Origin of the sequence: Pseudoalteromonas sp. Ld20, from assembly GCF_045064175.1 — a bacterium.
In the GTDB taxonomy this organism is placed as follows: Bacteria; Pseudomonadota; Gammaproteobacteria; order Enterobacterales; family Alteromonadaceae; genus Pseudoalteromonas; species Pseudoalteromonas neustonica.
Genome location: NZ_JBISHB010000043.1, coordinates 288358 through 346028, shown reverse-complemented (window position 1 = coordinate 346028; position 57671 = coordinate 288358). Strand labels below are relative to the sequence as shown.

Below are 57671 nucleotides of genomic sequence, written 5' to 3'. Positions count from 1 at the left end.
ATGTTCCTTGTCAAAGCTGCTCATATAGATACCTGCCAGGACGTTAGAGATAGATAAACCTTGCGGAACCCCTCGTGTTCCATGATATTTTGATGAGTCCTTTTTCTTATAGTTTTTAGGTACGGTCTTGTTTTTGATAGCACGACGAATTAAAGCTATTGCATGCTCATTATTTAGTTCGCCCAAGTAATTGTCTAAGAGGTTCGTATGATCTAAATTGTCATAGAACCCTTTTATATCTATTTTTAGGTAGTGGGTTTTTTCAAGGTCATTTTTACTTATTAGGTCTTTAATCTCTCTAATGAAACTATTCGGCAGTTGCTTTTGAATACAGCTGTCGTAATAGTAGTGGAGAGTATCTTTTAAAGCACATAAGGTTAATTTATCTCTAATGGTAGGTTTCGATATTATCCTTGGGGTTTTCCCTCGGCCTTTAGATTTGACTATCTCTAAATATGGACTGAAACGGTATTGAGAGCTCAGTACTTTTTTTGATATTCCTAATGAAATCAAACCAAGGTTTTTTTCTATCTGTGCACTGCTTACTCCATCGATACCTTTACCTGTTTTATTTTTTATTTTGTCATGAAAAGTACTCTGTAACTTAACTGGGGAAAAATTAAATAAAAACTGTTTTTCAAAATCTTCCATATTTATAAATCCATAAATTTAGGCTTAAAGTTTTGCTAGTAAACAATTAATGCATTCTTCTAAGCAACTCTAATTCGTCTAAATGACATATACTTAGTAAAGCCTGTTTTAATTATTGCTTTCCCTTGGGGGGAAAATCCAACATGGCCTACAATGATAATATCTGATCCATCTAGTTCAGACACATCTTTGAGCTTGAAGTTTGTGAGCAGTTCCTCTTTCAAACGAGAGTTAAGAGCTATACTAGGTTCTGTTCTATAATCACCATAGTTGAGCCAAAGGTCTCCATTTTTATCTGTGCTTAGATTATTGACCTTTCCCCAGAAGATATAGTCTTTACCAATATGTTTTTTAGTTACATTTTCTATTTTTACTAGGTTTTGTTTAAGTTCGCCTTCGAGAACTATTCGTCCTGAATTAGCTACGATGGTAATCGTTTGATCATCTTCGGCGTAGTCAGTATTGCGACATAGGTTGGTTAATAGTTGACGAAGAGACTTTCCTAAAGGAAAACCATCTGAATTACCAATAGCTCTTTTTTTGGACTTGCCTTTCCATTCAGATTCATCATCACCATGTTTGTTATTATCATTAGACACATATATGGATTGTGTTGATGCTTTATCTAAATCTACTCTAATATCGCTATTTTGATTTGATTCATCACCTTCATTAACTTCATGATCGTCTGAAATAAACTCTACGGTAGATGCATTACAGCCATCTTTATGCTTTGCACCGAAGCACGCCATTCTGTTTATTTTTTGCGTTTCATAACCTTTGGTAAACCATGCTTTCGCACCGCATTCTATACAATAAATTAAGCCGCGATATTTATCTGGGCTATTTTCATAATCAGTGGTTGTGCAAATTGAGTTATCTTCTTTATAGATGCAGTTGAGCATTTACCGTCCTTAGTTCAAGAGCTATTTTTGTAAATATATAGTTTTCTTTATGCTTAGCATAAAGTTACACGTAAATGATATGAGCGTAAACAAGCAACTTCTAAATAATTAGTGACCTATGTTAGATATCAACTAACGTTAATACATATTAACGTTAATTGAGTTTTTAGTTTTTGCTATATTCATGTCATAGTAACTAATAAAACTTTTATGTGGGCAAGGAAGCATGGAACTGTTAATTGAAGATGGGAATGGCCGAAAGCACAAAAATAAGCTGAATGAATTAGTTTCAAAAACTAATTTTAGCATTGCTATAGCAACTGCTTACCTTACTGATAGTCAATTACTTAGCAGCATTAAGAATAATCAAGTTAACGTACGAATTCTTACTTCTATTCGAGGTAATGATATTTTGAGTGGAGCGACAAGTTTAAATGCTTTAAGTGCTCTTCTAGGGCAAAAAGTAAATATTCGATTTTTACCAACTAGCCCCAAGTTTCACTCTAAAGTTTATATTTTTGATGATCAGCAAGCGATCATAACCTCTGCAAACCTGACTCATAGTGCTCTAAATCGAAATGTTGAAGTTGGTGTAACGTGTGGTAGTAGGCAAACAAAAGAACTACTTAATTGGTTTGAAGAGAGTTGGCGACAGGCAAAACCTTTAACAGAAAATATCATTGAAACTTTAAGAGACTTTGAAAAGCAACATGAGCGTTCATCTAAAAGAAGAAGAAATAACGAGTTAGAATTAGAACAACAGCTAAATGATGAGCTTGGTTTTGACTTAACGGATTCTATTTTCGTTAAAAATTTAGAAAATAAGAAAAATTACTTTTTCTGTAATTCAGATCGTAGAAACGGTAACCGCACAGATAGCGGTGGATACTACCATGAAGAGCTTATGCTTTCTAAAGGCTATGCGTTGGCGTGGGAAACCTATAATTATATAAGCCATATTAAGAAAGTAGCTGCTGGCGACATTATTTTTTTATACGCTAATCGCCGAGGAGTTATTGCCATTGGAGAAGCAACAGGAACAGCAGAAAGTATTGTAAGTAGTGAGAAAAAGCTGAGCAAAACAGCTCTTACTACTGAATGGAGAGTACCTGTTAAATGGTTTACTCCAAGGGATAACCATCTCTCAGTTAGTATTTTAGATCATAACATTAGGGCAACTTTTTTAGATATCAGTGAAGAAAAGTATAAAAATATGCGAGAGCACGTTTTTAATTACTTTAATTTGGTGAGCGCTCCATAACTAAATTTTTTGTTTTAATACAAGCACGCAAAAGTAGCATTTTAGAGTTAATTAACTTGTAACTTTAATTACTAAGCCGCCAAGCAAACAGGGTTTACCTTTGAGCACAGACAGCTCATTTTCATCAAGCAAATATAATGACTAAATTAAATTTAACCTCGCAAATGCAACTTACAAAGCTAGCTTTAGCTGAGAATGTGATTTGTATCGAAGATTTGAATTAACTTAATAAATAGTCATTATTTGTCAAAAACAGCTCTGGTTTTAAGTAGTTAGTCATATATACCGATTATATCTTTACATGTAAAAGGTATCTACTATGACTAATTATACACCTACAGAATGCTACTTAAATAACTTAGCGCCAACAGGACGAAAAGCAGTTATTTCACTGATAAAAAGTGTTAAAAACACTTTATTATTGAATAGTAAGCTAGCCGCATTACCCCTTCACAAGTTAAGCTTTGAGCAGCTATCTACACTTAAGCAAAGCTTAGTACTCAATAATAAGTCAGCTAGAACTATCCAACTTACTTTTCAAGTTATTAAAGCCATAGCTAAAACTGCTTTTTTAATGAATTTAATTGAGCAGCACGAACTAGAAAAGTTTAATGTACTTAAACTCCCTCATATAGAACCAAGCTTAAAAGGTAAGTCACTTACAGCCACACAGCTAAAAAGCATATTAAAACAGCCCCACACACCACCTTCAATTATTAGCACACGTGATATTGCATTATTGGCTTTAATGGCAGGCGCTGGACTAAGAAGATCTGAGGTTTCAGCTTTAAAGCTTGGTGATTTTTCAATGGCTGATCGGTTAGTTGTTATCCATAAGGGAAAAGGGAACCTAACTAGAGCACAGTACTTACCAGTTTGGGTATTAGAGTATTTAAGTTCATGGCTAGCGGTACGTGGTAAAAATGATGGGCCATTATTTTGTGTGGTTTTGAATGGTAAAGTTATTCAAGGTCGTGGTGTTTCTCCTGAAACTATATATAGCGTTGTAACGGCCAGAACTAATCATGTTTTGGGGGAAAAGTTTACACCCCATGATATGAGGCGAACCTATATTTCATCACTATTGGCTAATGGTGTGGATATTTCTACTGTGAGTAAGTTGGCAGGGCATAAAAGCATAATTACCACACAGCTATACGATAAACGTGGCGTGGACAGTTTAAAGCGCGCTGTTAATACTTTATCTGTGAATGGGTGAGGTGATTATGAATAAGTTGCTAATTAGCCAATTTACAAGCCATTATGGCATTAAGTTAATAGAGTCAGGCTTGTTTGATGATGATACGTTTGAGCAATATAGCCCTATGGAAGTAAAGCAGTTATCGGGCTCAAAAAAGTCAAATTCACCCATTGATTTAGATGACCTATACGACTCATTTATAGAAATAACCAAAGATTTTGACCAAAAATTACTTTCAAAAAACAGTCGTTATTTTAGCAAAGGTATTGGATTGCCAAGCAATGCTAATACCCTTATTGAGTTTATTGTTGTTGGTACTCTCAAACCAACCATTTTTAAGTTTATAGAGCAGTTTATTACTAAATCTGCGTATTCATATTCAGATGCATTCAGTGTGTTGTTAGGGCTTGGGGAGATTGAGTTAGAAGAGAGTATAGAAGCACTTGAATCGATTGGATTATATAAAAACCGCATTTTTGACTATGAGTTGCCATTACTCCCTAGATCACTTGCCCATTATTTATTCACTAGCCTCCAATACAAGACTAAAGATGCATTAGGGTTATTTTTAAAAAATGAAGAGCCAGCTAGTTACAAGTTAAGCTCTTTTGGCCATAGGGATATATTACACTTAAAACACTTATTAAGTGGTTGGAAGGGATCAAATAATAAAGGCTTAAATATAATGATATATGGGGCTGTAGGTACGGGTAAGTCTGAATTAGCTAAGTCTTTATGTAGTAATGCTGACTTAGTTTTAATGAAAGTTAAATCTAGCTCTGAAGTTGATGCACAAGTTGAAAGGCAATTAGGCACAAAGTCTTCAACTAGCTACCGCTTTCATAACTTATCTATGGCACGTAGGTTAATGGGGGAACGCCGTGATGGAGTGTTACTTATAGATGAATGCGAAGATATATTCGATGTAAACATGTTTGGCTCCAGTGAACCAAAAGAGCTTTTGCATAGCTTAATTGAAGAGCCTACTGGTGCAGCCATATGGATAACGAATCATATTGAAGATATCCCTGAAAGTTGTGTACGGCGTTTTGATTTTGTACTTGAAATGCCCCAGCTAACGAAGAAAAAGCGTTTAGAGCATGCCGTAGGGTACTTTAATGAACTAAAAGTAAGCCAAAGCTTTATTGAAAAGGTGGTTTCGAACAAACACCTAAGCTTGGCGAATATAAGTAAAGCCAGCCATGGGGCTAGTTTATGTGGTTATAAGAGTGAAGCAGCTCAAGAGTTTATAGATTCGTATGTTGAAGGGATAATGGCTGCATCGGGTATTGATTTAAACCAAATGCATTACAATCCAGAGCTTAAGTTTGATCATACCAATATTAACTTAAAGGGCTCATTTTCTAGTCTTAATGATATAACCAACGCCCTTAATAACCATCATGGTGCGAGAACCTTACTATTTGGTCCTGCGGGTACAGGTAAAACAGCATTCGTTAATCATGTATGCCAAGAAGCTGGTTTTGAGCTAATTAGCGTTCAGGCTTCAGACATTTTAAGTAAATGGGTGGGGGAGAGTGAACAAAATATAAAGAACTTATTTATACAGGCTACAGAAGAAGGTGCGGCTATATTTATCGATGAAGCCGACAGCTTATTTTCAAGCCGTGAGGGCGCCACAAATAGCTGGGAAGTTCAATCCGTAAACCAACTATTGTGCAACCTTGAAATGTTTGACCTTCCTTTCTTTGCCGCCACCAACTTTAAAAAGCGTTTAGATAAAGCCTTATTGCGACGTTGTGATTTTAAGCTTGAGCTGGATTACTTAACACCTGATCAAGTATCACGAATGATACTAAAATTGACTAATAAAAAAGCTTTGGTTAAAAATGAAAGCGCTAAATTGGTTGGATTAGATCGTATTACTCCTGGTGATTTTAGTGTAATAGCACGAAAAATGCGTTTTTTGAATAAAGCGCCGACATCAAGTGAAGTATTAGAGTTTTTGTTTGAAGAGCAGAAATTGAAAGGCGATTGTAAACGGCGCATAGGTTTTTAATTACTTGTATGTACTATTTTAGCTTTTGGACCCAGGGCAAGATCACGAACTTTACCTTGACTTAAAAGTATGATCTTATACTCCTTTTTAAGGAGCCCCCATGCCTGATATTCAACTATTTAAATATTTCGAATCAATTGACGACCCTCGCCAGCAGGGTAAAGTTGTCCATAAACTTTTTGATATCATATTCTTAGCTGTCAGCGCTGTCATATCTGGGTGCCAAGGCTGGGAAGATATTGAAGATTTTGGCCATGATAGATTAGATTGGCTCAGGAAGTACGTTCCTCTTGAGCAAGGTATCCCTCGCCATGACACAATCGCTCGTGTGATGAGTCGCATTGATATGACGCAGTTTCAAGATTCTTTTTCTTCTTGGATGAAAGACTGTTCTAAATTAACTCAGGGCGATGTAGTTGCGATTGATGGTAAGCGATTGAAAGGTTCATTTAATCAGTCAGATAGGCGCGATGCACTTTATATGGTCAGTGCATTTGCGTGCGAAAATGGTGTTGTTTTGGCGCAATGCCCTGTTGATAAAAAGTCGAATGAAATAACAGCGTTACCAGAGCTTCTTGAATTACTGGAGATAAAAGGCTGCTTAGTCACGATTGACGCGATGGGGTGTCAAAAATCAATTGCAGAGACAATAGTGGATAAACAAGCCGATTACCTACTGGCAGTAAAAGCGAACCATAAAGGACTACTGTCACAAATAGAGAATGCTTTATTACCTGAGGTCACACGACAAGCGTCCGAAGGAGTTTTGTTTAATGAAGCCGATTATCATAAAAACAGAGAAGAATTCAGGTGTTGTGCTGTTAGTCATAACGTAAGTGATTTATCAGAAACGAGCAATTGGAAAGATGCTAAAACAGTGGGAGTTATTGTTTCTTATAGGAAAGAAAAAAACAAAGTAAGCAATGAGTTATGCTATAGATACTACATCAGTTCAGCATATTTATCGGCGGAAGAACTCGCAAGATCCGCACGGCAACATTGGCAAATAGAGAATGGATTACATTGGCGTTTAGATGTCGGATTTAAAGAAGATGATTGCCGAATTAGGCGTGAAGGTGCAGCACCTGTATTTGCGGGGCTGAGACACATCGCATTTAATCAGCTAAAAGCAGAAACAAGCTTTAATAAAGGCATGCCCGCAAAACAGAAAAAAGCTATGCGCAGTACAGATTACCTTGAAAAGATATTGAAATCATAGATTTTTTTCATGCTCTTGCCCTGCTTTTGGACCTTTTGATTAGTTTTTTTATTAAGGTGTTATTGTAAATTAACTCGTTAGAGTAGTTACTATCTGCTAGTGATATTAAATCTTCGTATATTTCAGTTGAAATAACTATGCTGGTTGTGTTTTTTCTGTACTTTAACTTTCTTAAATTTGTCTGAATTAATTTCCAATCATTATTGTCTACATTATCTTTGTTTTTATTTATTTTTTCGCATGTATCTATAAACTTGGGGGATATTTTTTTTATCGTCCGTTTGAATTTTGATTCATCTAGGTTTTTGTTTGCAATTTCAGATAAGCGGTTTTTATCTTCATCTTTTATTCTGCTTTTCTTTCGAGCAAGGCTGCTTAGATAGTTATGAATTTTTTCATACTTATCTAACTTTTTAAGTAAATAATCACAAGCAATATAAAACTCTAATAATGAAATGTCTTTTCTACCAGTTGCCATAAATTTCTCATCATAGTCAATTTATAGTCACTTTAAGTGTTCCGGAACGCAATTGCAATTGTATTTTTATGCTAAAGGCCACTGAAATTTTAGGTTCATATTATCACGGTGCAGTTCCGGAATGCTTTCGGTTGTTCGGTACTTATTGCGTTCCGGAACGTCTTGGTGGCTTTTTATTTTTGGGATGTTAGTAGTTCCGGAACGTTATTTGGTCTAATTGTTTTAAGCTTTTAAACGTTACTAGATTAGTACTTTTTTGAATCTGTAAAAAGAAAGACCGAATAAATTAAAAGGTCTTTTTTATGAGTAATAATATTTCACCTGACTTCTATAACATAGTAGTTAACGGACATGATGATTATAAAATTAATTTTAAGTATATTTCTAATCGCATTAATAAAGAGGGGGAGGTATACATACTAAACTTTGAGAGTGGTGAGTATGAATGGATGGATGAAATTAAATTTATAGAAAAAACTAAAAGTGAAATGAAATCAATAGATATAATCGCCTTACCAATTTCATTATATAGTAAGTTGAAACAGTATAGATGCTTTTATCAACCAAGTGTAATGTTAATTGTTAAGCCGAAAAATAAAGATGAAAGTAGGAACTTTTTCAATGCCCAATACTGTAAAAGTGAAAGTGGTTTTTTAGATAAGTTATCATTTTCATTAAAAGTTCCTGATGATTTAGGTAATGATTTTATAAAGCATCTCTTACGAGAGAAGCTTTGTAGTTCAAATAACATTAGGGATACTCGAATATATAAGTGTAGAGTTAGTAATAAAAGTCAGCATATTGCGTTTTATTATATGCCAAGAAAGAAAAATGTTTCTTATATGAAATGTACATTCAATCCTGCAAAAACCGATTTGAGTTTTCTAACAAAGATTTTTTCGCTATTAAAGTTTGTAAGTGGCCCGAGTTATGAAAGGTTAATCAGAACATCAAAGTTATTAAGGGTAGATTTTGCGATTGATGTAAAGGGAATTAAAGTAAAAAATTTCCATTTAAACCTTAATCGCTCACGGAATATAACTTTGTACCTCGACTATAAAGGTGAGGTAGAAACTAAAGTATATGGCAAAAGCGGTAAAAGGCTTCAGGTATACAACAAATTGCGTGAGCAAAACTTGAAATCTAAAGTTCCAATTACTAGGTGCGAAATCCAATTGAAAAAGCTTAATTCTGAGATTGATTTAGAATCATTATTCGATATTTTTAATCGAATACCTGACTTAAGAAGATATAGTCGAAGAGGATTAAAAGAACGGTTAAGTATCTCGGAGTATTATTTAATTAAACAATTAGGTGTAACAGCTGCGAGATCATCTCTAGGTAGTGAAACAGAAAAGAGGCAACTTAGACGAAATTTACAATCAGTTGAAAAAGGTTTCCTTGGTGAGAAGTTAATTGGCTCAACTCGAAATGAGCTAAGAGCTATACAAAAACTTCTTTTTAATCCATGATATTAGTGACTATTTAACAATGATAGTAAGACTCCAATGAATAATTGTTAAATCTTTAAAATGTAGTGGTCAATTAATTTTGTCCACTATAGACTGAGACCAATTGAGCTTTGGGGGAAGTCATGAATTCTAAACGAACTAACGATATAAAAAGTAAACCTAGGGCATATCGGTGGTTGCTAGACAATCCAGGTAAGTCGATTCTTTTTCTTGAGGTTGTAAATAGACTAAATATTGCATATTTGCATGACAATAGTGGATATGTTGATTTTACTCCTCCTGAATATAGGTACAATGATAAAAAAAATGGTGAATACACGATTATTACAGCTAAAGGTGATGGTAGTGTGAAGGTTAACCTATTGTTAGCTAATGGAACGTGGTTGCAGCCAGAAATCTTTATTAGAAGTTCATTTGATATACCAAAATTAATTGAACATATGGAATCGTTAAAATATGCTAGTTTTGCTTTTTCTCAGCAGACTTGGGAAGAGCAATTCAAAGAGCGTGTGAAGAAAAGTACTGAAGAAGGGATGACTGAACGAAAAAAACGATTGGCCAAATCCCCTAAAATTCCCCGACAATACTACGCAACTGTAGCTTTGTTTGATCGTAACCCAGATGTTGTCGCAGAGGTTCTTGAAAGAGCTGGTGATATCTGTGAGTTATGTCGAGAAGCTGCGCCATTCAATAGAAGAAGTGATGGCAGCCCATATCTGGAAGTACACCACAAGATATTTTTGTCTAAAGGTGGAGAAGATACTGTAGAAAATGCAATTGCTTTATGCCCTAATTGCCACAGGGAACAACATTTTGGCTAGACTACCAGTTTGCTCCTATTCAGTTAGAGTAGTATGTTAAGCTTAATAATTACATTAGAACTGTGCCAAATACTGTGCCAAAATCTGTATATTCACACTTACTAAAAAAAATAACGTATTGATTTATAAGTTTATACTAAAGTCTCCCTGTTAACTTATAGGCTGACTCACTCATTCAATAAAAAGCCCGCAGTTAACGCTGCGGGCTTTTTTGTGCTTGAAATTTGCTATCAGATTTTAGCCATAAGCCATAAGCCATAAGAGTGAAAGTGAGTTTCTAGGCAGGTTACAAAAGAAGTGAGCTTTAAAAGGCAATTTGGTCACGCGGCTAACGTTAATACATATTAACGTTAATTTACTTTCTGCACATGACTTAAGTTTTTTTACTATTGATAGCTTTAAACACTGAGTAGCTGAGGGCTAATACTAGGCAGATGGTTGCGGGGATAAAGAGTGCGTTAAATTTATAAAACTGGAATGCATAAGCACCTAATGTGCCACCGCAAATGAATCCTGAGATGATCAGTAAAAACAACAGTGCTTTGCGTTTATCAAAGGGTACGCCTCTTAATTTTGCACCAAGCATTAACCCTAGATCAGTAAAGATGCCGGTAACATGAGTGGTACGAATAACTGCGCCGCTATAAGTTGTGGCTAATGCATTTTGTAACCCACATGCTGCTGATGCTAGGTAGTGGCCGATCATTGAACTATCAGATAGAAAATACACTGAGCTTGCTAACAGAGTGGCTTCAAATAATAGTAAGCCGTTGTAGTTATGGCTGAGTTTAAGTGCGCCACTTGGTAAAAATGCGCCTGATAGTGCTGCACCGATAATAAAGCTAAGCAAAATAAAAATTAAATGTAAGGTGTCAGCCACATTAGTGATAACAAAACTGGTGCCAAGTTGAGTTGCGGTGCCAGATAGGTGCGAAATTGATTGATGTTTGAAGCCTAATAACCCAATCGAATTGACAAGCCCTGCAACCAGAGCAAGTAAAAAAAGATCCAGCCTCTACCCAGCGAGGTAATTTTGAAATCACAGTTAATAGTTATATTAAAATGAGTTATCAGTTCGTTATTTATTACACAACCTGAATCTAATTTTTGCATCCATTCAATTCGTATTCAACGGCTTTTTATTCAAGGATTGCGCGCTTTTTGCAAGTGCCAAAAACGCCTGTTCCGCTATTGGTTTTGAAAGTAAATAATCTACGTCCATTTTTGTGTCTGCTGTTTTATAGTGAAGTACCGCTATTTTTTAACCCTTTAAAATTTAAATAATATTATTACCTTGTTCGGGATCACGAGATTCACCGGCTTGTTCGCGAATATCATCAGTATCACTGCTTACATCGTCAATACCGTGTTCATGCTGTGTTGTTGCACGTTTTTTAATGTGGGGTTTCGTGTTTGTGGTTTCTGTTGCCGCTGTTTTAGGTGCTATTGCTGGGGGGTAAATATCTTCACCTTGGCTATTAAGCAGTACGCGTTCTCTGGCATCGTCAGGCATGCTTATTTGATGTTGAGTAAAGTTATTGATTAATTCTCGCATGAGTTGTGAAGCTACTTTTACAACACTATGTTGTTCGCTATTGACCCAAAAGTACACGGTAAAGTTGATGGTGGCTGAGCCTAAGTTATCAACTAATACTTGAGGGGGTGGATCGCTAAGCACTGCGGTTTGCTCTGATATTGTGCTAATAGCAAGGCTTTGTGCGGTGCGAATATCATTATCGTAGCCAATTCCTATTGAGAAATGACCTCGCATTTTGGGGTTTGCTGTTAAGTTTTTAATAACATTTTTATAAACGCTCGCGTTAGGTATTTGTATATGGTTACCATCAAAATCAACAAGGGTTGTTGCACGCGCAGTTACTTTTTTTACAACACCTAGGCGACCGTCTACCTCAATAACGTCGTCTATTTTAAAAGGGCGTTGTACGCTTAGTAACATGCTTGAAATAAAGTTTTCGGCGATATCCCTAAATGCAAACCCTAAAATTAAACCGAGAAGGCCTGTTCCGCTCATTACCGCGACGGCAAATTGAGTTAAACCAGCGAGCCTTAAAAATAAATAAATGCCAAATAATATGATTAAAGTACTAATGAACCGTCTTGTGACTACATGCAACAAGCGGCTTTCACTTACGTACCCTAAAGGCTTAAGTAATAAGTAAGATAAGGGCTTTGCTAAAAAATAACAGCTTACGATCGCAAGTATACCCAATATGAGTGCGGGTAACATTTGCGCCGTAGTCTGTAAAAAGTGCGTTATTTGCTCGCTGAACCCTTGGGCTGTGAACTGCCAAGGCTGCTCTACTTTCAGCTTGGTTGAGTCCTTCTCTATTAACTTAACAAACTGATTTATAAATATAAAAAAATTATTCATTGATACAAATCCCTTGCGGTGGCAGGTCTGATTGTTGATGTGTAAGTGCAAATAATAGACCATAATTTAATGGCAAGTTTGTTGCAGGTTAAACGTATTAACTTTAACCACAGTTTAAAATGTGATGAGGTATAAAATGCATACTGCGAAAAATAAAAGAGGTCATCAAGCTCGTACGCCTACCTCTATACCTATACTTGGTTGGTGGGACATTACTAAGCGAGTTTATGTTAGTTTGTCACAAGATAATTTATCGTTTGTGGCTGCGGGGGTCGCATTTTATGCGTTGTTGGCTATTTTTCCTGCGATTGCTGCGTTGGTATCTGTTTATGCTTACTTTTCATCACCAGCTGAAATATCAGCACATTTAAGCCAATTTATCACATTGTTACCGCCTAGTAGTCGTGACATTGTGCTTGAACAAGTGACTGCTGTGAGTCAAAAGTCGCATACCACTTTAAGTATAAGCGCCATAGGTACTTTGTTACTTGCTATATGGAGTAGCAGTAAAGGCTGCCAAGCATTAATTACGGCATGTAATATTACTTACCATGAGCATAATAAACGGGCGTTTTTTCAAGCATTGATTGTACGGTTTATATTTTCTGTGGGTGCGATTATGGTTGCAGTCATCGCGCTGCTCATTATCGGTATTTTACCTATAGCACTTAATTTGGTTGGGTTAACTCAACAGGTCGATATTGTCATTCAATTAGTCTCATGGCCATTATTGGCGCTTGTTTTTAATTTTGCATTGGCATGCTTGTATCGTTATGCGCCCCATAGAAAAGCGGCTAAATGGCGCTGGGTAACACCGGGTTCTTTAATTGCGATGGTGTTGTGGATAGTAGCTTCGTTGGGTTTTTCGTTTTATGTTGCTAAATTTGCTTCGTATAACGAAACTTATGGGTCACTGGGGGGCGTTGTGATCATGCTAATGTGGTTGTACATCAGTGCTTATATTATCATTTTTGGTGCAGCTATCAATGCATGCGCAGAGCAGCAAACAATGTTTGATAGCACTATTGGCCCCGCTAAAGATGTGGGTGAACGGGGCGCTTTTGTGGCTGACAGACTAACCACCTTACAAAAGAAAAATAGGGTTGATTAGGGCGTGTTGACCTTTGTGGATTGAAATTTGTTCAACCTAGGGGCGATTTAATCGCGGCGCGAGGTTTGTAACCTAGCGGGCTAAGTAAAAACCGAGTAACAAAGAGTCAATCGCCCCTAGGAAGAACCCTTTGGGCAGCGCATGTTTGGTATTTATACTGCGTTATCACCTATTTATGGGGAACAACCACACGACATAGGCTCTGCCTTGCCTAAATACCAAACATACTGCTGCAAAATCAATCACGAAAGGTCAACACGCCCTAATCATTTGTTTTTGAATTATTGAGTAGGGCGATAAATTCTGGCTCAGGTAATGGTTTTGAAAATAAGTACCCTTGGCCATAGTCGCAGCCAAGTTCCATTAATAGGTGGCGTTGTTCGGTTGTTTCAATCCCTTCAGCGATCACTTTTAAACCAAACTGGTGCGCCATAGTTATTATGGCCTTACATAGCGCGAGCTCTTGGTTATTAGCATGAATGTTATCAACAAAGCATTTGTCTATTTTTAGGTAATCGGCGTCCATTTGCTGTAAATAAGCAAGGGATGAGTAACCAGTACCAAAATCATCTAAAGCAAGCTCCATACCTGAACGCACTAGCGATTTGAGCCTTTGTTGGGTTAAATGCTCTGGCGTGATCATTAGTCCTTCGGTGATCTCTGCCACAATGGCGCTAGGTGGTAAATTGGCTGCTTCAAGTAGCGCAGGCCATTGATCAATACCACTATCAAGGCAGCTAAATTGTACGGGTGAGACGTTAATACTTAACTGAAAATTAGGGTCTATTTTTTCGCGTAATATATTGAGTGTTTGTAATGCTCTGGTGAAAACAAATTGCCCCAGAGGATTAATATAGCGAGACTCTTCAGCAAGAGGTATAAATTGTGCGGGGCTAATAATTCCTTGTCTTGGGTGCAACCAGCGGATCAAGGCCTCAGCTTTGTGGATCGTCCCAGAATCAAGATCAACAATAGGTTGATAATAAAGATCAAATTGTTGCTTCTCAATGCCTCTGCGAATGTTTTTTAGTAAATTCATTCTAGCTTGTGCTTGCTCTCGTAAATTTAAGTTAAAAAACGCAAAGCAGTTTCGGCCATTTTGCTTGGCTTGATACATAGCTTGATCGGCTGCTTTTAACAGCAGTTCAGAAGTGTCACCATCAGTTGGAGCAATTGCAATACCGATACTGGCTGCTATATACACTTCTTCATTCTCTAAATGGAATGGTTTTGACATCGCTTTGAGCACATCATTGGCGACCTTTTTAATATGAGCATCGCTTACTAATTTGGTATGCACCATAACAAACTCATCACCACCAATGCGGGCAATAAAGTCAAGATCAGCTATCGCATATTGTAGCCGAGTAGCAATGAGCTTAAGTAACTCATCACCATAGTAATGGCCTAAAGTATCATTTATATCTTTAAAGTGATCGAGATCTAGTAACATTAACACTAGCGGCTCTGTGGGATTGCAATGTGTACTGAGGCGTAAATTTAGTCGTTCTTTTAACTCAATTCTATTTGGCAGGTTGGTTAAATGATCAAAGTGAGTTTGGTGCCAAATTAAATCATCCGCAGCTTTTTTCTCGGTAAGATCAGTAAAAATAGCAACACGGCGCTGGGGTTGGTGATATTCATCGTATACGGTATCGATAGTAAGCCATTCGGTGAACAGTTCGCCATGTTTACGTCGATTAATTACTTCACCTTGCCAGCGTCCTGTTTCTTGTATTTCCTGCCACATTGCATAATAAAACGCTTTTGTGTGTTTTCCTGAGCTTAAGATTGCGGTGGTTTTGCCCAGTACTTCTTCTTTTCTGTACTCGGTTACCTTACAAAAAGCGGGATTTACATCTAAAATCATGCCGTTTGGATCAGTGATCGCCATGCCTTCACTGCTGTTTGAATAAACAAGTGAGGCGAGGTGAGAGGCTTTTGCAGCTTGTTTTTGTTCACTAATATCTTGTAAAACTATAGTGTATTCATTGCTGTTTTGTTTTGCGCTAATACGCACCGCAAAAATATGCTCTGCAGTGGTGTTATTTTCGGTTAACTCAAAATAGGTGGTTTCATTTTTTGCAGGTAAATTTTTAAGTAATTGCTTACTTTTTTCTTCGTCTAAAATATCGCGTAAATGCAGTTTAGAACGAGTAAAAACTGGGGTGTTGAGCTGTGATATTTGGCCACCTAAATTAAGTACTTCACCATGAACGTTTACCCTAATATAAATGTCGGGCAAAGCGTTTAATAAGCTACTTAGTTCATCATGCTGGCGTTTTACATTAGCTTCTGCGTTTAGGCGCGTTTGTGCCATTTCTTCAAAGTGTGTGTATAACGTGTTTAGCTCAGGGCTGTTTAGGCTAAATTGCTTTGGTAATTGTCCAGATGCCAGTTCTTTAATCGCCGTAGTTAGGCGGGCAATGGGTGTTAATACTGATTGCTTTAATCGTATATGGGCAAATATGCACAATATAAAAATCATGAAAATAAAAGCAAAAATAGTATTTAAAAATAGATGATTGGCTTCTTTTATTGCATTGTTAAAGGGGATCGCAACATACACATTTAAGGTGTTTTTCACTTCATCTTGGTACATTACTTGACTATGTAAAACATGGTTTACACCTTTAAAATCAACAATGTTGTTTACTGCTGGTTGCTCAATACTAAAACCATAATGACTAACATTTGCGCCAAATAAACTAGGATCATTGGGATAATTGGCAATAATTCGGCCATGGCTATCCGTGATGACTGCAATTGCATTGGGTGGTAAGTGGAAGTTTGCGAGTTTTTGGCTCCACCAATCTAATGTTATTACTGTAACAACAGCGCCATATGGTGTTTGTTTATCATCTAAAAGTGGGTAAGCAAAGTTTACAGTTAATGTATCTAAGCTACGATCTTTTTGAAAAAAACCAATCGCAAAATTTTTAGTTTCTAGCGCATTTTGAAAGTATTCACGATCAGCAATGTTGATCTCTTCCTTAACGCCTTTTAATAAACATTGTGGATCACCTTTTAAGTTAGTAATACCAATATTCGCAATTTCAGGCTTAAGTGCTTGGACTTTTGTTAAGTAATACGGGCATTCGGATATAAGCGGTGAGCTAAAATCTTTTAAGCTGGCTAATTGTGTTGTGAATATTTCAATTTCGTTAAGTATCTCAGTCTGTTGGGTGGCAAGTTGTTCAGCAATAGCTAATGCCTGAAAGCGACTCTCCTGTAGTGCAGTTTCCTTTGCATGCCAAAGGCTAAACAGCATCACGACAATACCAGGCAAGCTTAACAATATAAACAAACGGTAAAGGCGATGTTTTAATGACGACGAAAAAATGATGATACTCTTCTAACTTTGCACTCAATTCAAAATTGTAGCCAATAATGTAAAAAATAACCACGTATTATATAAGGTTAAGTGAATATTCATTTAAAACGAATGATTGATGTTACTTTATATAATACAATGTTACTAATTTTGGTGCATCAAAGCCCTTTAAATAATGATAAGTTATTGTTGAATTTAAATAATCGTATAGTTGATGTGTTATTACCCATTTTATAATTAAGTAATATCATTGATTGAAATTCAATAAGGTATTTTGATGGCGCGTACTTTATTATAGTAAACGCAGTAGCCACGTTAGTTTACTTATTTTGCTAGCGGTACTTTTGTGCTTCTCACTAGATTTAAGGGCTTGATACCCAGCACCTGCTGTAAATGCACTTCCAATACCTACATTACTTACTAAAAATCGCTTTAGTCTGTAGTTAAATGCTTGCTGATGTTGCTTTTTTAAGCCATCGAGAGCATCCATTTTTTGACTTAAATGGGTGACTTTACGGTTCGGCTTTTGAATGAAGTAATCAATGATCATAACAAGCTCCAAGAAATTTATTACTTATTGATGTTAAGCAGCTGTTTGATACTACGTGCTGTTTTGTCAAATCCAATTTTTTCACTAATGTAGCCAATATTTTTCCACAGCCATGCTAAACACAGTAACTGTAAAACAATTAAACAAGCCGCGCTGAGCCAAATAGATTGACTGAATGCAAAAATAGCGAGCCCGATTGTTGCCAATAAACCAGCCCACAGTAATACTAAGCCTCCAGCAAAGCTAACCAATAAAATAATGGTCAACGCTAATGAGCGTGTAGACAGTCGCCATTCTGCACTTGCTAGCTCTTTGCACGTACCAGCTTGTTGGCGATAGTCCTGATAAATTTGCTCACCATACTGCGAAAGTTTAACAAGGTGATCTTGCCACTGATCAGCGCTTTTAGCGGCTGGATCAGTGGCACGATGCTGCTTATTTACCGTATCGGTATCTTGGTCCATAACGGCTACTTACGACGAATTAGCGCGGTTACTAACATACCAGCAGCAAATGCAATACCTGCTGTCGCTAACGGGTTTTCAGACGCTAACTTGCGTGTTTTACCACTGTATTCAGTGATCTTATCTTGCGCTAGTTTTTGCTTTTCAGATAAAGTTTCTGCTGAAGTAGATGCGCCTTTGCGAATGTTTAATTCTGCAGCAGCTGCTTTTGAAGACAATGTATCAACAGCTTGATGAGCTGCTGACGTTGCTTTCTCTGTTAATGGTGCTTCAGGCACTGCTGAGTTTACAGTTGCTTTACTATTGGTTGCCGTTGTTGAGTTAGTTGCTGATGTAGTCATCATTATTCCTTAATAAATTAATCGTGCTTTAGAATAAGCAAGCTTTAGACCAGCCATATTATTTTTATATTATTATTTAAAATCAGTGTATTACGATTTTCGTTCAGACAAATACATAATATTTAAAATTATGAGTGAGTAACAGTTTCACTGTAATGGTAAATTTTACAAAGTGATTACAAATGCAGACATTCACAACTTCAGTGAGAGAATAATGTTGATTTGTTTAAACTTTAATCGAAACAATTAAAGCATGAGGAATTAAGAAGGGAAATATTTGTAATTATTCATAGATTATTCAGTCTACATCAGCGGTGAAAAGTTTACTGAATTTGATGATCAAATTTATTTTTTTATTGTTCTCCACATTTTCCCACGTAATTCAGTAGCTTTGCGCGAGCCCTTATTTTTTCTGGCTTTAACAGTCAATTATAGGATTTTGCTGACTTGACAAAACTCCTTGTCAAGCCCTAAACTGGAGCACTGTGGTAAAAAGTGGTTTTTAGTGGATCAAATTGGATCAAAGTAATCGAAATCGGTTAATTATAAATTATTAGAATAGGTTTTATATGTTTCGCGGTGCGAGTTCACTGAGTTTGGATGACAAAGGACGATTTGCGGTACCTACTAAATACCGAGACTCGTTATTGTCTGAAGATCAGGGGACTGTGATCTGTACTGTGGCATTGAATGAGCCCTGCTTATGGTTGTATCCATTAGCACAGTGGCAAGATATCGAAGATCGATTAGCTAAAATTTCCAATATGAATCCACGTGCACGACGCATGCAACGAATGTTGTTAGGTAATGCAACTGAGTACCAACTAGATAAAAATGGCCGAATACTATTGGCACCGTCGTTACGGTCTCATGCAGATTTAGGCAAAAAAATCATGTTGGTCGGTTTGATGAATAAATTTGAGATCTGGGATGAAGAGCGTTGGCATGAGCAAATGCGCCAAGACACCGAAATAGAGCGACTCGGTGATTTTGAATCAACCCCTGATTTAGATAATTTCTCGCTCTGATCACACAATAAAAAAGGCAAAAAATAGCTAATGACAGCGCAATTTGAACACATTTCCGTATTAATGGACGAAACCATCGAGGGTCTAGCAATTAAGCCAGACGGTATTTATATGGATGGTACATTTGGCCGCGGCGGACATTCTGGACAAATCTTGGCGCGCCTTGGTGAGACTGGCCGACTGCAGGCAATTGATCAAGATCCACAAGCGATCAAATCAGCAGAAAAATTTGCAGATGATAAGCGCTTTGCCATTGCTCACACCCGATTCTCAAAGTTATACGAAGTAGCGGAGCAAAACGATCTCATTGGTAAAGTTGATGGTATTTTATTAGACATCGGCGTGTCATCTCCGCAACTTGATGATGCTGAGCGTGGCTTTAGCTTTATGAAAGATGGTCCTTTAGATATGCGAATGGATCCTACCTCAGGTCGCAGCGCAGCACAGTGGTTAGCTGAGGCAGAATTAGACGACATTACTCATGTGATAAAAAAGCTGGGCGAAGAGAAATTTGGTAAACGTATAGCACACAAAATACTTGAAACACGTGAACACACACCGATTACGACGACTAAGCAGTTAGCTGATTTAGTTGATGAGGCAGTGCCTGTAAAAGATAAGTTTAAACATCCCGCTACGCGTACTTTCCAAGCAATTCGAATTTACATCAATAGTGAATTGGAAGAAATTCAAACAGCATTACAGTCTGCGGTTAAAGTGCTTAAACCGGGTGGACGTTTAGTGGTTATTTCATTTCATTCTTTAGAAGATCGTATTGTAAAACAATTTATTAGAAAACAGAGTAAGGGAGAAGCATTACCTAGAGGTCTGCCTTTAACAGACGCACAAATAAATAAAAACCTGACGTTAAAAGCAGTAGGTAAAGCGATAAAACCAAGTGCGGCTGAAGTTGAACGTAATACACGCTCACGCAGCTCAGTACTTAGGGTGGCACAGAGATTGGGATGAAGGCTAAAGCGAATCATCGACAACCCAACTTATTTTTAGAAATAATCAAAGGCCTAGGAGCGAATAAGCTAACCTCGGCCTTGTTGGTTTTGATATTCGCTTCAAGTTTGAGCGTCGTACAAAGCACTTATTTAGCACGCCAAGAACTGATTAAACAAGATCAGCTCTTGCAGGAACGAGATGAGCTTGATTTAGAGTGGCGTTATCTATTAGTTGAAGAAGAGTTTTATTCACAGCATGTGCGCATTGAAGAAATTGCCACAATGCAATTAGAAATGAAACGGCCAACCAGCCAAGATGAACAGGTGATTATACTGCCATGAGAAATAGAGGAAAAAAACCAGCGAATACATTGAGCACATGGCGTTTTATGCTGGTGTGCTCTGTGGTGCTGTTGGTATTTGTAACCTTAGTTTCTCGTGCTGCGTATCTACAAGTTATTGAGCCAGACAAAGCTCGCTCTGAGAGCAACAAACGAACTGTGCGTGTTGAGAAGTTACATGTACAGCGAGGCATGATTTTTGACCGCCATGGTAAAGAACTTGCTGTGAGTGTACCTGTTGTGAGTGTATACGCAGATCCTAAAGCATTACATAAATCTTTGGTTGCAAAAGTACTTAAACAAGCTAAAAAAGAGGGTGAAGATCACAAAGCCCTTGCTAAGAACAAACCGTTACTACAACAGCGAGTCGCACTTTATTATAAAAACGATTTACGATGGCGTGAGCTTGCAGATGTTTTACGTATTGAGCCGAAAAAAATAACAAGCCGATTACGTGATGATGCAACTCGGCGTTTTGTTTATTTAAAACGCCAAGTAACGCCAGCGGTTGCAAATTACATTGGTGACTTACGCTTGCCAGGTATTCATTTATTAGATGAATCAAAACGCTATTACCCTGCAGGTGAAGTAACCGCCCATGTTTTAGGCTTTACTAACATTGATGGTAAAGGCATTGAAGGTATTGAAAAACTTTATGAAAATGCGCTGACTGGCGAAGAAGGCCGCCGGACTATTCGTAAAGATGCTCAAGGACGTGAAGTAGAAGTGCTTGATGAGCGTGAGCGCGTTGAGCCTGAAAATATCCAATTAAGTATTGATCAGCGTATTCAAGCTATTGCCTACAAAGCCCTTAAGTCAGCGGTATTGACATACAAAGCGAGCTCAGGCTCAGCGATGGTGGTAGATGTTAAAACCGGCGAAGTATTAGCGATGGTTAACAGCCCGTCTTTTAACCCAAACAACCTTAATGATGCCGCCCCTCATAAACGCCGTAATCGTGCTATTACAGATTTGTTCGAACCAGGCTCAACCGTTAAGCCTCTAGCCATTTTGGCTGGATTAGACTACGGCACAATTCAAGCTGGTGATAAAGTTGATACTTTTCCAGGTTGGATGCGATTGGGAGGTAGCTTAGTTACAGATACCCGTAATCATGGCGAAATGAGCCTGCGAGAGGTCTTAAAGTACTCCAGTAATATGGGCGTGACAAAAATTAGCCAAGAACTACCGAAAGACTACTTTGTTGGTTTATATCAAAAAGTGGGTTTTGGGACTGATTCGGGCACTGGGATGGTTGGTGAAAGCAGCGGTTTATTTTATCCAAATCGTCGCTGGTCTGATCATGAAATTGCAGCATTATCATTTGGTTATAATATTGCTGTTAGTACGGCTCAAATGGCACGCTTTTATGCAATGTTAGGTGCTGGTGGTGTGAATCGACCGCTCACCGTTTTAAAGCAAGACTCAGTTCCTGAGGGTGAGCGTGTATTTCAACAACAAGATGTTGAAGCCGTTGTGAATATGATGGAAAGCGTTTTTGAAGAGGGCGGAACCGCCAGCCGTATTAAAGTAGATGGTTATCGTGCAGCGGGTAAAACGGGTACTTCTAAAAAAGCCGCTGCAGGTGGTTATGGTGACGAATATGTTGGCTATTTTGCAGGCATAGCACCGGCGAGTAATCCGCGTTTAGCTGTGGTGGTAATGATCAATGAGCCCGGTGGAGATGTTTATTATGGTGGTGCGACAGCAGGCCCTGCATTTGCAGAAATTATCTCTAACGCGTTAAGAATTTTAAACGTGGCTCCCGATAAAGGCTCGGTTGCTTACGTCAAAGGCAAAGATGATGATGCGTGATTTACAAACAATTTTAAAGCACTTAGAGATAGCGGCCAGTAGCTTATTAGTGAACGAGTTACGCTTGGACAGTCGAGATGTAAAGCCAGGTGATGTATTTGTTGCAATTAAAGGCCATGAATTAGATGGTGGTCAGTTTATACAAAAAGCAATTGAAAATGGTGCGGCAGCAGTTATAGCGGATCGCTTGTGTGAATTTGAGAGTGACTTTGAGCCGTTGTACTTGGTCTCTGATTTAGATAAAAAATTACCAGCATTAGCGAGTCATTTTTACCAGCGGCCAAGTAAGCAGCTTGAGTTAATTGGTGTAACAGGTACAAACGGGAAGTCGACGACTACAGCAATGATTGCTCACTTAGCTAATTATTGCGATACCGCGTCGGCGATTATTGGCACTTTGGGTTATGGCCAACCTGAACAGCTAACGCCACTGATTAATACCACGCCATCGTGTGTTGATTTACAGAGAATTTTATCTGAACTTATTACACAGAAAAACACGTTAGTTGCCATGGAAGTATCATCGCATGGTTTAGTACAGCAGCGTGTTGCAAAAACAACATTTAAAGCTGCGGTATTTACTAATTTGTCACGTGATCACTTAGATTACCATGGTGATATGGCAAGCTACGCTGCTGCAAAGCTAATGCTTTTACGTGATTTTAACGCGCAGTTAGTGGTACTCAATCAAGATGATAGTCAGGTTCAACATTGGCTAAAGGAATACGATTTTACCAACCTAGTATGTTATGGGCGAAAAGGGCTTGTTCCTACAGGTGCTAAATATGTGTACTTTACTGATGTTAGTTACCATAAAGAAGGTATTTCAGCTAAATTAACAACAAGTTGGGGGGATATCTCAATTAATAGCCCGCTCTTTGGTGAATTTAACTTATATAATTTAGCGGCCGCGATTGCGACGCTGCTAGGTTTAGGGTATCCGCTGGATAGACTTGCTGCTGGGTGTGTAAGTTTACAGCCTGTTGCTGGGCGTATGCAGGCGTTTAGTGCACCTAACCAACCAACCTGTATTGTTGATTATGCACATACACCAGATGCATTAGCTCTTGCACTACAAGCATTACAACAACATGTTCCGGGTGGTGTGAGCTGTGTTTTTGGTTGTGGTGGTGACCGAGATAAAGGTAAGCGCCCTATGATGGCCCACGCGGCAGAGCAACATGCTAATAAGGTTATTGTGACCAGTGATAACCCACGCAGCGAAGATCCGTGGCAGATCATTAACGATGTAGCAGTAGGGTTTACACAGGGCAAGGCTATTCATTTAGAAGCTGATCGCGCGGCAGCTATTGCTTATGCGATTGATAATGCACAGCCAAGTGAAGTGATCTTGATTGCAGGTAAGGGGCATGAAGACTATCAAATTGTCGGTACTCAGCGCCTTGATTTTTGTGATCGTAAGTTTGTACAACAACATCTAAAAGAACAACAACGAAGAGGATCGCAGTTATGATCCCTATGGATTTTGATTGGCTAGCAAATGTGCTGGCAACCGATTACCAAGGTGGTAATCAAACGATTATAAATATTAACACGGATACCCGCACAGTATGTGATGGTGAGGTGTTTTTAGCATTAAAAGGGCCTAATTTTGATGGCCATAAATTTATTCAGCAAGCAAAAGAAAAAGGCGCTATCGCAGCTATTGTCGATCATGCTATTGAATGTGATTTGCCTCAGTTTGTAGTGGCAGATACACGAATTGCTTTGGGTGAAATTGGCTCAGCGGTAATGGCTAGCGTTGCACCAAAAACAATTGCAATTACAGGCAGTGTTGGCAAAACTACTGTAAAAGAAATGTGTGCTGCTATTTTAGCCTCTCATGGTGACGTGCTTGCAACAAAAGGTAATTTTAACAACGATATTGGCGTACCTCTGACTTTATTACGTTTGGAGCCTCATCATCAATACGCCGTTATTGAGCTTGGCGCCAATCACATCGGTGAGATTGCCTATACTGCGGCGATGACTAAACCGGATGTGGCTGTGGTGTGTAATGTGGCTGCTGCACATATTGAAGGGTTTGGTTCATTGGAGGGCGTTGCCACTGCCAAAGGTGAAATTTACGATGGTTTGAAAGAGCACGGCGTAGCCATTGTTAATTGCGACAGTGAATTTAGTGACCGTTGGCTTAATAAATTACAAGGACGCAATATTAAGTGCTTTTCAAGCAGTGAAAAGCTGGATATCTGGGCTGAGGATATCAGCTTAGATGAGCAGGCTCACGCCTCTTTCTTTATTTGCACTAAAGAAAAACGAGTACCAGTAAAGCTTGCTTTACCTGGGCGACATAACGTTGCAAACGCATTGATTGCTACAGCACTTACCAGTGAGTTTGGAGTTAGCTTTGAAAATATTGCAGCTGCGCTTGGCTCAATGGGAGAAGTTAAAGGGCGTGTCAATATCATAAAAGTTAGCGATACATTAACCGTCATTGATGACACGTACAATGCGAATGTGCAATCGGTAAAAGCAGCAATCGATTTATTGAGCGATATACAAGGTCAACGTATTTTAGCATTTGGTGATATGGGTGAGCTTGGTGAAGACGCTCGTATGTATCATCAACAAGTCGGCGAGTATGCTAAGCAAAAAGGTATTGATGAACTCTATACTCTTGGTGTACTGAGCAAATATGCGAGTGATGAATTTGAAAAACCGAATCGTCATTTTTCAAGCCGTGATCAACTCCTACTACAATTGCAAGCTGGCTTAGCTAACACATCACAAAAAACCACCATAGTCGTAAAAGGATCGCGCAGTTCTCGAATGGAATTACTTGTACAAGATTTAGTTAATAGCCAGCAAAGTGGCCACAATGGAGTATCTGAATGTTAGTTTGGCTGGCAGAGTATTTAACCCAATATTACAGTGCATTTAATGTATTTTCATACCTTACTGTACGCGCTGTATTTGGTATTTTAACGGCGTTATTAATCTCATTATATTTTGGTCCTAAACTGATCCGCGCTTTGCAAAGAATGCAAATAGGCCAAGTTGTCAGAAATGACGGCCCAGAGTCGCATTTATCTAAAAAGGGCACACCTACAATGGGTGGCCTATTAATTTTAGCGTCTATTTTTACCAGTACATTATTATGGGCAGATTTAGCCAATAAGTATGTGTGGGCTACATTATTTGTGATTGGTTCGTTGGGTCTGGTGGGTTTTGTTGATGATTATCGTAAAGTGATCCGCAAAGATCCAAAAGGCTTGATCGCCAGATGGAAATACTTTTGGCAGTCAGTAATTGCATTGGTGGTTGCTTGCGCTTTGTTTTTTACAGCAAATCATGCAAATGAAACATCGTTAGTTGTGCCATTTTTTAAAGATGTATTACCGCAACTGGGTTTGTTTTACATCGTAATGACGTATTTTGTCGTTGTTGGAACATCTAATGCGGTAAACCTTACCGATGGTTTAGATGGTTTAGCGATTGTACCAACAATTTTAGTGGCTGCGGCATTGGCAATCATTGCTTATTTAACCGGTAACGTAAACTTCTCAGCTTATTTACACATTCCACACTTACCATTAGCCAGTGAGTTAGTTGTGGTATGTACTGCGATCGTCGGAGCAGGGCTTGGTTTTTTATGGTTTAACACTTATCCAGCGCAAGTATTTATGGGTGATGTAGGATCTCTTGCTTTAGGTGGAGCGCTGGGAATTATTGCGGTATTAGTCCGTCAAGAATTGGTATTAGTGATAATGGGCGGAGTATTTGTAATGGAAGCCTTGTCGGTTATTTTGCAAGTTGGTTCCTATAAGTTACGTGGCCAGCGGATTTTTAGAATGGCGCCAATCCATCATCACTATGAATTAAAAGGGTGGCCAGAGCCTCGTGTTATCGTACGTTTTTGGATTATTTCGATCGTGCTCGTGTTAGCGGGTCTAGTTACATTAAAGATTAGGTAAATGACGTATTTAAACGAGATAAAAAACAAACATATAACAGTGCTCGGACTCGGTGTTACCGGTCTGGGCATTGTGCGTTTTTTAATGTCTCATGCTTTTACTCCTTATATTGTTGATAGTCGCAGTTGTCCACCTGGCGCTGATTGGCTTAAACAGCATGCACCTAATTTAGAAACTCACTTTGGTGACTTGGCAACTGCAAATCTAAATAGCACTGATATAATCATCATTAGCCCTGGTTTGAGTTTGACGACACCCGCAGTTGTCGCCGCAATGGCTGCGGGCGTAGAAGTGATTGGTGATGTTGAACTGTTTGCCCGCTTAAATACAAAACCCGTTGTAGCGGTGACAGGCTCTAATGGTAAATCAACCGTTGTCACTTTGGCTTATGAAGTACTTAAAGCTGCAGGGTACAAAGTTGGTTTAGGTGGAAATATTGGAACTGCCGTTCTGGATTTACTCAGTGCTGACTTTGATGTGTATGTATTAGAGCTCTCGAGTTTTCAACTAGACACTACACACAGTTTAAAATCAACGAGTGCAACAGTACTGAATATATCTGAAGATCACCTAGATCGTTATGCTGATTATCACGCTTATATTGACTCAAAACTAACAATTTACCGACATACAGAGCTTGCAGTGGTAAATGCCGCTGATAGTTCAACACATACCACACAGCAACCACAGTTGAGTTTTGGTATTAGTGATGCTGATTACTCGATTACCTACAAAGACGGTTGCGCCCAGTTTAGTGCAATGCAGCAAGCGTTATTACCTGTAGATAGTTTAAAGGTAGTTGGGCGTCATAATCACTTAAATGCTTTATCAGTAATGGCATTATTAAGTCCATTTTCGATTAGCAAAACTGCCTACCATGAAGCTTTTAGCCAATTTAATGGCTTGGCTCATCGCTGCCAATTTGTAGCAGAACTTGCAGGAGTTAAATATTTTAATGACTCTAAAGCAACGAACGTCGGTGCAACTATCGCAGCAATAGATAGTTTATCAGATCAAGCTAAGCAGCTAATTGTGATTGCTGGAGGGGATGCTAAAGGCGCAGATCTCAATAGCTTAAAACCGTATTTACAAGCGCAAGTAAAAGCGCTTATTTGTTTTGGTAAAGATGCCAATGCACTAGCAGCGCTAACAAACAAAAGCCATTTAACGCAAAATATGGAACAAGCAGTTGAGCTTGCTAAGCAACTTGCTGTTGCCCAAGACATTGTGTTACTTGCCCCAGCCTGTGCCAGCATTGATATGTACAATAATTACATGCAACGCGGCGATCATTTTAGCGAATGTGTAAAGCGGGTGTCGCTATGACAACATTTGCTGATATTCGTGATGCATTAACTCCCAAGCAATCAGCACAGTTGTATGATGCTCCACTGTTGTATTGTGTAATTATGTTAATTGGTTTGGGCTTTGTCATGGTTACAAGTGCTTCAATGCCTGCCGCTGAGCGACTATTTGACAATCCGTATCATATTATTATTCGCCATAGTATGTTTTTAGCTATGGGTCTAGCGCTCTTTTGGATTACGTGTTGTGTGCCTATGACATGGTGGAAACGCTCTAACCCATACTTACTATTATTGGGTATGGTGTTATTGATTGTGGTGCTGATTGTTGGGCGCGAAGTAAATGGTGCCAAACGATGGATCCCTATTGGGCCAGTGGGTTTTCAAGTTGCTGAAGCTGCAAAGTTGTACTTTTTTAGCTATATAGCGGGTTATTTAGTGCGTAAACGCGCTGAAGTACAAGAGAACATCAAAGGCTTTGCTAAACCTATTGCAGTGTTTGCTGTTTATGCCGCATTAATTTTATTACAGCCAGATCTCGGGACTGTGGTAGTGATGTTTGTTACCACCGTTGGCTTATTATTTTTAGCTGGCGCTAAGCTATGGCAGTTTTTCGCACTGATTTTAACTGGTATTGGTTTAGTCGTGCTGTTGATCATTGTAGAGCCATATAGGATGGCGCGAGTGGTTGGCTTTTTAGAACCATGGGACGATCCGTTTGGTAAAGGCTATCAGTTGGTGCAATCGCTAATGGCATATGGTCAAGGTGGTTGGTTTGGTCAAGGGTTAGGTAATAGCGTTCAAAAGTTGCAGTATTTACCTGAGGCACATAATGACTTTATTTTTGCAGTGATTGGCGAAGAGCTCGGTTTTGTTGGTGTATTAAGTATTTTATTGGTGTTCGGCACCTTAGTATTTAGAGCATTATTAATTGGTCAACAAGCATTAAAATGTGGCAAAGAATACGAAGGCTACTTTGCGTTTGCGATTGGTATTTGGTTTGCGTTTCAAACCATGGTAAATGTCGGCGCAAGTGCGGGTATTTTACCAACCAAAGGACTCACTTTACCGTTTGTTTCTTATGGCGGCTCTAGTTTATTAATTATGACAATCGCAGCGGGAATTTTATTGCGAGTAGATTTTGAAACAAAAATGGCAACCAAACAAGCAACATCCCGAGGAGGTAAACGATGAGTAAAAAATTAGTAGTCGTTGCTGGTGGTACGGGAGGGCATATATTCCCAGGGATTGCTGTGGCTGATTACCTTAAACAGCAAGGCTGGCAAGTAAGCTGGATTGGTACCGCTGATCGTATGGAAGCGCAAGTAGTCCCTAAGCACAATATTGATATTGATTTTATAAATGTCAAAGGCGTACGTGGCAATGGCTTCGCACGGTTAATTAAAGCGCCTTTTATGGTTATTAATGCCATTTTACAAGCGCGCAAAGTGCTGAAAAAACAGCGCCCTGATGTTGTGTTAGCAATGGGGGGGTATGTAACAGGACCGACCGGTATTGCGGCAAAAAGTTTAGGTATTCCGCTGGTGATCCATGAGCAAAATGCGGTGGCCGGAATGAGTAATAAGTGGCTAGCAAAATTTGCGAATAAGGTGTTGGCTGCCTTTCCGAGCGCGTTTGCTAAAGGTGCATGTGAAGTGGTGGGTAACCCAGTACGCGAAAGCGTTGCTCATGTACCAGTTCGCAATGCTAGCAATCCAATCAATATGCTGGTGGTAGGGGGATCATTAGGTGCTCAGGTACTTAACATCACACTACCAACAACGTTTGCGCAGCTTACTAGTGTATGTGAAATAAATGTTTGGCATCAAACTGGGAAAGGGCATTTAGGCGCTGTGAGTGAAGCATACACAGAGCAAAAAATGAGTACCGAGCAAGTTAAAGTAGCTGAATTTATAGATGATATGGATGCTGCTTATAGTTGGGCTGATATTGTTATTTGTCGTGCTGGTGCGTTAACTGTAAGCGAGATAGCTGCCGCAGGTAAAATGGCGGTGTTTGTGCCTTATCCTCATGCGGTGGATGATCACCAAACCGCAAATGCAAAATTTTTAGTTGAAGGCAATGCGGCATTACTCATGCCGCAGGGGCAGTTTAATCAACAGGCACTTGCCTTGTTATTGAGCCCGTATTTAAATGAGCCTGAGTTAATTAATGAAATGGCAAGCCGCGCTAAAGGTCTTGCTGTGCTAAATGCGACGGCGCAGGTTGCCAAACATTGTGAGCAAGTAACAAATAAAAAGAGAACTGTGTGAACGAATTTAATAAATCGACAAACGTCGCTCAAAAAACTAATCGTCCAGCCATGAGACGAATAGATACTATTCACTTTATAGGCATTGGTGGCGCGGGCATGGGTGGTATTGCTGAAGTGCTTGCATTTGAAGGATACCGAATTACGGGCTCTGATATTGCGCACAGTGCGATGACTGAGCGCTTAATTAAAGTTGGCGCCGAAGTATTTATAGGTCATCACGAGAATAATATAAAAGATGCCAATGTGGTTGTTGTTTCAAGTGCGATTGACGAAACAAACCCAGAAATAATAGCGGCCAAAGCGGCGCGTATACCTGTTGTTCGTCGCGCTGAAATGCTTGCTGAGCTTATGCGTTTTCGCCATGGTATTGCCATCGCTGGTACGCATGGTAAAACGACAACAACGAGTTTAATCGCCAGTATATATGGCCAAGCAGGGCTTGATCCAACGTTTATTATTGGTGGCTTGCTTAACAGTGCTGGTAGCAATGCTAAAGTGGGGAAAAGTGATTTTTTAATCGCTGAAGCGGATGAAAGTGACGCATCATTTTTACATTTACAGCCAATGGTTTCAGTGATCACAAATATAGAAGAAGATCACATGGATACCTACGGTGGTAGTTTGGAAAAAATGAAAGACACCTATGTCGATTTCATTCATAACTTACCATTTTATGGTCTTGCCGTTGTCTGTATTGATTCTGAAGTGGCTGCTGAGCTGATACCGCGCTTTGGTCGCCCTGTGATCACCTATGGTGAGGCTGCTGATGCTGATTACCGTATGACTGACTTTAGCCAAACAGCAAATACAAGTCAGTTTAAAGTGCGTAATAAGCAAGGCGATGAGCTGAGCGTGAAGTTAAATATGCCAGGCAAACATAACGCACTTAATGCAACGGCCGCTATTGCAGTATCAAAAGATCAAAAGATAGCCGATCACGCAATTTTAGAAGCTTTACAACAGTTTGAAGGCATCGGACGTCGTTTTCAGCACTATGGCGAGTTTGAAAATGAGCGTGGTAATGTGATGCTGGTAGACGATTATGGTCATCATCCATCTGAAGTGGCCGCCACTATTGCCGCAGTACGAGAAGGTTGGCCTGATAAACGCCTAGTCATGATTTATCAGCCACATCGCTTTTCGCGTACGCGTGATTTGTATGAAGACTTTGTAAAAGTATTGGCTGATGTTGATCAGCTTCTACTCTTAGATGTATATAGCGCTGGCGAAGAGGCGATTATAGGTGCTGACAGTAAAAGCCTTTGTCGTAGTTTGCGCCAAAGAGGCAAAGAGCCATTGCATATTGCTAGCAGCTCGGAGTTAGCGGGTGTATTAGCAAACATATTAAAAAATAATGACTTAGTATTGACGCAAGGCGCTGGTAATATTGGCCAATTAGTAAAAACACTCGCAGCAACATCGTTGTCGATAGAGCAATTGAAACAGGTAAAAGTATGACGCAATTAAATACGCAATTTGGCAAAGTTGCCGTGTTGTTAGGTGGTCACTCAGCAGAGCGCGAAGTATCACTAAAATCAGGGCAGGCTGTATTGAACGCATTACAAAATGCGGGCGTTGATGCTATTGCGTTTGACCCAAAAGAGCAGCCTTTGTGGCAATTAAAAGAATTAGGTATTGAACGTGTATTTATTGCACTACATGGCCGCGGTGGTGAAGACGGCACTATTCAAGGCGCGCTTGAATTTATGGGGTTGCCATATACAGGCAGTAACGTATTAGGATCAGCGTTGGCAATGGATAAAATCCGCTGTAAGCACTTATTTAAATCAGCGGGCTTAAGCACAGCACCTTACGCGGTGGTTGATAGCAAACATGGCTTTGATACAACCGCGATAATGAATGAGCTAAAAAAAGTAATGGTTAAACCATCACATGAAGGTTCTAGTATTGGTATGGCGCAAGCAAACAATGCACAAGAACTGGATGCTGCTTTAGCTGAGGCATTTAAATTCGATAGCCAAGTATTAGTAGAGCAATGGATAACAGGGCGTGAATTTACCATTACAGTATTGGGTGATGACGTACAGCCGGTAATTGAAATGACCACACCAAATGGCTTTTATGATTATCAAGCAAAGTATCAATCAAATACGACGCAATATCACTGTCCGGCAGATTTATCTGCTAGTGATACTGAACATTTACAGGCAATGGCACTTGCTGCATTTGAATTAGTGGGCGCCAGTGGCTGGGGGCGTGTTGATGCCATGCAAGATGCGGATGGTAATTTTTACCTATTAGAAGTGAATACAGTGCCCGGAATGACTGAGAAATCATTGGTGCCAATGGCGGCTAAAGCAAACGGCGCAAGCTTTGAGCAATTAGTTGTTCGCATTTTGGAGCAAACGCTTTAATATGCATGCCTTTTTAGAAAAAGCGCAACAATTAAAACAGCAACTAAATTGGTCGCTAATTTTTGGTGTTAGCTTTTTTTTAATCGTTGTATTTGGCTTAGTGCAAATAACGAGTGGCGTAAGGCAGTGGCTGGTAGAAAATAAAGATGCGCAAATAAAGCACTTAACGGTATTAGGCGAACCCGAATATACCGATGAAAAAGCTATTATTGGCGCAATAAAAAAAGCTGACTTATCGAGTTTTTTTGATTTAGATGTTAAGCATGTACAGTATTTGGTGCAAGAGTTACCTTGGGTCGCAACCGCATCAGTACGTAAGCAATGGCCAGATACACTACAAGTATATGTAGTTGAGCATCAAGCCGTGGCTGTTTGGAATAGTGATTTACTCATTAACCAAAAAGGTGAAGTATTTCAGGCTGCAAGTTCAAAGCTCAGTGTTGAGTTACCGCAACTGTATGGCCCCGAAGGTAGTGAGTTTGAAGCATGGGTTGCCTTTAAACAGTTTGATGAAATGCTCACATTAAATAATTTTAAGTTAACAAGTTTAGCTTTGTCAGAGCGTTTTTCATGGCAGTTATGGCTTGAAAACGGTATCCGTCTTAATTTAGGGCGCAAAGAAAAAGCTAAACGGGTACAACGGTTTATAGATATTTACCCACGCATGGAAAAACGTGCAGATGCACAAGTAGATGTTGTGGATTTACGGTATGATACCGGTCTTGCTGTGAGCTGGAAGCTCCTGGAAGAAGAGCAAATACAAAATAAGAGTAAGGCATGACTAAGTCAGCAGAAAGAAACCTCGTGATAGGATTAGACGTTGGCACCTCAAAAGTGGTGGCCACGGTTGGTGAAATCACCGCAGATAACAAACTCAGCATTGTTGGGGTTGGCAGCCAAGTATCTCATGGTATGGATAAAGGCGGTGTTAACGATCTCAATTTAGTGTCTGAATCAATACGTCGGGCTATCGATGAAGCAGAATTAATGGCTGATTGCCGTATTAGTTCAGTTTACTTGGGGATTTCAGGAAAGCATATTCAGTGTCAAAATGAAAATGGTGTTGTTGCAATTAATAATACCGAAGTGACAGACGAAGACATTGATAATGTTATTCATATTGCACGTTCAGTACCAATTTCAGCTGAACGCAAAATGTTGCATGCATTACCACAAGAATACAGTATTGATATGCAAGAAGGGATAAAAAATCCTTTAGGTATGAGCGGCGTACGAATGGAAGCTCGTGCTCACATCATTACCTGCTCTAATGACATGGCAAAGAATATTGAGAAATGTGTAGAGCGTTGTGGGCTTGAAGTTGATCAACTCATTTTTACTGCTTTAGCGTCATGTTACTCAGTATTAACCGATGACGAAAAAGAGCTAGGCGTTGCTGTATTGGATATTGGTGGTGGCACAATGGACATCACTATTTATATTAATGGTGCGCTGCGTCACTCTGCAGTTATCCCCGTTGCGGGAAATCAAGTAACGGGTGATATTGCAAAAATATTTCGTACACCGATTTCGCATGCTGAATCACTCAAGGTACAATATGCGTGTGCGAGCAGCCAAATGGCCAGCAGTGAAGATACGATTGAAGTACCGAGTGTAGGTGGTCGGCCAGCGCGTTTAATGTCGCGTCATACCTTATCTGAGGTTGTAGAGCCACGTTTTAGAGAATTATTTGAACTGGCGATGGAAGAAATCCGTCGTTCAGGGTTAGAAGACCAAATTGCAGCAGGACTCGTCATTACAGGCGGTAGTGCTAAAATGGCGGGCGCGATGGAAGTAGCTGAAGATATCTTCCAAATGCCAGTAAGAGTAGGAAAGCCAATCGGGATAGTTGGCTTGACTGATTATGTAGATGACCCTTCATATGCAACCGCGGTTGGTTTATTGCAGTACGGCCGCACAATGCAATCGATGAATGCACAAAAGTCGAAACCTGAAGGTGATAACAATTTGTGGAGCCGCATAACTAAGTGGTTTCAAGGCGAGTTTTAATGCTCAAGTCGGAGAGTAAACATGTTTGATATTATGGAACAACACAGCGAAGAAGCTGTCATAAAAGTAATAGGCGTGGGCGGTGGCGGCGGTAACGCGGTTGAGCACATGGTTAAACAGCAAATTGAAGGTGTGCGTTTTATCGCTGCAAATACGGATGCGCAAGCATTACGTAATTCATCAGCTGATATTACGGTGCAACTTGGTACTCAGATCACATCTGGGCTAGGTGCTGGGGCAAATCCTGATGTTGGCCGTCAATCTGCGGAGGAAGATGCAGATACAATTCGTGCCAGCCTTGAAGGTGCAGATATGGTATTTATTGCAGCTGGTATGGGTGGCGGTACAGGTACTGGCGCAGCACCCGTGGTTGCAAAAATAGCGAAAGAACTGGGTATTTTAACAGTGGCAGTTGTAACGCGTCCGTTTGATTTTGAAGGCAAGAAACGTGCAGCAGCCGCTGATCAAGGTATTAACGAATTGTCAGAAATTGTAGATTCACTTATTACAATTCCTAACAATAAATTGCTTAAAGTTTTAGGTAAAGGGACTACACTTCTAGATGCGTTCGCTAAAGCAAATGACGTATTATTTGGTGCGGTTCAAGGTATTGCGGAGTTAATTACACGCTCTGGTTTGATTAACGTGGATTTCGCCGACGTACGTACAGTTATGTCTGCTATGGGTACTGCGATGATGGGCACAGCGTCTGCATCGGGTCCTGATCGTGCACAAGAAGCTGCTGAAGCCGCTATTTCTAGCCCATTACTTGAAGATGTTGATTTAACGGGTGCTAAAGGTATCTTGGTTAATATCACCGCAGGTATGGACATTGCGATTGAAGAGTTTGAAATTGTCGGTAATCACGTTAAAGCATTAGCATCTGAAAACGCAACGGTGGTTGTGGGTGCGGTAATCGACCCTGAAATGACAGACGAACTACGTGTTACAGTTGTTGCTACGGGTTTAGGCGGCGATCGTCGTCCACAGTTTGGTATTGTTGATAATGGCTTTAAGAAAGCGTCAGGTTCTGATGTTAGTGGTTCAAGCAGTCAAACAAGTGGCATGTATGTGCCAAGCTTTGCAAGTCAAGGCAGCAGTGAAGAAACAAGCTCTGCAGCTAAAGCTGAAAAGCATGATTCGACGATGAATCCACAAACAAGCGCAAGTAAAACTGTTGAGAATGGTAGTAAAAAATCAGACAAGTCGGATGGTGGTGATTATTTTGACATTCCTGCTTTTTTAAGAAAACAAGCAGACTAATCAAAATGTAAAAGTGCTGATTAAAAAATAAACGAATTTGGCAGCTGGTCGTATCTGTGATATAATCCGCCGTCTAACTGTAACTATAAGTGAGCGAACCTATGATTAAACAGCGTACGATTGCAGAAATAGTCAAAGCCATAGGAATTGGACTTCATAAAGGTGAGAAGGTCACAATAACTCTCCGACCTGCGAGCGCAAATACTGGGATTGTATTTCGTCGTGTCGACCTTGATCCGGTTGTTGATTTTGAAACAACACCTGAAGCCGTTGGTGATACGCAATTGTGTACCTGTTTAACAAATAAAGATGGTGTTCGCTTATCAACGACTGAGCACTTAATTGCAGCAGTAGCGGCAATGGGTATCGATAATCTAATTGTTGAATTAGATAGCTCAGAAGTACCAATAATGGATGGTAGTGCATTACCATTCATTTACTTGTTACAAAAAGGCGGCATAGCAGAGCAAAATGCCGCTAAGCGCTTTATTCGTATTAAAGAAAAAGTACGCATTGAAGAAGGTGATAAATGGGCTGAGATAGAACCATATGATGGTTTTCATATCGACTTTGAAATCGCTTTTGATCATCCGGCAATCAATGAAAGCCGCCAACGTATCGGTTTAGATATTACTACGCAAAGCTTCACTGAAGAAATTAGCCGTGCACGTACATTTGGCTTTATGAAAGATATAGAATACATGCATGCAAATAACCTAGCACTAGGTGGTAGCATGGATAACGCCGTAGTCTTGGATGAGTTTAAAGTACTTAATCCTAACGGTCTGCGTTATAGCGATGAGTTTGTTAAGCATAAAATTTTAGACTGTGTTGGTGACATGTTTATGACAGGCCACAACATCTTAGGCAAAATTACCGCTTATAAGTCAGGTCATGACTTAAACAACAAGTTACTTCGTAAAATTATGGCGACTGAGTCAGCATGGGAATGGGCTACGTTTGAAAACCCAGTTACTATGCCAGCACCAGGCTTAGAAGTAGCTACAGCTTAATAGTAGCGCTTAAAAAACAGTTATAAAAAATGACGCTATTTAGCGTCATTTTTTTTGCCTAGCCTTTAATACTAAGTTTTTACAAGCCTAAAATATTTTGCAGCTGTACAAGCTCGGTAACGTGATAAGTTGGTTTTATTCCTTCAGGCAACACAACCCCTGGATGCTGCAACCAGCAGCTATCAATCCCCGCATTTTGTGCACCCAAAATATCACTGTTTGCAGTATCGCCGACCATTAAAATATGTTCTTTGTTAGGATTACCCATTAGGTTAAATGTGTGATCAAAAATTGCAACGGCCGGTTTTGCAATGCCTACTTGTTCTGATATAACCAACCAGTCAAACATGTCTTTTAGGCCTGTGTGTTCTAAGCGACGGGCTTGTAATTGTGTAAAACCATTGGTGATAATGCCAAGTTTGGCATGAGGCTTTAATCTATTAAGTAATTCGACAGCACCTGGAAGTGGTTGGCAGATCTCGGCCATCGCGGTTAAAAAATTATCATTAAGTTGCTGCGCTGGCACGTTGAGTTTTGTTGCCCACTCACTAAAGCGTGTTACTTGTAAATGACTGGCAGTAATTTTATTGTCTTGGTAGGCAAGCCATAATGATTTATTGGTCACTTGATAATGCTGGTAGTCGGCCTCATTAAAATCCACGCCATAAGTGGCGAGCATTCTTTTTAAACCTGCAAAGGCATTAAAGCTGAATAGGGTTTCATCTGCATCAAATAAAACGTGGGTATACTTCATTAAACTTCCTTACTGTATAGATCCGGGTGTAAAAAAGGTGCCATAGCGAGGGTCAGGGCTTGTGTGTATGTGCTTTCACGTGTGGCATGATGGTTAGTAAGTAGGCCAATAGCCCCACCTTGTTGTTTTATATTGGTTGTATTAAACGCATTGTCCATAACATCACCTAGCTCTTTACCTTGCAGTAATGCGTTATAAAGACTCTGCGGAAGTGGTAAATTACTGCTGCGGCCTATTGCACGTTGTTGGTTATCAGCAATAACAACATAAGCAAAGGTCGCAGGCCCGTAGCTGAATTGCTCTGCACCACCTTCCATTGCTACGTAAAAATCGGCTTGATAGTGCTGTTGGCAATGTAATACGCGATTTTGTGCGCCAATTCGGGTTTCATCTTCACCTATAGGTTGATCCGGTACGTCTGATGGAGCGTTAACACCTTGGCAATCTATAGCTATGTTAGGGTAAAAGAGATGAAAGATACTGCGTGCCGCACTTATCTTCACTGGATTTTTTGATCCCACAATAATGCGAAGTGACTCTGTCATACTGACTTCTCCTTTTATGATGAAGTCAGTAGTGTATACCCAAGCCACCTCAAGATGCGAGCGTCGTTGGAATTAAAAGCGATTTAGACAAGGCATTGATTGCAAATAATGGTTGTTCCCTTGTTAAAATCAATAACGCAGTATAAATCGCTTTTAAACCAACCCTTTGGGCGTTTCACAGGAACTTACTCTCATCGTTGTTCCTTCTTAAAAGGGATTGCCATTGCTGCAAAGTAACGCCTTGATATTAAGCCCCTGTGAAACGCTGAATTTTGTATCTTGAGGTGGCTTGGGTATACATAAGCTATTTATTTCAGCAAGCGGTTTTTTTAAATAGGTAAGTCAACAGGAGCTAATTCGGCAAGGGCGCGTTTTTTTAAGATAATATCTTTAATGAGTGGGGTTAAAACTAACTCCATCGCAAGACCCATTTTACCGCCGGGCACTACAAGTGTGTTGATACGTGACATAAAGCTGCCTTCAATCATGCGTAAGTAATAAGGAAAATCAACATCGTCAATACCTCTAAAGCGAATAACAACAAAGCTTTCATCAAGGGATGGAATATCTTTTGCACTAAAAGGATTTGAGGTATCAACCGTTGGTACGCGTTGAAAGTTGATATGGGTACGTGAGAACTGCGGTGTAATGTGATTAATATAATCATCCATACTGCGAACTATTGAGCCCATCACAGCTTCACGAGAGTGACCTCGTTCAGATGTGTCGCGAATTAATTTCTGGATCCACTCAAGGTTGATGATTGGCACCATGCCAATCAATAAATCGACGTGTTTAGCAACATCATGATCTTGATCGACTACGCCACCATGAAGCCCTTCGTAAAATAAGATATCAGTGTTATTTTCAAGCTCTTGCCATGGAGTAAACGTACCGGGTAGTTGGTTATATGGCACAGCTTCATCAAATGTGTGTAAGTAGCGACGTAACTTGCCGGCGCCAGTATCCCCATAATTACTAAATAACCCTTCCAGTGCCGCAAAGTCATTTGCCTCACGGCCAAAGTAGCTAATGTGTTTACCTTCTTGTTGCGCTTCGCGTACTTTTTTATCCATTTCTGGGCGTGTATAGCGGTGAAAGCTATCACCTTCTATAAACGCGGCCTCGATATTAAGACTGCGAAATATATGCTTAATAGCATTTGTAGTGGTGGTAGTACCCGCACCCGATGAACCCGTGATCGCAATAATAGGATGTTTAGCTGACATAGTTGTTCTCATTTTAAGTAGCACCCTAGTTATAAGGGTTAGTTAGGGGCTAGGTCAAGTGACAGGCGCACTTAATTAGCGCTATTATAGAGGAAGAATAATAATGAGAGATTCATATGAAATTGATTTCACCTTTGCTGGGCTTAATGGCCACTTTAGCAATAACGTCGTATTCGAGTTTAGCGGCTATGCCAAAAAGCGAAATCTTACTCGCTGATGTTAATACTGAGTATGGTTTACAGGTTAGTCGTATTACTGATGGCGATGTTTACAATAATCAGCCCCTACTTACCAAAAGTGGTATTTATTTCACTAAAGAAGTGCAAAATAATGAGCAAAGCCAAACAGAGCTCGTTTTTTATAATTTCGCCGATCAGCAAACAACTAATTTAACGAATACTGCTGTGAGTGAGTATTCGCCTACCTTAACACCTGACGGCAGCGCTCTTTCTGCAATTGTTGTTGAAGCTAATGGTAAGCAAAAGTTATGGCAATACCCGTTTGATAAAAATGTTGCGCCAAGGCGTATTTTTGAGTGGGTAGAACCCGTTGGTTATCATGCGTGGGGTATTAATAATGACGTGGTGATGTTTATTCTAGGTAAACCTCATACACTGCAGTACACCCATGTAGCTGCTGCGAAACCAGAAGTAGTTGCGAGTGACATTGGCCGCACGCTTACGTTCAATAAACAGCTTGGTGCTTATACTTTTAACTATACAAAGCAGCAACAGCAGTGGCTGGCAAGTTTTGATGCAAAACAAAATCAAGTAACGGATTTATTTAGGTTACCGAAACCTGTGCAAGACTATGCATTTAAAGGTGCAGACACTGTAATTTATGCTGTGGATAATCGCGTTTATCAACGCAACCTGAGTGAACCTGAGGTTGTATCCCTGTGGCTAGATTTAACACCTTACTGCGAGACGAAAATTACTCGTATGAGCTACTTAAATAATCAACTTGCTTTTGTCTGTACAAAGTAAAGGCTGGTTTAATTAATCATAACAGTGGTTAATTAAACCTATTTAAATGGTTTTACTGTAGTGTAAGCCATCACGTTATTGTAATGAATTAACAAGGATCATTATGCCAGTCAGCGCAGAGCAAGTAACAGAGCAGTTAATAGCACTTAAGTGTCGCAGCAATTTTAAAATAAAGAATATTACCGAGTTTATGCTACCAAGTTCAAAAGAAGCCATTTATTTACATATTGAAGGCGGCCAACCTAAAATTGTCATTCGCCCAGCTTTTGAAGTGTTTAGTGATGATTTTTCTGCACTTGATGGGGTTTCGCGGATCAGCGATGTTTTTCATAATAATGAGATGACCCGCTTTCCTACTCGAATTTATAAAAGTGCGAATCCAATACATTATGGTGTTGCGTTTAAAATAGGCACTGAAAAATCGGCAAAAGAGTTTATTGAATTATTGCTAAAAATTATGAATGGTTAGGTAGTTCACTTTGTTGTCAGGTAACCGCAGGTATGATTATTTAGTAAGAATTAATGGATTGGGTTATGCAAAAATTAATATTCACTTTAATTACAACATTTAGCTTAGTGGGCTGCGGCTTGCAGGTTAAAAGTGATATACCAGAGCCTGATTATGCAATAAAGCACAACCAGTTTGTTAGTAACAATGAACCGATGCCTGCAGGTTGCTTTGCACAATTAATGACAAACCTAAATGGTGATAATACAACCGCAGCGGTATTTATTGAGTCTGCAAATTTACGTGGCTGTAATGCAGCTAACTACCCTTACCCTGGTGGAGATGAAACACTGATCACATATAGTATTGAAAAAATACTCCCCACTCATAGCTATCAATTGAAGGTATGTGAAAGAAGCACTGAAGGTAGTATGTCGGGCAGTTGTGATAACGTTTTAGTTAAATTTACTCATCTAGATTATCAGCTGCCAAATAGTACTAAGCAGGTGTTATCGGTTATTAAACTCGGTGAATGGTAGTTTTAGGTTGTTTATCTTCAGACCCATGAAAAAACGGCAAACTACTGGCTTGCCGTTTTTTAGTTTACAGCGAAGGTTAACGCTTTAAGAAGCTATTAATGGATGCTAACTCACGTTCTTTTAATGCAATACACGTGTTAATGCCTTCTGCTAGTTTGCTTAATGAGCGGGCATAACCTGGCACTTCAGATATTTTATCAGTGAAGAAAGCTTGAGTGGTTTTTAAACTGCTGGCATCACAACCGGCAGTTGTATAATACGGTAAGTTCGGCAGTGCGAATGGCGGTAAATTAGCGGCCACACTATCGTAATTGGTATAAACCCATTTGATCAATCGCGCTTCACGTTCTGGTGTATATTTTTGACCAGATAAAATAGTTCGCATATCTGACGCGGTCACATCATCCGTAAGGCTGTAATCTAGTACTGCTTTTTGTAGCTCAGGTTTTCCAAAATAACTCATCGCAGCGAGCATTTTAGTGCGAACTTGTGGGTCTTTAGTGGTTTTAAATGTATTCATGTAAGCGTCAAGTAAGTTCTTGTCGCCATGAAATGCAGCTAAATTTAAGTAGGTAGATGCTAAATATGGGTCTACTTTACTTGGATTATTTAAATAAACACGTGCTTGGGCTTTCGCTGTATTGATCACACTTTGATCTTCGCCATCAAACCCTAAACGAGAAACAACCTGTGTGCGTAATTGCGAAATTGCGGCATCTTCTCCTATTTTTGCTGTTAAACCATATTGCTTAGCTGCAGGTGTGATGCTCTTTCGGATAAATTCAGGCCAAAGGTGCTGATTGCTTGCATCTTCAAAGGTACGCTTTTGCGAAGCTAGATAAGCCAAAGCGGTATTTGCTACACGTGGGTGCTTGTCACTTATAAAGGTCTCTAGTGTTTGCATTAAATGCGCAGCTGAAATAACACCGGCATCTAGCAGTGCATCAGCGGCAGATAATAGCGCTAAACGTTCGCGTACAGTCAATGTATCGGCGGCTTTATTGATCAGTGCTGCAAACTGTTTATCGTCTAATACCCAGCGGTAGTAACCCAGAGCGCCTTGATCTGGATAAATCCATTCAGGTTCAAACTCAAGCTCAATGGTTTGATTTTCTTTGGTTAGAAGTATGCTAGCAGTTTTTACTTGGTCGCCAGCACCATATTTTATTGCAACAGGTACATTCCAAAGCTGTGCGGGGGCATCAACACCTGCGTTAGTGAAGCGGCTTTGGTTAATAGTAACCATTTTACCTTGCTGGCTTACTTTTACGAGTGGGAAAGAAGATTGCTCTATAAACGATTTTAAAACCCCTGCAACGTCTTTATTCGAGGCTTTACCAAGGGCTTGCCATAAGTCAGCCGCTTCTGCATTTTTATAGGAAAACTCTTTCAGGTAAGCACGAATGCCCTGTTGGAATGCTTCTTCATCAATCCAATTCTCGACCATAGCTAAAACAGCGCTACCTTTGCTGTAAGCTAGGCCTAAACCATCCATTATATCGGCTTCGGTTTTAATTGGTTTGCGGATTGGTTTAGTGCTTAAACGAGCGTCTAATGCCATTACATTATTTTGCGGTAGATCTAGGTGTGATTCAAATTCTGGGTTTAGCTGTGTTGTAATTTTAGCCGCCATCCAGCTTGCAAATGCTTCGTTTAGCCATAAATCATTCCACCACTTCATGGTCACTAAATTACCGTACCATTGGTGTGCAAGCTCGTGCGCTATGATAGAGATGTTACGTTGTTTTTTACTGCGAGTAGCGGTTGCTAAATCAAGTAGCAAGATATCTTCACGGTATGTTACTAAGCCTGAATTTTCCATTGCGCCGAATGGAAACTCTGGAACAGCTACTGAATCAAGTTTTTTATAAACGTAAGGAATACCAAAGTAATCTTCAAGAGCCGCTAGCACTTTAGGCATCGCTTGTGCTGCATATTCACCTAAATGAATTTTACCTTGAGGAGTAATAATACGCCCAGGTATTGGCATGTCTTTGACTTCACGCTCTTCAAATGGTCCAACAGCCATTGCCACTAAATAGGAAGGGATTGGTGGTGTTTTATCAAAGAAGTGGGTCGTCATATCACCATTTACAGTGGTTTTTAACTCAGGTGTATTGGCATAGACTTTTTGTGAGCTCGGGGCTGTAATCGTTAATTGAAATGGGATCTTATAACTTGGCTCATCAAAAACAGGGAAGGCGCGGCGAGCATCGCTCATTTCAAATTGTGTAAATAGATAAGGTACCCCTTGATCTAATGTTTTATATAAGCCGACACTTTGACGATTATAAGGGGCAGTAAAGTCTATTTTTAAGGTGTATTTACCAGGTTGAATTTGCTCGTCACAGCTAAATTTAACTTTACCTGTTTTTAGCATTTCAGTGCTTAAATCACAGTTTTTTGTGCCGAGCAGCTTGACCATTTGAGTTGCATAATCAACTCCATTAAGCTCAATATATTTTGTTGGCTTAAGAACTTCAAGACTAATTTCAGTCATACCACTGAAAGTATCTTGAGCTGGATCAAGGGTTAAAGATACGTGTTGAGAGCTTGGTTTTGCCAGCTTTTCAATAACATATTCATTAGCGTGAGCTGAGCTCACTGCAATAGCGACACTGAGCGTCAGTAGGCTTTTAATAAACATAAGGGGATCCTGATTTTTCTTGTTAGAAGTTATGTACTAAAAATATAGAAAAAGAATTTTAGTAGCGTACAAATCATCCTAACAGCTTTTTCTCGGTGAGTAATGAAGTAGTTGGTAACAAGGTTTATCAAATAGTGTGACGCTGCAAGAACCGTTGCCAGTGAGCTTGGGGGTTGATTACGCGTATTTGTTGGATGATATTACTAAGGGTTGCTACATCTGCAAAATCAGTAGGCTCATATTCATTAAAGCCGAGCAGGTAATTAAATGCAGCTTTGTTATCAGCTTGGATAGCGTAAATGCGAATTTGCTGCTCAAAATTGAGGCGTAGGCTACTAATTGCTGTTTTCATACCGAGTTGGTCGATACTGGGAATATCACACTTTTGTAAGTAGCCAGCGCGATCTCCTTCACCAGAGAACCAGATACGTACTTTTTCGCTATATCGGCCTGACTTTGCTGGTAAGTCAAATAGTAATCGAGTATGCCCCTGCTGTTTAACCAAGGTGATATAGTCGTCTAAACCGGCATCAAATAGTGCTTGGTGTACGGGAACAATACGGGCTTTTATTTTTCCATGAGTGTGGAAATGAAAACATAGAATATGCTGATGAACAATAATATCACTTAGCTGCAAATGGCCAATTTCATCGCTATAGGCGCCGCTGTAATATGCAATCAAAGGTAACCAAAAGTGCCAATGCTTAGCTTGCTCTCGAGGTAAGCGAATATCCCCATAAATATAGCCATGGGAAAGGGTGTGTAACTCCATAGTGGAAAAGGGGCGGCGACCAAGATGGGACTTCAACGTAAGTACCTTGAAAGTAAAGACTTGCGCTAGTTTATACCCAAGTGTTTAGGAAATAAACCAGCACAGTAACGCAATGCTAAATAATGCTTATTCGCTTAACGCGCGGGCAAGACCTACGGGCTCTATTTCAACGCAAACTTGGTCATCATTCCAGTTTAGGCCAACTAGTGCATCATCGCTTTTTAGATCTTCAACCCATTCGTCTAAAAATTCATCAAGGTTGATTTCAACAGGGCTATAGTCTGCCCACTCTTCTTTACATTGGGCTTTTGCTGCAGCTTCACTTTCCCACAGGAGTAATACATCGGCGTTTTCAAATTGGTTTGAATCACAAACAACAAAACCACCGTCGTCAGCGCCTAGCGCCCATAATTGCTCACTTTGGCGTACTTTCTCTACAAAACTGATTAGTTCCGATTCAATCTCGATATCACTCATGTGTTTACCCTTAATGTTAAATTCGTGGATCGGTTTGCTTTGCTACTTCTTGCAGGTTATATGCCTGATGAAACTCAATTAACTTATTAAAAGGAGTTAGGTCAATCAGTTCGCGAAAGCAAATCCAATCAAGTAAGCAGTATAAACTGATGCTGAGGTATTCACAGCTATTAAATTCATTATCAGTTAAATGGTTATTTAAATAGCTTAATGTTTCAACAATGCGTTCATTTTGCAGATTAAAAAATAATTTATCAGAATGAGTATCAAAACCTGAGCGCTGGCATAGCAAAACCTCTACGAGAGAATCATTACATGCGTTGATGGTGGTGAGCAAGTTTTCATGCTGCCAGCTTAGGCTCGGCAATTTATTTTTATTAAGCAAGTACCGAATAATCGTGTTGGAGTCAGTGATTGTGTGTTGGTTATCAACCAAAATAGGAATTTTACGAGCCGGGTTATTATTAATCATAACTTGTCGGTCTGCTGGAGAAAAAATATCTAAGTTTTCAAACTGGATATCGGCATTATTTTTAAGTGCCCAAATGCGAATACGTCGAGCAAATGGAGAGGTGGTCGAACCGATTAGCTTCATGATAATCTTCCATAAAAATAAATAAAGCCGCAAAAGCGGCTTTATTTATTGTTAACTTTGCAGGTTACTTTATTCTGTACGGCTAGTAACTTCAAGAAGGTGGTAACCAAATTGAGTCTGTACAGGGCCTTGTACTTGATTAATAGGTGCAGAAAAAACCACCTTATCAAACTCAGGTACCATCATACCAGGACCAAACTCACCCAATGCACCGCCATCTTGACCTGATGGACAGTTTGAATGTGCTTTAGCTAATTCTGCAAAATCTTCACCTTGCTCAATTTTGCTTTTTAAATCTAAGCACTGAGCTTCGCTATCTACTAATATGTGTCGTGCACTTGCCACTGCCATAAAATCTCCCGTTTAAAGTTGGTGTTTTTTTAATCAATTTTGATAGTATTCTAGCCTACTACCAACGGATTATACCAGCATAAATTTAAATATCTGAAATTGCTTTTTCTACTGCTTTAATTAGCTTGTCAGAATTAGGCTTGGTTTTACTGTTAAAACGCTCTACATGCTTACGATCTGCAGAAACAAGGTATTTATAAAAGTTCCAGTTTGGTGAGCTTGTTTGTGCATTTAAATGTTTAAAAATTGGGTTCGCGTCACTTCCGCGTACTTCGCTGGTGGCAAGCATGGTAAAAGTTACGCCATAATTTATAAAACATACTTTGGCTGTTTCTTTTTCGTCATCTTCTTCTTGAAAGAAATCATCTGAAGGGAATCCAATAATAACTAAGCCTTGATCTTTATACTTTTGGTTTAGCGCTTCAAGGCCTTCAAATTGTGAAGTAAACCCGCAATTACTGGCTGTATTAACGATGAGCATAGGTTTGTTTTTAAATTGACATAAATTGATGCTGTCTTTAGAGCGAAGCTTTCGTAAGCTTACGTTTGTGAAGTCATCACAATCTTGTGTTACTAGCGCATTAACAGCTGCTGGAGCTTTAACTTGTGCATATACGTTGCTACTGAATATCATCGCACATAACATAATTTTTTTTAACATACCTAGATTTCCTCTCTGGTGATTTCCTTAGCTCATACGTTACTATGCTATTAATTGATCAACAACAGTTAAAAATATTATGACGACACGTTTAGCAAACATTGATGATTTACCAGCCATTGTCGCAATTTATAATGAAACCATAGCGAGCAGAATGGTCACCGCGGATACCGAGACCGTCAGTGTTGAACAAAAGCGTACTTGGTTTGAAAGTCATACGCAGCAGCGACCACTTTATGTATATGAGCAAGCCGGAAAAGTACTTGCTTGGCTGAGCTATAAATCGTTTTATGGCCGCCCCGCTTATGATGGAACTGTTGAAATTAGCATTTATATAACGTCGTTATCGCAAGGGCAGGGGCTGGGTAAAAAATTATTGCACTTTGCACAGCAGCAAGCAAAATTTTTAAACATTGAAGTATTACTCGCTTTTATTTTTAGCCATAACATACCAAGCATAAAGCTATTTAATAAATTTGGTTATCAAAAATGGGGAGAATTACCAAACGTAGCGGTCATGGACAGCAAGTACTATAGCTTGACCATTTTAGGTAAGCATTTAGGTTAATACTATTTAAGTTTGAGGAAAGTTCTTTAGCTTGTTACTAATGCTAAAAATTTGAACTACTCTTTTAAAACGCTAACGTTTTTAAGGGAGTGCTAGGCACAGTGCGCAAAATATTAATCGTAGATAGTAGTAGTGTGCTAGCAATGCGCGTAAAAGTATTGTTGGAGCTCATAGGTTGTGAAATAGAATTAATTCATTTCTCGATGTTAAGTGAAGAGGTCGCTTACAATCAATATGATTTGGTCACGATAGCCCATGGGGTACCTATAGCAACGGCTCAATCATTGGTTAACGAGTTCCATCAAGATAAAGTTGTATTATTAGCGCCCAAAGCGGAGTATGGGGAACAACTTAATGCTTTTAGCGAGCTCAATAATTTAGTACCAAATGCGATCGTAATTTATCCTTTTTTTGCAAACAAAGAGATCAGCACTTTACTTGAAAGTGTTTTAGATCTCGGTTCCGACAACATATTGCTATTGCCCACTGTTTTATTAGTTGATCATGACCCTGAACGGTTAGCTAAAATTGAAAAAAGTCTTATTGGTGCTCATATTACAACGATCACTGCGGATAGTTTACACAGTGCCGCTTTAAAAATTAAACAGCAGGAAGTTGATATTTTATTAAGTGATTTCAGCTTGCTTGATGGAACCGGTCTAGAGGTGTTCTCTAATTTAAAATTAATTCAACCTCAATGCCGTTGTTTATTATTTACTTCAAAACCCAATCAAGTATCGATGATTGAAGCAATTCGAGGTGGGGTGGAAGATGTACTTGTAAAACCAATAAATGAAAATGTGTTACTTCAATCACTGCATAAATTATGGCAAACAGAGCTATTAAAGCGCCATAACAATGAATTAGTTGAGCGTTTGCAGGACACTGTTGATGCATTGATCGAAAAAGATAGTTTATTACGAGTGATTTATAAACACACTCCTGACGCGATTATGTTGTTTGAGCGTGATGGGAGCGTGATTGAAGCGAACGATGCATGCTCTAAGTTATTTAAAATGCAGTTAAAAGACTTTCAAGGCCGTTCGTTATTTGAAATGCTTGGCGAGTCATCAAGTAAAAGTATTAAAACTAAAATAGCTACCTTAAATCAAAATCGTCAGTTTAGTTGTGACTTGAGTTTGCCGCAAAAAGAAGGAGGAAAAATTCCTTTAGTAGGTTCGTTCAATGAAATTGATCATCATGGTGAAATCGCGCTTGCTGTGATCTTTAAAAATGTTACTCACCTTAAAGAGAAAGAAGACTTATTACTTGAAGCTAAAGATACGCTAGAGCAAGAAGTGCGAGCACGAACCTCACAATTAGAACATGCAAAAAATGTCGCAGAAGCAGCCAATCATAGTAAATCAGAGTTTCTTGCTAATATGTCGCATGAATTACGTACTCCGATGCATTCTATTTTAAGTTTTTCGCGCTTTGGACTAGATAAACTCACCTCAGGGGATTTCGCTAAAGAGAAGCTGCAAAAATATTTATCGCGCATAGAGCGCAGTGGTGAAAGGCTGTTGTCATTACTAAATAATTTACTCGATTTATCGAAATTAGATGTTGGTAAATTTCCCTTTAATCCCCGACCTCATAATTTGAGTAATATTATTAAAACCAGTATCGATGATGTCTCAGGTACAGCCTTAGAAAAAGATATTGAAATCTTATTTTACCCGCAAAAAACACCTGTAATTGCACAGTGTGACGAAGAACAAATAAATCAGCTATTGCGAAATATATTAGGCAATGCATTAAAGTTTAGTGAGCCTCAAAGTAGTATTGAAGTAACATTAATTAATCAAGATGATCAGGCTATTATTAATGTTGTAGATAGCGGTATAGGCATACCTGAAGATGAATTGGAGCATGTTTTTGCAAAATTTGTACAAAGTAGTAAGACGAATCATGGCGCTGGAGGAACAGGGCTGGGACTTGCTTTGTGCCGTGAGTTTGTGTCGTTGCATCAAGGTACTATATCTGCTCATTCAAATAAGCAGGATGGAACAACAATTCGAATCGCGCTGCCTTTAAATATTAGTATTCCTGAGATGCAGAATAAATAAATTACTTTTACTTACTGGTAAGTGCTTTTTTTGCGACTAAACTATTAATATCAGTTTTGAGAAGGATGACACACTATGCCATTAACAAGAATTTTGGCTGTTGATGATGAGCCATTTAATCTAGAGATTATTGAGGAGTTGTTGGAAAATGACTTTGATTTAAAGATGGCAAGCAGCGGCCCAGAGTGCTTGAGTGTGGTCGAAGATTATGACCCTCAAGTGATCTTACTCGATGTTAGCATGCCAAAAATGAATGGCTATGAAGTATGTACTAAGCTAAAGGAGAATCCGAATACTGCACATATAATTGTCATGTTTGTCTCGGCTAGAGGCACCGTAGAGGAGCGAATGGAAGGTTACTCTGTCGGGGCTGAAGATTATATAGTTAAGCCTTTTGGGCATGAGGAACTGCGGTTAAAGTTAAAAAATCTAAACCAAATAATTATTGATAAAGAAAACTTAGAACAACAAGTCGAAGAGGCCACTTCAACAGCTTTTAATGCCATGGCTAATAGCAGTGAAATGGGCCAGATAGTTAACTATATCGAGAATATTGCGCTGATCAATGAGGTTGATATACTCGCCCAGGCTTTGGTTAGTTGCTTAAGCTCATTTGACTTACAGAGTAATATTGAATTTAGATTTATAAATGATGACCCTCAGCACTTTGCTTTAAGAGGTGTTTGCTCCCCTATTGTTATTGAACTATTCGATATGCTTAAAAGTAAAGGGCGCTTACATGAGTTCTCCCACAGGATATTAGTTAATTACGAGTTTATAAGCTTATTAATATTAAACATGCCGGATCATGATCAAGATAAGCATGGGCGTATTCGAGATCATGTTTGCTTTTTAGTAAGTGTTACTGAGCAACAACTAAAAGCGATTCTTACACGTAAGAAATTAGAGCGACAAGAAACCAAACTAAATGAAGTTGTGGATATGGTACATAGTAAATTTCATGGTTTAATGGATTTACTGAACGAAAACCGCTTAAGTAATGAAGCGGTATTTAAACGCCTGCAAGAAGAGCTTGAAGAGCGTATCCCGACAATGGGGTTGGATGAGGATCAAGAGATCTTTATTTATCAAAAAGTAGATCGCACGATTCAGAACTCAGTTGCACGAGAAGACTCAGTAAAAAATGTTAAAGCTGCATTTCAAGAAATAGAGCAGGATCTAGCACAGTTACTCGATAATACAAACAGAACTTAAATCTAATGTGGCTAATTTATGAGTGTCACGTTGCTTTTTTGATATTGGCCTAGGCATCTCTTGGTAGGCCTTTTTCTACAATACGTATAAGGCGTGCTGTTTTTCTTAATAGCTTATCTTGTTTTGATTTTTGTTGTGTAAGCGCCCAATCAATATGCTCTTTGACCAAGTCACTGGATGTTTCGCGAGTTATTAAGAGTATGTCGATTATCGCTTGGTTAAACTGTGCATTACCTAACCCTACGGCAATATTACGACGCCAACGTTCATGCCCAATACGACGAATTGGGCTGCCTTCTGTGTTTTTTAGAAAAGTTACTTCGTCCCAGCTAAATAGGCTAACTAAGTCTTGGTCTTTAAGTTGTGTGCGAGGATGAAAGTCGGCCTCATCGGTAATTTGGCCATAGCGATTCCATGGACACACCAGCTGACAGTCATCACACCCATAGATACGATTACCTAACAGTGGACGATATTGCTCAGGGATAGGCCCTTGTAGCTCAATTGTTAAATACGATATGCATTTACGTGCATCAACAACATACGGCTCTACAATGGCGCCTGTTGGGCATAATGTGATACATGCCACGCATTTTCCGCAGCCTTCGATCTCATTCGGTTTGTCTATGGGTAAAGGAATATCAACAAATAGCTCCCCTAAAAAAAACCACGAACCAGCTTCCTTATTGATCAACAAACTGTGCTTTCCTTGCCAACCTAACCCTGCTTTTTCAGCTAGTTGGCGCTCCAATACTGGGGCTGAATCAACAAAAGGGCGGTAACCAAATTGACCAATATGCTGCTCTATTTTTTGACCCAATTTTTTAATGCGGTTGCGCATTAACTTATGATAATCACGGCCAAGTGCATAGCGGCTAATATATGCTTTATCGGTATTTTTAAGGTTTTTTGCAAAACTGGCATCGGGAGGTAAATAATTCATTTTTACTGAAATGACTCGCTGTGTACCAGGAACAAGCTCGGCAGGACGCGCGCGCTTCATGCCATGGGCAGCCATATACTCCATATCGCCGTGATAACCCAAGTCAAGCCAGCGTTGCAGTTGTGCCTCATGCTTGCTTAGGTCTACATCGGTAATGCCGACCTCGCTAAAACCAAGTTCTTGGCCCCAAAGCTTAATCTGCTGTGCAAGTTCATTGTAATCTGGAGATTGGCTCGTCACGTGAGTATAGTCATGGTTGTAAAATGGCCGCGTAATTTAGCACATTTGTGTGAGAACATCACGACAGATTAAACAAAGCGCTTTAGCTGGTGTTGAGTTTGTTCGCTCAGTTGTTGTGATAATTTGCAATCACCTAAAGCTACATCAATTTGCGCTTTAGCTTGAGAGCCTAATTCAACAATTTGCTCAACTGACTGGTGTGTTTCGTTTTGTGTTTGCTCCAGTGAGTGCACGGCGCTGACAATTTGCTGCAATTGTTGCTGGTTGTGTTCAAATTCAACGAGTCGGTCAGTAAATCCATGAGACGTTTTACTTATTGTTGTTTCAGCATGATGAGAGTAACCAACCAATTGCTCAGATTCTTTATTTGTTTTGCCTACTAAAGCATCCATTTGATTAATAAAATCGCTGATTTGACGGGTAGCATCACTGACTTTAACAGACAAAGTTCTCACTTCATCGGCTACTACTGCAAAACCACGGCCAGCTTCGCCTGCGCGAGCGGCTTCAATGGCGGCATTTAGTGCCAGTAAATTGGTCTGATCTGAAAACTCTTCGACCATTTTTAATATGCTACGAATATTATCGCTGTTTTGTTTTAATCCTGAAATGGTTTTAGAAAAGCTGCCCAATACATGGCTAATTGCTTTGACTTGGGTAACAAGCTCAGTGAGTTCTTGAGCGGAGTGGGTAACGAAATTCAAGTGTTCGGCATTTACTTGATGAACACTGTCAGTGTTTGTCACTATGCTTTGTAAGCTATCTGTTATCTGATTGCTTGCCGCGGTAATTGTTTGGCTAAAGTCTATCTGTTGTTCGCTTAACTGTACGGTATGTTGCATTGATTTAGTTACTTGCGTGTTACTTTGCGCGCTCGCTTGTGAGCTTTCGTAGGTGGTTGCGAGTAATTCACTTAAGTGTGCCGTAAACATATTATATTGCTCACTGACTTCGCGAAATTCATCGTATGTAAAATGTGGCAACTGCTCAGTTAAGTTGGCATCTTGACGGTTTATTTGCTTTAACGTATCACGCATGGCCGTAACAGGGCGAACAATTAAAAAACGCATATAAAAGATAGTGAATGTAAATCCGGCAACAATAACGCAGGTAAGCAGCCAGAATGCTCCTTGATCTGCGTCTTGCGTAGTAAGACTTTTATACAGCCAAAGTAATGTAATAGCTTGGAAAGCAAAGACAAAACTAAGGTTACCAATGATCTTACGTGTTAAGGTAAAAAAGAAAGTTTGTTCTAGAAAGTTATAAATGCGCATATACCCACTCATCAATGGTCCGTTTGGCTGTTGCATGGAGTTTTACTCAGTATCGTTCAAATCGGCTATAATTCAAGAATATAGGACGAATAGCAGTCCATAATACCTCTAATTTAGAGGGAATTTAAAATCATTTTAGTGTTACATGGGTAGTTAGTAAAAACGCCATTAACGCCATATTCGAGCATAAGCTCTATATCTTCTTGCTTATCAACAGTATATGCGTAAACAAGCAGCCCTCGCTGCTTGGCATCCGCGACAAAGGTATGATTAATAAAATTTTTATCAATATGAATACTTGATGCACCCAAACGCTGAGCAAATTCAGCGTAATTAATAGGGATTGAGGCTGTTAGAGCGCCTATTTTTATCCAAGGCAATTTTTGTTTAAGCCACATGAGTTGATGATGATCAAACGAAGAGACTAATATATTGTCTTGAGACAGTTTATTTGCGGCAATATTACCTTCAATAAGATCAACAAATTTATCGAGAGAAAAGGTGTGTTTTAACTCAAAATTGAGTAGCGTTTTATTGTTAACCCAATCAATTACCTGTTGTAATGTAGGTACCTGTTGACCGTTACCGGCATCAAATTTTTGTATTTGTTCGCGAGTTAATTTATTTACTTTACCATTGCCGTCAGTGGTTCGATCGAGCCAGGTATCGTGAATAATCAAATAGTCATCAAGACAACTTTGTACATCAATTTCAATGCCATCGACGTCTATTTCAACAGCTGCTTGAATAGCACTTTTGGTATTTTCAGGGTAGCTCCCGCTGGCGCCACGGTGGGCAAAAACTTTTATCATAATGTGTGTTTCCGTGTAACAGACCATGTTTCGTAAAACGCCGCGCTGATCACTAAAGCTCCGCCGAGCAAGGTCAGCAATGAAGGTTGTTCATGTAATAATAGAAAAGCTAAAAATGTGCCATATAAAGGCTGCAAGCACGAGATCAGCCCTGCTGTTGAAGCTGATAAGTATTGCAGGCTGGCTGCAAATAATGAATGTGGGGTCGCTGTAAAGATTACCCCAGCTACTAATAATAACCCTAAATCATAAGATGGTATTTCTATCACTGGCACTTCTATAAAAGCACACAATAAAATGCTCGCTACACATGTTTGGTAAAACATGGTTTGTGGCCCGCCATATTGACTAAAATAACGCTTATGTATGATATTTCTAATTGCAAAGAAAAACGCAGATACAACACCTGTTAAGACTCCTTGTGTTATATCCCCCCCCATATCAGCATCAGGAATAAGTAAATAAATACCAAAAATAACTACGCAGGCGCTGAGTAGGTCGGTTAATTTTGGTTTGCATTGATTGAAAAAAGGTTCAATAAAGACGGTAATCACTGGGTAAGTGAAAAATGCAATCATACCTATCGCGATACCTGCCATTTGCATTCCTGCAAAATAGGTAACCCAATGTAGCCCGACGGCAACACCTAAAAAAAGGGCAATAGCATAATCTTTAGTTGCATTTAGTTTGATGGCTTTTTTTTGCCACAGCAATAATAACAAAATGGCAACGCCAGCAATCGCAGCGCGGTAAACCGTAATGTCTAATGCGTTAAGGTTGATAAGTTGAGCAAAGAGTGCAGTGCCTCCAAACAATAGAACCGCAATATGTAAATAGATCAAGCTTTGTTGTTGGGGCTGCATATAACTCCTTTTTTGTTTTAGTGACAAATGTCAGGTTATTTCATGACAATTTACACTATATTCGCTGTGTATTAATAGCGATAGTTAAAGCGTCAGATTTTTGTAATGTATACAAGGGGGGTCTATGAATAATGCAGCATGGTTTAGTTTATTTATTGCTGGTCTTTTCGAAGTTGTTTGGGCTTTAGCCATGAAACAATCAAACGGTTTTACCAAATTATGGCCCAGTATTATTACATTTGCAGCGATGTGGGCAAGCTTTGCGTTTTTGTCCTTTGCTTTAAAGTCACTGCCCTTAGGCATAAGTTATACAATGTGGGTTGGAATAGGTGCTGTGGGTGTAAGTATTGTTAGTGTGTTGTGGCTAAATGAGTCAATATCGTTGATTCAGTTAGGATGTATAGGGCTAATATTGATAGGTATTATTGGGTTAAAAATTCACACAGTATAAAACCTGTAAGTAACCTAAACTCGGGATAATAAATCTATCTCCAGTGGCTATTTTCAACGCTAACTACGTTGAATTTACTTGCAATAGACCAGCTATTGACGCGTAAATTCGCCTTGTTATCCCTGAAAATCTCCGACTGGAGAGTTGAGTAAGTTTTTATAATATTAAATCAATACGTTAGTAAATATCTTAACCCGAGTTCAGGTTAAGTAATATTATGTGGTGCGGTTTTAGGGATTATAAAGGACATTTATGAGTACACATACAAGCTTGGCTTTGCAAAGTAGAATCAAACAGTTTTGGAATTGGGGGCCACTATTATTTACAGGTTTTTATCTATTACCCACATTTTTTAATTTTGAGCAATTAAGTGCACTGAATATTACGGCAACATTGCTTTTTTATTGCGCATTTATAGTTTTGTATATTAAGGCAATTAATTGTGCGAACACTAACGTCACTGCCTTGTTTATCGCTATGCTTACGGTATGTGTCGGAGCCAGTTTTTTTACATCTGGCACATCTACACTTTTTGGATTTACAGCTTATATTGCCGGGTTTTGTTTTACAAAAACGTCTCGCTTAGCTGCGGGTTTATCTGTCATTGTTGGTGTTATATGCAGTGCCTATGTAATTGATTCACATGGCCCTGAATATTTTCTAGGCGTTGCAATTATTTTAAGTGTCGCGTTATTTACCTTTGGTTTTGCAGGGCAAAAAGAGCGTACTTACAAGCAGCGAGAACAAGAAAGCGCGAAGCAGTTAGAGCAGCTAGCCGCTATTGCTGAGCGAGAACGAATTGCCCGAGATTTACATGATATTTTAGGTCATTCACTATCTTCTATCGCGCTAAAAGCTGAACTTGCCAGTAAGCTCAATCAAGCTCAGCGGTATCCCCAAGCAAATAGCGAAATTGAACAAGTTGCTGAGCTTGCAAGGCAATTATTAAGTGATGTAAGAAGTGCGGTGAGTGATTTAAAGCAGCTAAATATAAGCAATCAGGTAGCTACATTGATGGAGCGTTTAAATGAGCAAGGTTTTGATGTTGATTTACATATAGATATAAATAAGTTACCAGTTAAAGTTGAGGGTATTGCTAGTTTGATAATCAAAGAAGCGGTGACCAACCTCCTACGCCATAGTAAAAATAAACGTTGTGCTATATACATAAAGCAAAGCGAGGAGCAGTTAGAAATTAATATTGTAAATTATGACCTGTGTGAAAAAGTAAACAAGGGCAATGGCCTCAATGGTATTAAGGAGCGAGCATCACAGCTTGGAGGTTTAATTAATATAGAAACTGGGGAATGTTTTAGTTTGAATATTATTCTACCTTTGGTTAGAGAGTATGAGGTGACGTTATGATTAAAGTTTATTTAGTTGAAGATCAAGGGCTGGTTCTTGGTGCTGTCGCTGCATTACTTAGCTTAGATATAAGCATTGAGGTCATAGGTCAAGCCGCGAATGGGCAAATTGCAATGCAAGAAATCCCTCAGTTGAAACCAGATATTGTACTCAGTGATATTGAAATGCCAATAATGACAGGTATTGAACTTGCTGAACAGTTACGTGATAAATGCCCTGAAATAAAAGTGGTGATTATGACCACGTTTTCTCGCGCTGGGTATATTCGCCGCTCTATGGCCGCTGGTGTTAAAGGATTTGTACTAAAAGAAGCACCCAGTGATAGCTTAATTGCCACATTAAAAAAAGTGATGGCAGGGCAAAAAGTAATTGATTCTGAGCTTGCTTTAAATGCACTTGAAGACAGTGATCCGTTATCTGATAAGGAGCGAAAAGCATTAAAACTTGCTGGAGACGGCTTGAAAACAAGTGACATCGCCGAAAAATTATATTTAAGTGAAGGCACGGTACGTAATTACTTATCGGACGCTATTGCTAAATTAAATGCCATAAACCGAGTAGATGCAGCGCGTATAGCCAAACAAAAAGGCTGGTTATAACGTTATTTACAAAGCTTTTTTGTTCCATAAAATTTACATCTAAATTCAACCGTAAGGCTGTTTTTGGATTATTCCATTAGAGGTGTTTCAGACTGTTTTTTATAGATATTGAATTCTGCATCTTGAAGTAATTTGGGTATAAATATCTTAACCAGAGTTCAGGTTAAATACTAAATATACCCCTCCTTTCGATTCTTAGTATAGTTAAATTAATATTTGCCAGCCTTAGACTAGTCCACTAAGTAATCACAATCGACTATGTAATTTCATTTGTATCAATCTAAACAAAGTAAAGCTAAGTTCGTTATTAGAAAACTACGTATAAAGTTGTATTAAACTGGATTTGAGTTCCGTTAATGTGTACAATCTTCGACCTTTCCTTTGTGGTTGTTTAGGGTACAGGTTGCTTTAGTGTTATTAAAAATAGCGTTACAAAAAATAATATACTCGGCGTTAGCATTTCTTATATTTGCTAATTCAATGTTTGCATATTCTGCGGATTTACAAATATCTACTTTTAAAGATATTGATACCACAGTCCCAAGGGGGGCTGATATACGGTATCAGGTTGACTTTGAAAATGCAGAGCAAACCGTTGCAACTAACGTTAAATTAATATTCCCTCTACCCAATAGCACCACATTTGTTAGCGTAAATGACGTTACTGCATGTTCTTATACTTTGACGACTAGAGAAGTTATCTGTAATTGGGCGACTATTGATGGCACATCGATTACAG

Annotated in this window: 53 protein-coding genes and 3 pseudogenes (2 of these 56 only partly in view); 34 read left to right on the top strand and 22 right to left on the bottom strand. The window is 39.2% G+C overall.

The window, feature by feature from the left end; genetic code table 11:
* Positions 1-651, bottom strand: partial view of a reverse transcriptase domain-containing protein gene (locus ACJJVX_RS18665; protein ID WP_405632878.1) — the start only. Its footprint begins 738 nt before the window's first position; the window shows 651 of its 1389 coding nt (coding positions 1-651); the start codon lies at positions 649-651; its stop codon lies off the left edge, out of view.
* A 59-nt stretch (positions 652-710) separates the two neighbouring features.
* The gene (locus tag ACJJVX_RS18660; protein WP_405632876.1) at positions 711-1556 is read right to left on the bottom strand and encodes a hypothetical protein; all 846 of its coding nucleotides are present in this window, start codon (positions 1554-1556) and stop codon (positions 711-713) included.
* A 226-nt stretch (positions 1557-1782) separates the two neighbouring features.
* Here ACJJVX_RS18660 and ACJJVX_RS18655 point away from each other — a divergent pair, with 226 nt between their 5' ends.
* The 5 genes and pseudogenes from ACJJVX_RS18655 to ACJJVX_RS18635 all read left to right on the top strand — a co-directional run bounded on the left by ACJJVX_RS18655 (position 1783) and on the right by ACJJVX_RS18635 (position 7257).
* Complete coding sequence (locus ACJJVX_RS18655) at positions 1783-2817, top strand: phospholipase D-like domain-containing protein (RefSeq protein WP_405632874.1); 1035 nt, start codon at positions 1783-1785, stop codon at positions 2815-2817.
* A gap of 119 nt (positions 2818-2936) precedes the next feature.
* Positions 2937-3041 (top strand): annotated as a pseudogene (locus ACJJVX_RS18650) (hypothetical protein); the annotation flags it as partial.
* A 95-nt stretch (positions 3042-3136) separates the two neighbouring features.
* Positions 3137-4036: a tyrosine-type recombinase/integrase gene (locus ACJJVX_RS18645; RefSeq protein WP_405632872.1), complete on the top strand. Its 900-nt coding sequence runs from the start codon at positions 3137-3139 to the stop codon at positions 4034-4036.
* 7 nt (positions 4037-4043) lie between these two features.
* On the top strand, positions 4044-6038 hold the full coding sequence (locus tag ACJJVX_RS18640) for an AAA family ATPase (RefSeq protein WP_405632871.1): 1995 nt from the start codon (positions 4044-4046) through the stop codon (positions 6036-6038).
* 100 nt (positions 6039-6138) lie between these two features.
* Complete coding sequence (locus ACJJVX_RS18635) at positions 6139-7257, top strand: ISAs1 family transposase (RefSeq protein ID WP_405632868.1); 1119 nt, start codon at positions 6139-6141, stop codon at positions 7255-7257.
* Positions 7258-7264: 7 nt separating this feature from the next.
* Here ACJJVX_RS18635 and ACJJVX_RS18630 read toward each other — a convergent pair whose 3' ends face one another.
* Positions 7265-7735, bottom strand: a complete 471-nt coding sequence (locus ACJJVX_RS18630; RefSeq protein WP_405632866.1) for a hypothetical protein — start codon at positions 7733-7735, stop codon at positions 7265-7267.
* Positions 7736-8037: 302 nt separating this feature from the next.
* On the opposite strand from ACJJVX_RS18630, the gene ACJJVX_RS18625 reads away from it, so the two are divergent.
* Both ACJJVX_RS18625 and ACJJVX_RS18620 read left to right on the top strand, forming a co-directional pair.
* Positions 8038-9207: a hypothetical protein gene (locus ACJJVX_RS18625; RefSeq protein WP_405632864.1), complete on the top strand. Its 1170-nt coding sequence runs from the start codon at positions 8038-8040 to the stop codon at positions 9205-9207.
* Positions 9208-9329: 122 nt separating this feature from the next.
* Complete coding sequence (locus tag ACJJVX_RS18620) at positions 9330-10028, top strand: HNH endonuclease (protein ID WP_405632862.1); 699 nt, start codon at positions 9330-9332, stop codon at positions 10026-10028.
* 373 nt (positions 10029-10401) lie between these two features.
* Here ACJJVX_RS18620 and ACJJVX_RS18615 read toward each other — a convergent pair.
* A pseudogene (locus tag ACJJVX_RS18615) lies at positions 10402-11071 on the bottom strand (YoaK family protein).
* Between the two features lie 233 nt (positions 11072-11304).
* Positions 11305-12420 carry a mechanosensitive ion channel family protein gene (locus ACJJVX_RS18610; protein ID WP_405632861.1) on the bottom strand — a complete coding sequence of 372 codons (1116 nt, stop codon included), beginning with the start codon at positions 12418-12420 and terminating at the stop codon, positions 11305-11307.
* Positions 12421-12556: 136 nt separating this feature from the next.
* Between ACJJVX_RS18610 and ACJJVX_RS18605 the strand changes: the two genes are divergently transcribed.
* Complete coding sequence (locus ACJJVX_RS18605; RefSeq protein WP_054206650.1) at positions 12557-13531, top strand: YihY/virulence factor BrkB family protein; 975 nt, start codon at positions 12557-12559, stop codon at positions 13529-13531.
* 262 nt (positions 13532-13793) lie between these two features.
* Here ACJJVX_RS18605 and ACJJVX_RS18600 read toward each other — a convergent pair whose 3' ends face one another.
* The 4 genes from ACJJVX_RS18600 to ACJJVX_RS18585 form a co-directional block, all read right to left on the bottom strand.
* The gene (locus ACJJVX_RS18600) at positions 13794-16802 is read right to left on the bottom strand and encodes an EAL domain-containing protein (RefSeq protein ID WP_405632996.1); all 3009 of its coding nucleotides are present in this window, start codon (positions 16800-16802) and stop codon (positions 13794-13796) included.
* 355 nt (positions 16803-17157) lie between these two features.
* A complete protein-coding gene (locus ACJJVX_RS18595; protein WP_054206648.1) occupies positions 17158-17415 on the bottom strand; it encodes a hypothetical protein in 258 nt (85 codons plus the stop codon).
* Between the two features lie 20 nt (positions 17416-17435).
* Positions 17436-17879 carry a phage holin family protein gene (locus ACJJVX_RS18590; RefSeq protein ID WP_054206647.1) on the bottom strand — a complete coding sequence of 148 codons (444 nt, stop codon included), beginning with the start codon at positions 17877-17879 and terminating at the stop codon, positions 17436-17438.
* A 5-nt stretch (positions 17880-17884) separates the two neighbouring features.
* Positions 17885-18223, bottom strand: coding sequence for a hypothetical protein (locus ACJJVX_RS18585; protein WP_054206646.1), 339 nt, complete (start codon positions 18221-18223; stop codon positions 17885-17887).
* 566 nt (positions 18224-18789) lie between these two features.
* Between ACJJVX_RS18585 and mraZ the strand changes: the two genes are divergently transcribed.
* The 16 genes from mraZ (at position 18790) to lpxC (ending at position 36529) form a co-directional block, all read left to right on the top strand.
* Positions 18790-19248, top strand: a complete 459-nt coding sequence (mraZ, locus tag ACJJVX_RS18580; RefSeq protein ID WP_054206645.1) for a division/cell wall cluster transcriptional repressor MraZ — start codon at positions 18790-18792, stop codon at positions 19246-19248.
* Positions 19249-19278: 30 nt separating this feature from the next.
* Positions 19279-20217: a 16S rRNA (cytosine(1402)-N(4))-methyltransferase RsmH gene (gene rsmH / locus ACJJVX_RS18575; protein WP_054206644.1), complete on the top strand. Its 939-nt coding sequence runs from the start codon at positions 19279-19281 to the stop codon at positions 20215-20217.
* A complete protein-coding gene (ftsL, locus tag ACJJVX_RS18570; protein ID WP_054206643.1) occupies positions 20214-20540 on the top strand; it encodes a cell division protein FtsL in 327 nt (108 codons plus the stop codon). The genes rsmH and ftsL overlap by 4 nt, the downstream gene beginning before the upstream one ends.
* A complete protein-coding gene (locus tag ACJJVX_RS18565; protein ID WP_054206642.1) occupies positions 20537-22354 on the top strand; it encodes a penicillin-binding transpeptidase domain-containing protein in 1818 nt (605 codons plus the stop codon). The genes ftsL and ACJJVX_RS18565 overlap by 4 nt, the downstream gene beginning before the upstream one ends.
* Complete coding sequence (murE, locus tag ACJJVX_RS18560; RefSeq protein WP_169328087.1) at positions 22347-23828, top strand: UDP-N-acetylmuramoyl-L-alanyl-D-glutamate--2,6-diaminopimelate ligase; 1482 nt, start codon at positions 22347-22349, stop codon at positions 23826-23828. The genes ACJJVX_RS18565 and murE overlap by 8 nt, the downstream gene beginning before the upstream one ends.
* The gene (gene murF / locus ACJJVX_RS18555) at positions 23825-25213 is read left to right on the top strand and encodes a UDP-N-acetylmuramoyl-tripeptide--D-alanyl-D-alanine ligase (protein WP_169328081.1); all 1389 of its coding nucleotides are present in this window, start codon (positions 23825-23827) and stop codon (positions 25211-25213) included. The genes murE and murF overlap by 4 nt, the downstream gene beginning before the upstream one ends.
* Positions 25207-26289 (top strand): phospho-N-acetylmuramoyl-pentapeptide-transferase, encoded by a 1083-nt coding sequence (gene mraY, locus ACJJVX_RS18550; protein ID WP_054206640.1) that lies wholly within the window; start codon positions 25207-25209, stop codon positions 26287-26289. Before murF ends, mraY begins: the two co-directional genes overlap by 7 nt.
* Positions 26290-27615: a UDP-N-acetylmuramoyl-L-alanine--D-glutamate ligase gene (gene murD / locus ACJJVX_RS18545; protein ID WP_405632855.1), complete on the top strand. Its 1326-nt coding sequence runs from the start codon at positions 26290-26292 to the stop codon at positions 27613-27615.
* Positions 27612-28787: a cell division protein FtsW gene (gene ftsW / locus ACJJVX_RS18540; protein ID WP_054206638.1), complete on the top strand. Its 1176-nt coding sequence runs from the start codon at positions 27612-27614 to the stop codon at positions 28785-28787. The genes murD and ftsW overlap by 4 nt, the downstream gene beginning before the upstream one ends.
* The gene (gene murG, locus ACJJVX_RS18535) at positions 28784-29866 is read left to right on the top strand and encodes an undecaprenyldiphospho-muramoylpentapeptide beta-N-acetylglucosaminyltransferase (protein WP_054452715.1); all 1083 of its coding nucleotides are present in this window, start codon (positions 28784-28786) and stop codon (positions 29864-29866) included. Before ftsW ends, murG begins: the two co-directional genes overlap by 4 nt.
* A 50-nt stretch (positions 29867-29916) precedes the next feature.
* Positions 29917-31326 carry a UDP-N-acetylmuramate--L-alanine ligase gene (gene murC, locus ACJJVX_RS18530; RefSeq protein ID WP_405632992.1) on the top strand — a complete coding sequence of 470 codons (1410 nt, stop codon included), beginning with the start codon at positions 29917-29919 and terminating at the stop codon, positions 31324-31326.
* Entirely contained in the window at positions 31323-32243 is a 921-nt protein-coding gene (locus ACJJVX_RS18525; RefSeq protein ID WP_054206636.1) for a D-alanine--D-alanine ligase, read from the top strand. Before murC ends, ACJJVX_RS18525 begins: the two co-directional genes overlap by 4 nt.
* A gap of 1 nt (position 32244) precedes the next feature.
* The gene (locus tag ACJJVX_RS18520; RefSeq protein WP_054206635.1) at positions 32245-33024 is read left to right on the top strand and encodes a cell division protein FtsQ/DivIB; all 780 of its coding nucleotides are present in this window, start codon (positions 32245-32247) and stop codon (positions 33022-33024) included.
* Entirely contained in the window at positions 33021-34253 is a 1233-nt protein-coding gene (gene ftsA / locus ACJJVX_RS18515; protein ID WP_054206634.1) for a cell division protein FtsA, read from the top strand. Before ACJJVX_RS18520 ends, ftsA begins: the two co-directional genes overlap by 4 nt.
* Before the next feature lie 21 nt (positions 34254-34274).
* Positions 34275-35516, top strand: a complete 1242-nt coding sequence (gene ftsZ / locus ACJJVX_RS18510) for a cell division protein FtsZ (RefSeq protein ID WP_054206633.1) — start codon at positions 34275-34277, stop codon at positions 35514-35516.
* Between the two features lie 101 nt (positions 35517-35617).
* The gene (lpxC, locus tag ACJJVX_RS18505; RefSeq protein ID WP_054206632.1) at positions 35618-36529 is read left to right on the top strand and encodes a UDP-3-O-acyl-N-acetylglucosamine deacetylase; all 912 of its coding nucleotides are present in this window, start codon (positions 35618-35620) and stop codon (positions 36527-36529) included.
* Positions 36530-36608: 79 nt separating this feature from the next.
* Here the strand turns inward: lpxC and yjjG are convergent, their stop codons facing one another.
* The 3 genes from yjjG to ACJJVX_RS18490 all read right to left on the bottom strand — a co-directional run bounded on the left by yjjG (position 36609) and on the right by ACJJVX_RS18490 (position 39057).
* Positions 36609-37283 carry a pyrimidine 5'-nucleotidase gene (yjjG, locus tag ACJJVX_RS18500; RefSeq protein WP_054206631.1) on the bottom strand — a complete coding sequence of 225 codons (675 nt, stop codon included), beginning with the start codon at positions 37281-37283 and terminating at the stop codon, positions 36609-36611.
* Positions 37283-37828 carry an inosine/xanthosine triphosphatase gene (yjjX, locus tag ACJJVX_RS18495; RefSeq protein ID WP_054452713.1) on the bottom strand — a complete coding sequence of 182 codons (546 nt, stop codon included), beginning with the start codon at positions 37826-37828 and terminating at the stop codon, positions 37283-37285. Before yjjX ends, yjjG begins: the two co-directional genes overlap by 1 nt.
* 329 nt (positions 37829-38157) lie before the next feature.
* Positions 38158-39057 carry a phosphoribulokinase gene (locus tag ACJJVX_RS18490; protein WP_054206629.1) on the bottom strand — a complete coding sequence of 300 codons (900 nt, stop codon included), beginning with the start codon at positions 39055-39057 and terminating at the stop codon, positions 38158-38160.
* 116 nt (positions 39058-39173) lie between these two features.
* Between ACJJVX_RS18490 and ACJJVX_RS18485 the strand changes: the two genes are divergently transcribed.
* The 3 genes from ACJJVX_RS18485 (at position 39174) to ACJJVX_RS18475 (ending at position 41030) form a co-directional block, all read left to right on the top strand.
* Entirely contained in the window at positions 39174-40043 is an 870-nt protein-coding gene (locus ACJJVX_RS18485; RefSeq protein ID WP_405632847.1) for a hypothetical protein, read from the top strand.
* A gap of 103 nt (positions 40044-40146) precedes the next feature.
* On the top strand, positions 40147-40512 hold the full coding sequence (locus ACJJVX_RS18480) for a hypothetical protein (RefSeq protein ID WP_054206627.1): 366 nt from the start codon (positions 40147-40149) through the stop codon (positions 40510-40512).
* Between the two features lie 65 nt (positions 40513-40577).
* The gene (locus ACJJVX_RS18475) at positions 40578-41030 is read left to right on the top strand and encodes a hypothetical protein (protein WP_405632844.1); all 453 of its coding nucleotides are present in this window, start codon (positions 40578-40580) and stop codon (positions 41028-41030) included.
* A 76-nt stretch (positions 41031-41106) separates the two neighbouring features.
* On the opposite strand, the gene ACJJVX_RS18470 is transcribed toward ACJJVX_RS18475, so the two are convergent.
* From ACJJVX_RS18470 to ACJJVX_RS18445, 6 genes are all read right to left on the bottom strand, one after another.
* Complete coding sequence (locus ACJJVX_RS18470; RefSeq protein WP_405632842.1) at positions 41107-43677, bottom strand: M1 family metallopeptidase; 2571 nt, start codon at positions 43675-43677, stop codon at positions 41107-41109.
* A gap of 127 nt (positions 43678-43804) precedes the next feature.
* Entirely contained in the window at positions 43805-44485 is a 681-nt protein-coding gene (locus tag ACJJVX_RS18465; RefSeq protein ID WP_054206624.1) for a hypothetical protein, read from the bottom strand.
* Between the two features lie 90 nt (positions 44486-44575).
* Positions 44576-44926 (bottom strand): DUF2750 domain-containing protein, encoded by a 351-nt coding sequence (locus ACJJVX_RS18460; protein WP_054206623.1) that lies wholly within the window; start codon positions 44924-44926, stop codon positions 44576-44578.
* Between the two features lie 16 nt (positions 44927-44942).
* Complete coding sequence (locus ACJJVX_RS18455; protein WP_054206622.1) at positions 44943-45521, bottom strand: glutathione S-transferase family protein; 579 nt, start codon at positions 45519-45521, stop codon at positions 44943-44945.
* 69 nt (positions 45522-45590) lie between these two features.
* A complete protein-coding gene (locus ACJJVX_RS18450) occupies positions 45591-45872 on the bottom strand; it encodes a peptidylprolyl isomerase (protein ID WP_054206621.1) in 282 nt (93 codons plus the stop codon).
* An 85-nt stretch (positions 45873-45957) separates the two neighbouring features.
* Positions 45958-46533 carry a glutathione peroxidase gene (locus ACJJVX_RS18445; protein ID WP_054206620.1) on the bottom strand — a complete coding sequence of 192 codons (576 nt, stop codon included), beginning with the start codon at positions 46531-46533 and terminating at the stop codon, positions 45958-45960.
* A gap of 79 nt (positions 46534-46612) precedes the next feature.
* Between ACJJVX_RS18445 and ACJJVX_RS18440 the strand changes: the two genes are divergently transcribed.
* The 3 genes from ACJJVX_RS18440 to ACJJVX_RS18430 all read left to right on the top strand — a co-directional run bounded on the left by ACJJVX_RS18440 (position 46613) and on the right by ACJJVX_RS18430 (position 50385).
* Positions 46613-47101, top strand: coding sequence for a GNAT family N-acetyltransferase (locus tag ACJJVX_RS18440; RefSeq protein WP_054206619.1), 489 nt, complete (start codon positions 46613-46615; stop codon positions 47099-47101).
* 143 nt (positions 47102-47244) lie between these two features.
* A complete protein-coding gene (locus ACJJVX_RS18435) occupies positions 47245-49170 on the top strand; it encodes an ATP-binding protein (RefSeq protein WP_405632989.1) in 1926 nt (641 codons plus the stop codon).
* A gap of 75 nt (positions 49171-49245) precedes the next feature.
* Entirely contained in the window at positions 49246-50385 is a 1140-nt protein-coding gene (locus ACJJVX_RS18430) for a PleD family two-component system response regulator (RefSeq protein ID WP_054452703.1), read from the top strand.
* Between the two features lie 49 nt (positions 50386-50434).
* On the opposite strand, the gene queG is transcribed toward ACJJVX_RS18430, so the two are convergent.
* The 4 genes from queG to ACJJVX_RS18410 form a co-directional block, all read right to left on the bottom strand.
* Positions 50435-51568: a tRNA epoxyqueuosine(34) reductase QueG gene (queG, locus tag ACJJVX_RS18425; RefSeq protein ID WP_054206617.1), complete on the bottom strand. Its 1134-nt coding sequence runs from the start codon at positions 51566-51568 to the stop codon at positions 50435-50437.
* A 68-nt stretch (positions 51569-51636) separates the two neighbouring features.
* Entirely contained in the window at positions 51637-52854 is a 1218-nt protein-coding gene (locus ACJJVX_RS18420; RefSeq protein ID WP_054206616.1) for a methyl-accepting chemotaxis protein, read from the bottom strand.
* Positions 52855-52955: 101 nt separating this feature from the next.
* Positions 52956-53651: a glycerophosphodiester phosphodiesterase gene (locus ACJJVX_RS18415; RefSeq protein ID WP_405632986.1), complete on the bottom strand. Its 696-nt coding sequence runs from the start codon at positions 53649-53651 to the stop codon at positions 52956-52958.
* Positions 53651-54517 carry a DMT family transporter gene (locus ACJJVX_RS18410; protein ID WP_054206615.1) on the bottom strand — a complete coding sequence of 289 codons (867 nt, stop codon included), beginning with the start codon at positions 54515-54517 and terminating at the stop codon, positions 53651-53653. Before ACJJVX_RS18410 ends, ACJJVX_RS18415 begins: the two co-directional genes overlap by 1 nt.
* A gap of 124 nt (positions 54518-54641) precedes the next feature.
* Between ACJJVX_RS18410 and ACJJVX_RS18405 the strand changes: the two genes are divergently transcribed.
* The 4 genes and pseudogenes from ACJJVX_RS18405 to ACJJVX_RS18390 form a co-directional block, all read left to right on the top strand.
* The gene (locus ACJJVX_RS18405) at positions 54642-54968 is read left to right on the top strand and encodes a DMT family transporter (protein WP_405632835.1); all 327 of its coding nucleotides are present in this window, start codon (positions 54642-54644) and stop codon (positions 54966-54968) included.
* 252 nt (positions 54969-55220) lie between these two features.
* A complete protein-coding gene (locus ACJJVX_RS18400) occupies positions 55221-56333 on the top strand; it encodes a sensor histidine kinase (RefSeq protein ID WP_405632832.1) in 1113 nt (370 codons plus the stop codon).
* The gene (locus ACJJVX_RS18395) at positions 56330-56932 is read left to right on the top strand and encodes a DNA-binding response regulator (RefSeq protein WP_054452699.1); all 603 of its coding nucleotides are present in this window, start codon (positions 56330-56332) and stop codon (positions 56930-56932) included. Before ACJJVX_RS18400 ends, ACJJVX_RS18395 begins: the two co-directional genes overlap by 4 nt.
* A 480-nt stretch (positions 56933-57412) precedes the next feature.
* Positions 57413-57671: pseudogene (locus ACJJVX_RS18390) on the top strand (SdrD B-like domain-containing protein); its annotated part runs 5288 nt beyond the window's last position; the annotation flags it as partial.

Bases quoted from the DNA above. Each gene is read 5' to 3' on its own strand.
- ACJJVX_RS18660 (WP_405632876.1), bottom strand. From the start codon at position 1,556: ATGCTCAACTGCATCTATAAAGAAGATAACTCAATTTGCACAACCACT.
- ACJJVX_RS18655 (WP_405632874.1), top strand. From the start codon at position 1,783: ATGGAACTGTTAATTGAAGATGGGAATGGCCGAAAGCACAAAAATAAG.
- ACJJVX_RS18645 (WP_405632872.1), top strand. From the start codon at position 3,137: ATGACTAATTATACACCTACAGAATGCTACTTAAATAACTTAGCGCCA.
- ACJJVX_RS18640 (WP_405632871.1), top strand. From the start codon at position 4,044: ATGAATAAGTTGCTAATTAGCCAATTTACAAGCCATTATGGCATTAAG.
- ACJJVX_RS18635 (WP_405632868.1), top strand. From the start codon at position 6,139: ATGCCTGATATTCAACTATTTAAATATTTCGAATCAATTGACGACCCT.
- ACJJVX_RS18630 (WP_405632866.1), bottom strand. From the start codon at position 7,735: ATGGCAACTGGTAGAAAAGACATTTCATTATTAGAGTTTTATATTGCT.
- ACJJVX_RS18625 (WP_405632864.1), top strand. From the start codon at position 8,038: ATGAGTAATAATATTTCACCTGACTTCTATAACATAGTAGTTAACGGA.
- ACJJVX_RS18620 (WP_405632862.1), top strand. From the start codon at position 9,330: ATGAATTCTAAACGAACTAACGATATAAAAAGTAAACCTAGGGCATAT.
- ACJJVX_RS18610 (WP_405632861.1), bottom strand. From the start codon at position 12,420: ATGAATAATTTTTTTATATTTATAAATCAGTTTGTTAAGTTAATAGAG.
- ACJJVX_RS18605 (WP_054206650.1), top strand. From the start codon at position 12,557: ATGCATACTGCGAAAAATAAAAGAGGTCATCAAGCTCGTACGCCTACC.
- ACJJVX_RS18600 (WP_405632996.1), bottom strand. From the start codon at position 16,802: ATGCTGTTTAGCCTTTGGCATGCAAAGGAAACTGCACTACAGGAGAGT.
- ACJJVX_RS18595 (WP_054206648.1), bottom strand. From the start codon at position 17,415: ATGATCATTGATTACTTCATTCAAAAGCCGAACCGTAAAGTCACCCAT.
- ACJJVX_RS18590 (WP_054206647.1), bottom strand. From the start codon at position 17,879: ATGGACCAAGATACCGATACGGTAAATAAGCAGCATCGTGCCACTGAT.
- ACJJVX_RS18585 (WP_054206646.1), bottom strand. From the start codon at position 18,223: ATGATGACTACATCAGCAACTAACTCAACAACGGCAACCAATAGTAAA.
- mraZ (WP_054206645.1), top strand. From the start codon at position 18,790: ATGTTTCGCGGTGCGAGTTCACTGAGTTTGGATGACAAAGGACGATTT.
- rsmH (WP_054206644.1), top strand. From the start codon at position 19,279: ATGACAGCGCAATTTGAACACATTTCCGTATTAATGGACGAAACCATC.
- ftsL (WP_054206643.1), top strand. From the start codon at position 20,214: ATGAAGGCTAAAGCGAATCATCGACAACCCAACTTATTTTTAGAAATA.
- ACJJVX_RS18565 (WP_054206642.1), top strand. From the start codon at position 20,537: ATGAGAAATAGAGGAAAAAAACCAGCGAATACATTGAGCACATGGCGT.
- murE (WP_169328087.1), top strand. From the start codon at position 22,347: ATGCGTGATTTACAAACAATTTTAAAGCACTTAGAGATAGCGGCCAGT.
- murF (WP_169328081.1), top strand. From the start codon at position 23,825: ATGATCCCTATGGATTTTGATTGGCTAGCAAATGTGCTGGCAACCGAT.
- mraY (WP_054206640.1), top strand. From the start codon at position 25,207: ATGTTAGTTTGGCTGGCAGAGTATTTAACCCAATATTACAGTGCATTT.
- murD (WP_405632855.1), top strand. From the start codon at position 26,290: ATGACGTATTTAAACGAGATAAAAAACAAACATATAACAGTGCTCGGA.
- ftsW (WP_054206638.1), top strand. From the start codon at position 27,612: ATGACAACATTTGCTGATATTCGTGATGCATTAACTCCCAAGCAATCA.
- murG (WP_054452715.1), top strand. From the start codon at position 28,784: ATGAGTAAAAAATTAGTAGTCGTTGCTGGTGGTACGGGAGGGCATATA.
- murC (WP_405632992.1), top strand. From the start codon at position 29,917: ATGAGACGAATAGATACTATTCACTTTATAGGCATTGGTGGCGCGGGC.
- ACJJVX_RS18525 (WP_054206636.1), top strand. From the start codon at position 31,323: ATGACGCAATTAAATACGCAATTTGGCAAAGTTGCCGTGTTGTTAGGT.
- ACJJVX_RS18520 (WP_054206635.1), top strand. From the start codon at position 32,245: ATGCATGCCTTTTTAGAAAAAGCGCAACAATTAAAACAGCAACTAAAT.
- ftsA (WP_054206634.1), top strand. From the start codon at position 33,021: ATGACTAAGTCAGCAGAAAGAAACCTCGTGATAGGATTAGACGTTGGC.
- ftsZ (WP_054206633.1), top strand. From the start codon at position 34,275: ATGTTTGATATTATGGAACAACACAGCGAAGAAGCTGTCATAAAAGTA.
- lpxC (WP_054206632.1), top strand. From the start codon at position 35,618: ATGATTAAACAGCGTACGATTGCAGAAATAGTCAAAGCCATAGGAATT.
- yjjG (WP_054206631.1), bottom strand. From the start codon at position 37,283: ATGAAGTATACCCACGTTTTATTTGATGCAGATGAAACCCTATTCAGC.
- yjjX (WP_054452713.1), bottom strand. From the start codon at position 37,828: ATGACAGAGTCACTTCGCATTATTGTGGGATCAAAAAATCCAGTGAAG.
- ACJJVX_RS18490 (WP_054206629.1), bottom strand. From the start codon at position 39,057: ATGTCAGCTAAACATCCTATTATTGCGATCACGGGTTCATCGGGTGCG.
- ACJJVX_RS18485 (WP_405632847.1), top strand. From the start codon at position 39,174: ATGAAATTGATTTCACCTTTGCTGGGCTTAATGGCCACTTTAGCAATA.
- ACJJVX_RS18480 (WP_054206627.1), top strand. From the start codon at position 40,147: ATGCCAGTCAGCGCAGAGCAAGTAACAGAGCAGTTAATAGCACTTAAG.
- ACJJVX_RS18475 (WP_405632844.1), top strand. From the start codon at position 40,578: ATGCAAAAATTAATATTCACTTTAATTACAACATTTAGCTTAGTGGGC.
- ACJJVX_RS18470 (WP_405632842.1), bottom strand. From the start codon at position 43,677: ATGTTTATTAAAAGCCTACTGACGCTCAGTGTCGCTATTGCAGTGAGC.
- ACJJVX_RS18460 (WP_054206623.1), bottom strand. From the start codon at position 44,926: ATGAGTGATATCGAGATTGAATCGGAACTAATCAGTTTTGTAGAGAAA.
- ACJJVX_RS18455 (WP_054206622.1), bottom strand. From the start codon at position 45,521: ATGAAGCTAATCGGTTCGACCACCTCTCCATTTGCTCGACGTATTCGC.
- ACJJVX_RS18450 (WP_054206621.1), bottom strand. From the start codon at position 45,872: ATGGCAGTGGCAAGTGCACGACACATATTAGTAGATAGCGAAGCTCAG.
- ACJJVX_RS18445 (WP_054206620.1), bottom strand. From the start codon at position 46,533: ATGTTAAAAAAAATTATGTTATGTGCGATGATATTCAGTAGCAACGTA.
- ACJJVX_RS18440 (WP_054206619.1), top strand. From the start codon at position 46,613: ATGACGACACGTTTAGCAAACATTGATGATTTACCAGCCATTGTCGCA.
- ACJJVX_RS18435 (WP_405632989.1), top strand. From the start codon at position 47,245: ATGCGCGTAAAAGTATTGTTGGAGCTCATAGGTTGTGAAATAGAATTA.
- ACJJVX_RS18430 (WP_054452703.1), top strand. From the start codon at position 49,246: ATGCCATTAACAAGAATTTTGGCTGTTGATGATGAGCCATTTAATCTA.
- ACJJVX_RS18420 (WP_054206616.1), bottom strand. From the start codon at position 52,854: ATGAGTGGGTATATGCGCATTTATAACTTTCTAGAACAAACTTTCTTT.
- ACJJVX_RS18410 (WP_054206615.1), bottom strand. From the start codon at position 54,517: ATGCAGCCCCAACAACAAAGCTTGATCTATTTACATATTGCGGTTCTA.
- ACJJVX_RS18405 (WP_405632835.1), top strand. From the start codon at position 54,642: ATGAATAATGCAGCATGGTTTAGTTTATTTATTGCTGGTCTTTTCGAA.
- ACJJVX_RS18400 (WP_405632832.1), top strand. From the start codon at position 55,221: ATGAGTACACATACAAGCTTGGCTTTGCAAAGTAGAATCAAACAGTTT.
- ACJJVX_RS18395 (WP_054452699.1), top strand. From the start codon at position 56,330: ATGATTAAAGTTTATTTAGTTGAAGATCAAGGGCTGGTTCTTGGTGCT.